The sequence below is a fragment of the Nonomuraea sp. CX421 genome, assembly GCF_059358955.1.
The window spans coordinates 54,842-103,649 of the sequence record NZ_JCADBK010000026.1; the positions used below are offsets into that span (position 1 = coordinate 54,842).

At 71.2% G+C, this 48,808-nt stretch carries 50 protein-coding genes and 2 pseudogenes (1 of these 52 only partly in view); 31 read left to right on the forward strand and 21 right to left on the reverse strand.

The window, feature by feature from the left end; translation table 11 throughout:
- The 6 genes from AC5L3X_RS32675 to AC5L3X_RS32700 form a co-directional block, all read right to left on the reverse strand.
- Positions 1 to 667 carry the beginning of an amidase gene (locus tag AC5L3X_RS32675; RefSeq protein WP_494862164.1) on the reverse strand. The gene continues 776 nt to the left of window position 1, outside the view, so the window shows 667 of its 1,443 coding nt (coding positions 1–667); it begins with the start codon at positions 665 to 667; its stop codon lies beyond the left edge, outside the window.
- Between the two features lie 20 nt (positions 668 to 687).
- The gene (locus AC5L3X_RS32680) at positions 688 to 900 is read right to left on the reverse strand and encodes a type II toxin-antitoxin system antitoxin (protein ID WP_494862166.1); all 213 of its coding nucleotides are present in this window, start codon (positions 898 to 900) and stop codon (positions 688 to 690) included.
- Positions 893 to 1,741, reverse strand: coding sequence for an SPFH domain-containing protein (locus tag AC5L3X_RS32685; protein ID WP_494862167.1), 849 nt, complete (start codon positions 1,739 to 1,741; stop codon positions 893 to 895). Before AC5L3X_RS32685 ends, AC5L3X_RS32680 begins: the two co-directional genes overlap by 8 nt.
- Before the next feature lie 100 nt (positions 1,742 to 1,841).
- Positions 1,842 to 2,522, reverse strand: a complete 681-nt coding sequence (locus tag AC5L3X_RS32690; RefSeq protein ID WP_494862169.1) for a hypothetical protein — start codon at positions 2,520 to 2,522, stop codon at positions 1,842 to 1,844.
- A 50-nt stretch (positions 2,523 to 2,572) separates the two neighbouring features.
- On the reverse strand, positions 2,573 to 5,194 hold the full coding sequence (locus AC5L3X_RS32695) for an ATP-dependent RNA helicase (protein WP_494862171.1): 2,622 nt from the start codon (positions 5,192 to 5,194) through the stop codon (positions 2,573 to 2,575).
- On the reverse strand, positions 5,181 to 5,498 hold the full coding sequence (locus AC5L3X_RS32700) for an ArsR/SmtB family transcription factor (protein ID WP_494862173.1): 318 nt from the start codon (positions 5,496 to 5,498) through the stop codon (positions 5,181 to 5,183). The genes AC5L3X_RS32695 and AC5L3X_RS32700 overlap by 14 nt, the downstream gene beginning before the upstream one ends.
- An 87-nt stretch (positions 5,499 to 5,585) precedes the next feature.
- On the opposite strand from AC5L3X_RS32700, the gene AC5L3X_RS32705 reads away from it, so the two are divergent.
- The 5 genes from AC5L3X_RS32705 (at position 5,586) to AC5L3X_RS32725 (ending at position 10,951) form a co-directional block, all read left to right on the forward strand.
- Positions 5,586 to 6,737: an MFS transporter gene (locus AC5L3X_RS32705; RefSeq protein WP_494862175.1), complete on the forward strand. Its 1,152-nt coding sequence runs from the start codon at positions 5,586 to 5,588 to the stop codon at positions 6,735 to 6,737.
- 152 nt (positions 6,738 to 6,889) lie between these two features.
- A complete protein-coding gene (locus AC5L3X_RS32710) occupies positions 6,890 to 7,279 on the forward strand; it encodes a YbaB/EbfC family nucleoid-associated protein (protein ID WP_189124493.1) in 390 nt (129 codons plus the stop codon).
- Entirely contained in the window at positions 7,276 to 7,572 is a 297-nt protein-coding gene (locus AC5L3X_RS32715; protein ID WP_189124492.1) for a hypothetical protein, read from the forward strand. The genes AC5L3X_RS32710 and AC5L3X_RS32715 overlap by 4 nt, the downstream gene beginning before the upstream one ends.
- 97 nt (positions 7,573 to 7,669) lie before the next feature.
- Complete coding sequence (locus AC5L3X_RS32720; protein ID WP_189124491.1) at positions 7,670 to 8,056, forward strand: YbaB/EbfC family nucleoid-associated protein; 387 nt, start codon at positions 7,670 to 7,672, stop codon at positions 8,054 to 8,056.
- Positions 8,057 to 8,062: 6 nt separating this feature from the next.
- Positions 8,063 to 10,951: a WXG100-like domain-containing protein gene (locus AC5L3X_RS32725; protein WP_494862178.1), complete on the forward strand. Its 2,889-nt coding sequence runs from the start codon at positions 8,063 to 8,065 to the stop codon at positions 10,949 to 10,951.
- Between the two features lie 66 nt (positions 10,952 to 11,017).
- Here AC5L3X_RS32725 and AC5L3X_RS32730 read toward each other — a convergent pair whose 3' ends face one another.
- Together AC5L3X_RS32730 and AC5L3X_RS32735 are read right to left on the reverse strand one after the other, a co-directional pair.
- Positions 11,018 to 11,863, reverse strand: a complete 846-nt coding sequence (locus AC5L3X_RS32730) for an undecaprenyl-diphosphate phosphatase (protein WP_494862180.1) — start codon at positions 11,861 to 11,863, stop codon at positions 11,018 to 11,020.
- Positions 11,864 to 11,940: 77 nt separating this feature from the next.
- Positions 11,941 to 12,783 (reverse strand): NAD(P)H-binding protein, encoded by an 843-nt coding sequence (locus tag AC5L3X_RS32735; protein ID WP_494862181.1) that lies wholly within the window; start codon positions 12,781 to 12,783, stop codon positions 11,941 to 11,943.
- 74 nt (positions 12,784 to 12,857) lie between these two features.
- On the opposite strand from AC5L3X_RS32735, the gene AC5L3X_RS32740 reads away from it, so the two are divergent.
- The 4 genes from AC5L3X_RS32740 to lipB all read left to right on the forward strand — a co-directional run bounded on the left by AC5L3X_RS32740 (position 12,858) and on the right by lipB (position 15,228).
- Positions 12,858 to 13,778 (forward strand): AraC family transcriptional regulator, encoded by a 921-nt coding sequence (locus AC5L3X_RS32740; protein ID WP_189124487.1) that lies wholly within the window; start codon positions 12,858 to 12,860, stop codon positions 13,776 to 13,778.
- Positions 13,775 to 14,281, forward strand: coding sequence for an HAD domain-containing protein (locus tag AC5L3X_RS32745; protein ID WP_225263240.1), 507 nt, complete (start codon positions 13,775 to 13,777; stop codon positions 14,279 to 14,281). The genes AC5L3X_RS32740 and AC5L3X_RS32745 overlap by 4 nt, the downstream gene beginning before the upstream one ends.
- Before the next feature lie 60 nt (positions 14,282 to 14,341).
- The gene (locus AC5L3X_RS32750) at positions 14,342 to 14,524 is read left to right on the forward strand and encodes a PspC domain-containing protein (protein WP_189124486.1); all 183 of its coding nucleotides are present in this window, start codon (positions 14,342 to 14,344) and stop codon (positions 14,522 to 14,524) included.
- 68 nt (positions 14,525 to 14,592) lie between these two features.
- Positions 14,593 to 15,228 carry a lipoyl(octanoyl) transferase LipB gene (gene lipB / locus AC5L3X_RS32755; protein ID WP_189124485.1) on the forward strand — a complete coding sequence of 212 codons (636 nt, stop codon included), beginning with the start codon at positions 14,593 to 14,595 and terminating at the stop codon, positions 15,226 to 15,228.
- Position 15,229: 1 nt separating this feature from the next.
- On the opposite strand, the gene AC5L3X_RS32760 is transcribed toward lipB, so the two are convergent.
- The 5 genes from AC5L3X_RS32760 to AC5L3X_RS32780 form a co-directional block, all read right to left on the reverse strand.
- Positions 15,230 to 15,619 (reverse strand): type II toxin-antitoxin system VapC family toxin, encoded by a 390-nt coding sequence (locus AC5L3X_RS32760; protein WP_189124484.1) that lies wholly within the window; start codon positions 15,617 to 15,619, stop codon positions 15,230 to 15,232.
- On the reverse strand, positions 15,616 to 15,843 hold the full coding sequence (locus tag AC5L3X_RS32765) for a FitA-like ribbon-helix-helix domain-containing protein (RefSeq protein WP_189124483.1): 228 nt from the start codon (positions 15,841 to 15,843) through the stop codon (positions 15,616 to 15,618). The genes AC5L3X_RS32760 and AC5L3X_RS32765 overlap by 4 nt, the downstream gene beginning before the upstream one ends.
- 64 nt (positions 15,844 to 15,907) lie before the next feature.
- Complete coding sequence (locus tag AC5L3X_RS32770) at positions 15,908 to 17,437, reverse strand: amino acid permease (protein WP_189124482.1); 1,530 nt, start codon at positions 17,435 to 17,437, stop codon at positions 15,908 to 15,910.
- Between the two features lie 154 nt (positions 17,438 to 17,591).
- On the reverse strand, positions 17,592 to 18,137 hold the full coding sequence (locus AC5L3X_RS32775; RefSeq protein ID WP_494862182.1) for a type 1 glutamine amidotransferase domain-containing protein: 546 nt from the start codon (positions 18,135 to 18,137) through the stop codon (positions 17,592 to 17,594).
- On the reverse strand, positions 18,097 to 18,525 hold the full coding sequence (locus AC5L3X_RS32780; protein ID WP_494862183.1) for a ribosomal maturation YjgA family protein: 429 nt from the start codon (positions 18,523 to 18,525) through the stop codon (positions 18,097 to 18,099). Before AC5L3X_RS32780 ends, AC5L3X_RS32775 begins: the two co-directional genes overlap by 41 nt.
- A gap of 40 nt (positions 18,526 to 18,565) precedes the next feature.
- Here AC5L3X_RS32780 and AC5L3X_RS32785 point away from each other — a divergent pair, with 40 nt between their 5' ends.
- From AC5L3X_RS32785 to AC5L3X_RS32810, 6 genes are all read left to right on the forward strand, one after another.
- Positions 18,566 to 20,194 (forward strand): ABC-F family ATP-binding cassette domain-containing protein, encoded by a 1,629-nt coding sequence (locus AC5L3X_RS32785; RefSeq protein WP_494862184.1) that lies wholly within the window; start codon positions 18,566 to 18,568, stop codon positions 20,192 to 20,194.
- 118 nt (positions 20,195 to 20,312) lie between these two features.
- Positions 20,313 to 22,121 carry an ABC transporter substrate-binding protein gene (locus tag AC5L3X_RS32790; protein ID WP_494862185.1) on the forward strand — a complete coding sequence of 603 codons (1,809 nt, stop codon included), beginning with the start codon at positions 20,313 to 20,315 and terminating at the stop codon, positions 22,119 to 22,121.
- Positions 22,118 to 23,170 (forward strand): ABC transporter permease, encoded by a 1,053-nt coding sequence (locus AC5L3X_RS32795; RefSeq protein WP_494862187.1) that lies wholly within the window; start codon positions 22,118 to 22,120, stop codon positions 23,168 to 23,170. Before AC5L3X_RS32790 ends, AC5L3X_RS32795 begins: the two co-directional genes overlap by 4 nt.
- Positions 23,167 to 24,051, forward strand: coding sequence for an ABC transporter permease (locus AC5L3X_RS32800; RefSeq protein ID WP_494862188.1), 885 nt, complete (start codon positions 23,167 to 23,169; stop codon positions 24,049 to 24,051). The genes AC5L3X_RS32795 and AC5L3X_RS32800 overlap by 4 nt, the downstream gene beginning before the upstream one ends.
- A complete protein-coding gene (locus AC5L3X_RS32805) occupies positions 24,048 to 25,025 on the forward strand; it encodes an ABC transporter ATP-binding protein (protein WP_494862190.1) in 978 nt (325 codons plus the stop codon). The genes AC5L3X_RS32800 and AC5L3X_RS32805 overlap by 4 nt, the downstream gene beginning before the upstream one ends.
- Entirely contained in the window at positions 25,022 to 26,065 is a 1,044-nt protein-coding gene (locus AC5L3X_RS32810) for an ABC transporter ATP-binding protein (RefSeq protein WP_494862191.1), read from the forward strand. The genes AC5L3X_RS32805 and AC5L3X_RS32810 overlap by 4 nt, the downstream gene beginning before the upstream one ends.
- A gap of 278 nt (positions 26,066 to 26,343) precedes the next feature.
- Here the strand turns inward: AC5L3X_RS32810 and AC5L3X_RS32815 are convergent, their stop codons facing one another.
- The 3 genes from AC5L3X_RS32815 to AC5L3X_RS32825 are packed head-to-tail and all read right to left on the reverse strand — an operon-like array spanning position 26,344 to position 27,929.
- Entirely contained in the window at positions 26,344 to 26,976 is a 633-nt protein-coding gene (locus tag AC5L3X_RS32815; protein WP_189124475.1) for a maleylpyruvate isomerase N-terminal domain-containing protein, read from the reverse strand.
- Between the two features lie 15 nt (positions 26,977 to 26,991).
- Positions 26,992 to 27,306: a DMT family transporter gene (locus AC5L3X_RS32820; RefSeq protein WP_189124474.1), complete on the reverse strand. Its 315-nt coding sequence runs from the start codon at positions 27,304 to 27,306 to the stop codon at positions 26,992 to 26,994.
- Positions 27,303 to 27,929 carry an FMN-dependent NADH-azoreductase gene (locus AC5L3X_RS32825; protein WP_494862192.1) on the reverse strand — a complete coding sequence of 209 codons (627 nt, stop codon included), beginning with the start codon at positions 27,927 to 27,929 and terminating at the stop codon, positions 27,303 to 27,305. Before AC5L3X_RS32825 ends, AC5L3X_RS32820 begins: the two co-directional genes overlap by 4 nt.
- A 73-nt stretch (positions 27,930 to 28,002) precedes the next feature.
- On the opposite strand from AC5L3X_RS32825, the gene AC5L3X_RS32830 reads away from it, so the two are divergent.
- Positions 28,003 to 28,557, forward strand: coding sequence for a TetR/AcrR family transcriptional regulator (locus AC5L3X_RS32830; protein WP_494862194.1), 555 nt, complete (start codon positions 28,003 to 28,005; stop codon positions 28,555 to 28,557).
- Between the two features lie 145 nt (positions 28,558 to 28,702).
- Entirely contained in the window at positions 28,703 to 29,140 is a 438-nt protein-coding gene (locus AC5L3X_RS32835) for a PaaI family thioesterase (protein WP_494862195.1), read from the forward strand.
- 63 nt (positions 29,141 to 29,203) lie between these two features.
- On the opposite strand, the gene AC5L3X_RS32840 is transcribed toward AC5L3X_RS32835, so the two are convergent.
- From AC5L3X_RS32840 to AC5L3X_RS32850, 3 genes and pseudogenes are all read right to left on the reverse strand, one after another.
- The gene (locus tag AC5L3X_RS32840) at positions 29,204 to 29,965 is read right to left on the reverse strand and encodes a nucleotidyltransferase domain-containing protein (protein WP_494862197.1); all 762 of its coding nucleotides are present in this window, start codon (positions 29,963 to 29,965) and stop codon (positions 29,204 to 29,206) included.
- Positions 29,966 to 30,018: 53 nt separating this feature from the next.
- A pseudogene (locus AC5L3X_RS32845) lies at positions 30,019 to 30,105 on the reverse strand (SDR family NAD(P)-dependent oxidoreductase); the annotation flags it as partial.
- 150 nt (positions 30,106 to 30,255) lie between these two features.
- Positions 30,256 to 31,194, reverse strand: a complete 939-nt coding sequence (locus tag AC5L3X_RS32850; RefSeq protein WP_494862199.1) for a ribose-phosphate diphosphokinase — start codon at positions 31,192 to 31,194, stop codon at positions 30,256 to 30,258.
- 154 nt (positions 31,195 to 31,348) lie between these two features.
- On the opposite strand from AC5L3X_RS32850, the gene AC5L3X_RS32855 reads away from it, so the two are divergent.
- Both AC5L3X_RS32855 and AC5L3X_RS32860 read left to right on the forward strand, forming a co-directional pair.
- Entirely contained in the window at positions 31,349 to 32,227 is an 879-nt protein-coding gene (locus AC5L3X_RS32855) for a DMT family transporter (RefSeq protein WP_494862201.1), read from the forward strand.
- Entirely contained in the window at positions 32,224 to 33,102 is an 879-nt protein-coding gene (locus AC5L3X_RS32860) for a DMT family transporter (RefSeq protein ID WP_494862202.1), read from the forward strand. Before AC5L3X_RS32855 ends, AC5L3X_RS32860 begins: the two co-directional genes overlap by 4 nt.
- Here the strand turns inward: AC5L3X_RS32860 and AC5L3X_RS32865 are convergent.
- On the reverse strand, positions 33,070 to 34,206 hold the full coding sequence (locus AC5L3X_RS32865; RefSeq protein WP_494862204.1) for an MGDG synthase family glycosyltransferase: 1,137 nt from the start codon (positions 34,204 to 34,206) through the stop codon (positions 33,070 to 33,072). The genes AC5L3X_RS32860 and AC5L3X_RS32865 overlap by 33 nt on opposite strands.
- A 23-nt stretch (positions 34,207 to 34,229) precedes the next feature.
- Here AC5L3X_RS32865 and AC5L3X_RS32870 point away from each other — a divergent pair, with 23 nt between their 5' ends.
- From AC5L3X_RS32870 to hpnH, 8 genes are all read left to right on the forward strand, one after another.
- Positions 34,230 to 34,970, forward strand: a complete 741-nt coding sequence (locus AC5L3X_RS32870) for a polysaccharide deacetylase family protein (RefSeq protein WP_494862206.1) — start codon at positions 34,230 to 34,232, stop codon at positions 34,968 to 34,970.
- A gap of 281 nt (positions 34,971 to 35,251) precedes the next feature.
- Entirely contained in the window at positions 35,252 to 36,073 is an 822-nt protein-coding gene (hpnC, locus tag AC5L3X_RS32875) for a squalene synthase HpnC (RefSeq protein ID WP_225263236.1), read from the forward strand.
- A gap of 7 nt (positions 36,074 to 36,080) precedes the next feature.
- Complete coding sequence (gene hpnD, locus AC5L3X_RS32880) at positions 36,081 to 36,938, forward strand: presqualene diphosphate synthase HpnD (RefSeq protein ID WP_225263235.1); 858 nt, start codon at positions 36,081 to 36,083, stop codon at positions 36,936 to 36,938.
- Complete coding sequence (gene hpnE / locus AC5L3X_RS32885) at positions 36,935 to 38,272, forward strand: hydroxysqualene dehydroxylase HpnE (protein ID WP_494862209.1); 1,338 nt, start codon at positions 36,935 to 36,937, stop codon at positions 38,270 to 38,272. The genes hpnD and hpnE overlap by 4 nt, the downstream gene beginning before the upstream one ends.
- Complete coding sequence (locus AC5L3X_RS32890) at positions 38,269 to 39,333, forward strand: polyprenyl synthetase family protein (RefSeq protein WP_494862210.1); 1,065 nt, start codon at positions 38,269 to 38,271, stop codon at positions 39,331 to 39,333. The genes hpnE and AC5L3X_RS32890 overlap by 4 nt, the downstream gene beginning before the upstream one ends.
- 1 nt (position 39,334) lies before the next feature.
- A complete protein-coding gene (shc, locus tag AC5L3X_RS32895) occupies positions 39,335 to 41,251 on the forward strand; it encodes a squalene--hopene cyclase (RefSeq protein WP_494862212.1) in 1,917 nt (638 codons plus the stop codon).
- A complete protein-coding gene (ispH, locus tag AC5L3X_RS32900) occupies positions 41,248 to 42,738 on the forward strand; it encodes a 4-hydroxy-3-methylbut-2-enyl diphosphate reductase (protein ID WP_189124460.1) in 1,491 nt (496 codons plus the stop codon). The genes shc and ispH overlap by 4 nt, the downstream gene beginning before the upstream one ends.
- Positions 42,735 to 43,739, forward strand: a complete 1,005-nt coding sequence (gene hpnH, locus AC5L3X_RS32905) for an adenosyl-hopene transferase HpnH (protein WP_494862214.1) — start codon at positions 42,735 to 42,737, stop codon at positions 43,737 to 43,739. Before ispH ends, hpnH begins: the two co-directional genes overlap by 4 nt.
- 13 nt (positions 43,740 to 43,752) lie before the next feature.
- Here hpnH and AC5L3X_RS32910 read toward each other — a convergent pair whose 3' ends face one another.
- Positions 43,753 to 44,490: an SDR family NAD(P)-dependent oxidoreductase gene (locus tag AC5L3X_RS32910; protein ID WP_494862216.1), complete on the reverse strand. Its 738-nt coding sequence runs from the start codon at positions 44,488 to 44,490 to the stop codon at positions 43,753 to 43,755.
- Positions 44,491 to 44,643: 153 nt separating this feature from the next.
- Between AC5L3X_RS32910 and AC5L3X_RS32915 the strand changes: the two genes are divergently transcribed.
- The 4 genes and pseudogenes from AC5L3X_RS32915 to AC5L3X_RS32930 all read left to right on the forward strand — a co-directional run.
- Positions 44,644 to 46,434 carry an alkyl/aryl-sulfatase gene (locus AC5L3X_RS32915; RefSeq protein WP_494862218.1) on the forward strand — a complete coding sequence of 597 codons (1,791 nt, stop codon included), beginning with the start codon at positions 44,644 to 44,646 and terminating at the stop codon, positions 46,432 to 46,434.
- 5 nt (positions 46,435 to 46,439) lie between these two features.
- A complete protein-coding gene (locus AC5L3X_RS32920) occupies positions 46,440 to 47,840 on the forward strand; it encodes an MFS transporter (protein ID WP_494862220.1) in 1,401 nt (466 codons plus the stop codon).
- 135 nt (positions 47,841 to 47,975) lie between these two features.
- Positions 47,976 to 48,401 carry a hypothetical protein gene (locus tag AC5L3X_RS32925; RefSeq protein ID WP_494862221.1) on the forward strand — a complete coding sequence of 142 codons (426 nt, stop codon included), beginning with the start codon at positions 47,976 to 47,978 and terminating at the stop codon, positions 48,399 to 48,401.
- 75 nt (positions 48,402 to 48,476) lie between these two features.
- Positions 48,477 to 48,808 (forward strand): annotated as a pseudogene (locus AC5L3X_RS32930) (RNA-guided endonuclease TnpB family protein); the annotation flags it as partial.

The following is a 48,808-nucleotide window of genomic DNA, read 5'->3' on the forward strand; positions in this document are numbered from 1 at the left end:
CCGAGAGCGTCAGCGCCAGGTCGGCGACGCGGGCGGCCACCGGGCCGTTCTCGGTCAGGCCGTGCCAGTCGTTCGACGGAGGCGGGATCAGGCCGGTGCCCGGTTTGACGGCGTACACGCCGCAGCAGGCCGCCGGGATGCGCAGCGAGCCCATGCCGTCGTTGCCGAGGGCGATCGGCACCATCCCGGCCGCCACGGCCGCCGCGCTGCCCGAGGACGAGCCGCCCGCCGTACGGGACGGATTCCAGGGATTGCGCACGGTGCCGTAGGCGCTGTCGCCGAAGGCGACGAGCCCCAGCTCGGGCAGGTTGGTCAGGCCGACCACCACCGCGCCGGCCGCGCGCAGCCGGGCGACCGTCTCGTGGTCGCGCGGCGCGGGCGCCTCGGCGGTGGCGGAGGAGCCGCCGCGCGTGGCCTCGCCCGCGACCTCCAAGTTGTCCTTGACCGCCACGGGCACCCCGGCGAGGGGCAGGTCGGCCAGGTCACGGCGGTCGCCCAGGGCCTGCGCCTCGGCCACGGCTTGCTCTCTGACCAGGCGGAACGCCCCCACCCGCGGATCGCGCTCGGCGATCGCGTGAAGGTGCTCCTCGACGACGGTGACGGCCGTGACCTCTCTCTGGCGCACGGCCGTCGCGATCTCGACAGCGGACCTGCCTGCCCACGACATGCCTAGAAGTGTGCAGGTTTTCACCGTTGGTTGCGAGGATCCCGTCCGGCCTGCTTCAGCGCGAGGCGTAGCGCGTACTCGATCTGCGCGTTGACGCTGCGCAGGTCGTCGGCCGCCCACCTGGCGATCGCGTCGTAGACGGACGGGTCCAGCCGGAGCAGGAGTTTCTTGCGAGCCTTCGGCCCCGCCGGAGGCGACTCGGAGTCCGTCGGCTCGCCTTCGCGCTCAGGCATAGAGGCTGCCGGCGTTCACCACCGGCTGGGTCGCCCGGTCGCCGCACAGCACGACCAGGAGGTTGGACACCATCTGCGCCTTGCGCTCCTCGTCCAGCTCGACGACGCCTTCGGCGGCCAGCCGGTCGAGTGCCAGCTGCACCATGCCCACCGCGCCCTCGACGATCCGGGTGCGCGCGGCCACGATCTGGCTCGCCTGCTGGCGGACCAGCATGGCCTGGGCGATCTCCGGCGCGTAGGCCAGGTGCGTGATGCGGGCCTCGACCACCTCGATGCCGGCCAGCTCGGTGCGGTCGCGCAGCTCGGCGGTCAGCTCGGTCGCCACCTCGGCGCCGTCACGCAGGCTGGTGCGCTCGGAGTCGTGGGAGTCGTAGGGGTGGGTGGTGGCCAGGTGGCGGACCGCGGCCTCCGACTGGATCGCGATGTACTGCTCGTAGTCGTCGACCGCGAACGCGGCCTTGGCCGTGTCGGTCACCTTGTAGACGACCACCGCGGCGATCTCGACCGGGCTGCCGTCGGCGTCGTTGACCTTGAGCTTGGCCGTCTCGAAGTTGCGCACGCGCAGCGTGACCGTGCGCCTGGTGGTGAACGGCAGCAGCCACTGGAAACCGGCGTCGGAGATCGACCCCACGTAGCGGCCGAGGAACTGCACCACCTTCGCCTCGTTCGGGTTGACCACGGTGAACCCGCTGGCGACCAGCGCGACGAGCACGCCCCACGCGCCGAGCAGGCCCCACTCGGTGCCGAGGATCTCAGGCCGGATCGCGGCCGCCGCGCCGCCCAGCACCAGCAGAACGAGCAGGACCAGGAACCCGTTCAGTCGGAAAGCACGTCGTTCCATCGCAACTCCTTGCTATCGGGGTGATATCACCATGATAGCCACATGGATCCGCCCGGCGCGTACCGAGTTTCCGTACGATCCGTCGGCGCCCCGCCGGTGGTCACGCCTTCAGCCACACCCGGAGCGGGCCGATCGGGGCGAAGCCGTGCCTGACGGCGGCCGTCACGTCCCCCTCGTAGCCGACCAGCGCGCGACCGGGGAACAGCTCGGCGGCCAGGGCGATCGTGCCGGCCCACGCGGTGTCCTCCGGGCAGCCGTGGGCGAACACGTTGGAGACGCCGGCCACCCGGTCGCTCAGGTTGAGCACCGAGCCGCACACCAGCTCGCCGCCGAGCCGGCCGGCCAGCACCGCCAGGTCGGGCCTGATCAGCAGCTCGGGCCGGAACAGGCCGCCGTCCTCGCCGGGGAAGCAGGCGCGCTCCCAGGCGGCGAGGGTGGCTGGGCCGCGGACCACCTCCCAGACGACCTCCGCGTGGCCGGTCTCCCGGTCGGGCGCCGGGCGGTGGATCCACTGAGCCTCGAACAGCACCTCGAAGCCCGCCGGGCGCAGGTCGAGCGTGGCGAAGCTGTCCTTCACCGACGCGCCGGGGCCCTGGTCGACGGCGTCGAGCACGTCGCCCGCCGTCGCCTCGGGGGACAGGGTGACGGCGTCGGGGTAGTAGAGCGGGGTCCTGACCGGGCTGGTCCAGGCGCGCGGGCCGAAGACGCCCGTGATCCCGTGGGTCCGGCACACCGCCTCGCACCACTCGGCGTTGTTGCGGGCGGCCTCGATGACGCTCATGGGGTCCGTTCCATTGGGGGAGGTGGTGCTGGCGAGGTGGTGCGCGAACCTCAGCGCGGAGCCCGCTTCACGCGCCGGGTGGGTACGGCGGTGAGGGGGTCCTCCGGCCAGGGATGCTTGGGATAACGGCCACGCAGCTCCGCGCGGACCGAACGGTAGCCGTCGCGCCAGAACGACGCCAGGTCGGCCGTGACCGCCACCGGGCGCCCCGCCGGGGAGAGCAGATGGATCAGCAGCGGCACCCCGGCGATCCGCGGCGCCTCGTCCCAGCCGAACAGCTCCTGCAGCTTCACCGCCAGCACCGGCTGCTCGCCCGAGTAGTCGACGCGGATCCGGGAGCCGGTCGGGACCTCGACGCGCTCCGGCGCGACCTCCTCCAGGCGTTCGCTCCATGGGACCAGCCGCCGCAGCGCCGAGGCCACGTCGATGCGTTCCAGGTCGGCCCGGCGGCGGGCCCGGGACAGCTCGGGTTCGAGCCAGCGGTCGGCCAGGTCGGCGAGTGAGTCCATCGGGGGCCACGGGTCGCCGAGCGCGCGATGGCAGAACGCCAGCCGGTCCCGCACGGCCAGCGCCTCCTTCGTCCAGGTCAGCACGTTCTCGGTGCGCAGGCCGGTCAGGACGGCCTCGCGGACGTCGGCGTCCTTCAGCGGGGCGGACGACAGCTCGATCGCGCCGAGCCGCTCCACCACCCGGGCCGAGACGTCGCCGCGCCGCTCGCCCGGCGGGACCCGCCAGGCCACCTCCTCCTCGACGGTGACCGGCACGACCCGCCGCGCGGTGTCCTCGTCGATCTCCACGGCCTGCCGGACGCGGGCCGACGCCGAGCCGGTGGGCCGGTCGGCGACCGCGACGGCCAGCCAGCGCGCCGACCCCAGCCTCGATCCCTGGGCGAGCTGCGCCTCGGTGCCCGACGCCATCAGGTAGCCGCCGCCGCGCCTGCGCGCCACCCGCTCGGGGAACGCCAGCGCCACGACCAGCCCGGCCAGCGCGTCATCGGCCAACCGCTCACCCACCGTTCCGCTCGCCGAGCCCGGCGTCGCGCCCGCCGGATTCGGCGTCGCGCCCGCCGTTCCGGCCGTCCCGCCCGCCGGGCGCGGCGTCGCGCTCGCCGTGCCGGTGGCTTCCGCCGCCGCCTTCGTCCGTACGTCCGCGCCTGTCGACCGGGTGTCGGGAACGGATGCCGTGCGGTGCAGCCGGGTGACTTCCTGGCGCCAGCGGGCGGCGAAGCCGTCGTCGCCCCGGCGGGCCGCGCGCCAGATCTCGACGAGGTCGTCGCCGGCCTCGCGGGGCAGGGGCTCGGACAGCAGGGCGACCACCTCGGCGGCGCGTGGCCCGGCGTCGATGAGCGCCCTGGCCAGGCGGGGATGGACTCCGGCGCGTGCCATGCGCCGGCCGCGGCCGGTCACGCGGGCGGCTCCGCCGGAGGTGTGTTCCAGGGCGCCCAGAGCGTGCAGGGTGCGGGTGGCGGCGGCGAGCGCGGCGGGCGGTGGCGGGTCGAGCAGGGCGAGCCCCTCGGCGTCGGGGACGCCCCAGCAGGCCGCCTGGAGCGCGAACCCGGTCAGGTCGGCGAGCGCGATCTCCGGTCGCGCGTGGTCGGCCAGGCGCTCATGCTCAGCCGCCGGCCAGCAGCGGTAGACGGCCCCCGGCGCCTCACGGCCGGCCCGACCGGCGCGCTGGGCGGCCGACGACCTGGAGACGCGGACCGTGGTGAGCGAGCCGAGCCCTCGGGCGTGGTCGGTGCGCGGCTCCCGGGCCAGCCCCGAGTCGACCACCACCCGGACGCCGGGCACGGTCAGGCTCGACTCGGCCACCGACGTGGTCAGCACCACCCGGCGCGCCGAGCCGGGAGACAGCACGGCGTCCTGGACGCGGGCCGGGGCCTGGCCGTGCACCTGGAGGACCTCGACGTCGCCGAGCATCCCGGCCACCCTGGCGATCTCTCCGACGCCGGGCAGGAAGCACAGCACGTCGCCCTGCCGTTCGGCGAGGGCCCGGCGGACGACCTGGGCGACGTGGGACAGCAGCGCGGGATCGACGCGCAGCCCGTGCGGGGGCGCGACCGGCCGGGCGGGCGGCGCCCACACGACCTCGACGGGATGCGTCGCGCCCGTCGCCCTGACGATCGGCGCCACGCCGGTCGCGGCCGCGGACGGCCCGCCGGCGGCGTCGGCGCCGAGGAGGCGGGCCCAGGGGAGGGCGTCGGCGGTGGCGGAGGTGGCGAGGACGCGCAGGTCGGGGCGGAGCGTGTCACGGACGTCGAGCAGGAACGCGAGCGCGGTGTCGGCGTCGAGGTGGCGTTCGTGGCATTCGTCGAGCAGCACCACGTCCACCCCGGCCAGCTCCTGGTCCCGCTGCAGCCGCTGGAGCAGGACGCCGGTGGTGACGACCTCGACCATGGGGTTGGCGCCCACCCGGCGCTCGCCTCTGATCGTGTAGCTGACGCCCATCCGCTTGGCCGCGGCCCGTACGGCCAGCCGGCGTGGCTCGGCGACCAGCACCCGCAGGCCCGCCTCGGCCAGCGCGAGCGGCACGACGGTCGTCTTGCCCGTGCCCGGCGGGGCGGTCAGCACCGCCGTGCCGTGCCGGTCGAGCTCGGCGAGCAGCAGGGGCAGGACGTCGTGGATGGGCAGTCGGTCGGGCGGACCGATGGGCGGGCGGTCAGACGGGCTCATGCGCCGCCGTCAGCACGGAGTCGAGCAGGCCGGGGAAGCGCGCGTCGAGGTCGTCGCGGCGCAGGCTGATGTACTTCTTCCGGCCCTCCTGCTTGGACATGATCACTCCGGCCTCGCGGAGCATGCGGTAGTGGTGGGACGCGGTCGACTTGTGGACGCCCAGGTCGTCGCCGGCGGTGGAGCACGTCATCTCGCCGTAGGCGGCCAGTCTGCCGACGACCAGCAGGCGTACGGGATCGGACAGCGCCTTGAGCACCTCGGTGAGCTGGATGTCCTCCGTGGCCGGATGCGGGAGCAGGCGCATGGCTCGACGATACCTCCGTCTAACTGTTTGACATGCATCCAACTATACGTCAGTTTGATGCATGTCCAACTTTATTTTGGAGGCCAGATGAATCCGCGGCTCTATCCGCTCGCGTTGGGAAATTTCGCCATCGGAACCGGCATGTTCGTCACCGCCGGACTTCTCACGCCGATCTCCGGTGACCTCGGCATCTCGCTGTCGGCCGCGGGCCAGTTGATGACCGTCTTCGCCCTGGCGTACGCGGTGCTGTCGCCGTTGCTGGCCGCGCTGAGCGCCCGCCTGTCGCGCCGGAGGCTGTTGCTGATCGCGCTCGCGGTGTTCGTGCTGGGCAACGTCCTGTCCGCGCTCGCGCCCACGTACCCGCTGGTCCTGGCCACCAGGGTGATCGCGGCGGCGGGCGCGGCGATGTTCACGCCGACGGCGTCCGGAGTGGCGACCGCGCTGAGCCCGCCCGAGCGGCGTGGACGCGCGCTGGCTCTGGTGATGGGCGGGCTGGCCGTCTCGTCCGCGATCGGGGTGCCGCTCGGCACCTGGCTGGGCGACGTGTCGGGCTGGCGGGCCACGCTCTGGCTGGTCGCCGGGCTCGGCGTGCTCGGCTTCGCGGGGGTCGCGGCCGCGGTGCCCGACGTCGCGACCCTCGCCACGGCCCGGCTGCGCGAGCGGTTCGAGCCGTTGGGGGACCGGAAGGTGCTGCTGGTGCTGGGGACCCAACTGCTGGTGTTCGCGGGCGCCTTCACCGCCTACACCTACATCGGGTCGCTGCTGGACCTGCCGCTGACCGCGATTCTGTGGGCCTGGGGGCTCGGCGGCGTCGTAGGCAACCAGGTGGGAGGGCGGCTCACCGACAGGTTCGGGGCGCGGCGGATGGTGCTGATCGGGCTGGCCGCGGGCACCATGGCCACGGCGCTGATCCCCGTCGCGAACCTGGCGCTGCCCGTCGGGCTGGTGTGGGCGTTCCTGTGGGGCGTGCTCGGCTGGCTGATCGCCCCGGCCCAGCAGTATCGGACCGTCGCGGTGGTGCCCGGCAACGTCCCCGTCGGGCTCGGGTTGCTCTCCTCCGCGCAGTACGTCGGGCTGTTCGTGGCGGGCGTCGCCGGAGGCCTGGCTCTCGACTGGTACGGCAGGGTGGGCGTGATCGCGCTGTCCACCGGGTTCTGCCTGGTCGCGCTGGTCTTCACGCTGGCGACCTACCGGCGGGAGGTGGCGCCGGCGGCAGTGGCGCCGGCCCCGGTCGGGTAGGGGCCCCGTCGGCCCTGGGCCGGGATCCAGCCCAGGGTGACCGCGAGGATGACGATGAGGCCACGCGGTAGGAATTCTCCGTCAGGGACGGCGTCGGCGTCCTCGAAGGCTTTCTTGTCGTTCCCTGGTGCGGATGGGATAAGGCGACTGTTATGTTTTTTGGCGTGACATCTGAGTTCATTTCGAGTCCAGAGGCACTCGCCGTCGAGTACGACCGGCACCTGAAGCAGGTGGCTGACGCGTACGGCGAACTGAACGAGTTGACTGTGAGCACTCGATCGGACGACGGGATGATCACAGTCACCGTGGGACCGCGAGGGCAGGTCCGCAAGATCACGCTCAATCCGCGGGTCTCCCGCGTGCTTGAGCCCTCCGAGCTTGCCCAGGCGCTGATGGAGCAGATCGGTCAGGCCGCCAGTGCGGTCGCCGAGCGGTCGCGCGAACTGCTCGACCCCCTGCTGCCCGACGACCTGCCGTACGGGGGGACCCTTGGAGACCACCCGAACCTCGCTGAGCTCCTGCCTCGGCCGGGTGCCCGATGAGCGGGCAGGGGTTCTCGGTCGACCCGTATTTTCTGCGCAGGGAAAGCGCGGTGATGCGCGAGCGTCACACGGAGATCGACGACGTTTCCAAGCGTCTGCGGCGTGCGTTTGACCGGGACCGAGCCACCCTCGGACAGGACGCGTACGGTGCGGAACTGTCCAAGCACCTCCCGCAAATGGAGGAGACCATCTTCAGCGCGATCGCAAGCTACCTGGACGGGATCAAAGCCACCGGCGACGGCCTGGCCGCGAACGCGATCACGTACGAGTCGGCGGTGTGGCCGTCAGAGTAGGTGCCAGCCCGCTCATGGCGACATGCACGTGTCAAGGGCGTCAGGTGATGCGGTCGCTCTTCTCTGGTCGCGCAACCGTAGGAGTGGAAGGGCTGTTGTGAACGCGTTCGACGATACTCTCGCGGAGCTTGTGGCCGTCGTGGAGCAGCAGGTGCTACACATTGGCGAGCTGCCCCAACGGCTCGGCGAGCTGGAGGCCGTTTCCCGTTCCGCCGACGGACTGGTCAGCGTGACCGTGGGGTTCGGCGGCCAGGTCAGAGCTATCGAGCTGGACCCTGGGGTGTATCGCCGGATGTCGTCCGCTGAGCTCGCCGACCGCATCGTGGAGCAGCTCGGCCGGGCCGGCGCCGCGGTTTCCGACCTGGCCGAGGAACTGGTCGCGCCGCTCCTGCCGGAGGGCGTGCGATACGGCGACGTGTTCGAGCCCGATCAGATAAACCTGAATGCCTTCCTGCCGCCGGGGCTTGACGTCAGCACGCGCTGACAGCTCATGGGATACGAGGGGATCCTCGTCCCGGAGTGGGCCAAGCCATATGTCGGCTGGGTCGTCGGGATGGACTGGCCCGAGGGCGACGAGACCGGGTGCTTCAGGCTCGCCGACGCCTGCATCACGGCTGCGCATGACCTCGTCGCGCACACTGCGGCAGGCGGGCACGAGAGCGCGCGCAAGATCGGCAAGGCATGGGACGGTGCTGCGCACGAGGCCTTCGTCGAGTATGTCACGAGGGAGCTCGGCGGCCGGGAGGCTGAGCTGGTCAAGCGGCTCACCGAGGTTGCCATGGCGTTTAACGCCGTCGGGCTGCAGATCCAGTACGCCAAGTACATGATCGAGATCACTGTCTGGCTGCTGATCGCCCAGCTGGCGTACCTCCTGGTCATCGCCTTAGCACCCGGCGGCGGCGCGTGCTGGGCGCTGATCGCACTACGCGTACGGCTGGCCAGGATGACCGTGCGACAGATCGCGAACAGAGCCTTGACGAACATGGCTCTGTTCGCGGGCATCGTCGCGGGGATGGACGCAGCCGTCCAGGGCGCACAGATGCTCGGCGGGCGTCGCGACGAGCTGGATCGGCACCAACTGGCCTCCTCCGCGCTGATGGGCGGAGCGATGGGGTTGATCATGGGCGGGATCTCGGGCGGGCTCACCCGGATGGCCTCCGATCGCATGCTCATGGGCGTGACCCGGGCCGAGATGACCACCGCCGAGAAACTGCTGGCCGCCGCCAGCACCTCTATCTACGGCCAGGCGGCCCAGTACGGCCTGGCCGGCACTGCCGTCACCGCGGCCGAAATGCTAATCAATGGGAAATTTGACGTCGAGCTGCTCGCAAAGGCTTTCACCTCAAGCGCACTAGGCGCCGACGGCCAGCACTTTCTGACCACCAGGCACTCGCCCGACTTTGGCGCTCCCGAGGGCGCTCCCGGGGGCGCTCCCGAGGGTGGGCCCGACGCACCCCGTTCGCCGCATCCGTCCCAGCCAGGTTTGGATGGCGGTCCTCGCCCCGGCGACGAGAGGCCCGGCGGCAGCGCCCTCAGCCAGGCCAACGCCGCCGATCTCGGTGCCGCGCCGAGGGCGCCAGGAGCCGGCGATCCTGCTGTGCCTGGGGTGCCTGGGGTGCCTGGGGTGCCTGGGGTGCCCGGGGTGCCTGGGGTGGCTGGGGTGCCGGGGGCTGTGCCTGGGGTGCCTGGGGTGGCTGGGGTGCCGGGGGCTGTGCCCGGGGTGCCTGGGGTGCCCGGGGCGCCTGGGGTGCCTGGGGTGCCGGGGTCAGTGCCCGGGGTGTCTGGGTCTGTACCCGGGGCACCCGGGTCTGTGCCCATGCCCCGCGGTGGCGAGTTAGTGGCTCCCCGACCAATCGGTGGCGACCCCGTCCAAGTGAACCCGCCCCTCCCCAGCGCGAGAACCGACGTGCCGCCTCGGGAGGGGGCGACGGCAGTAACGGCGTCCGCCCCCCCGAACTCCCCCCTGCCAGACGCCCCCGCGCCCGGAGCGGTTCGCGACGGGGCAGGCGGACTTGCCCGGAGTGCCGGCCCCACAGCAGCGGACACGTCGAGCGCCTGGCAATCTCTCACCCGGGAAACCCAGGGGACGGTGGGTGACCAGGCGCCGACGACACCCCTAAGGAGCGCGCCCGAGGCGCAGGCCGCGCCAAAGGACGCAACCGGGGTGCAGGCTGCGCCAAAGGACGCAACCGGGGCGCAGGCTGCGCCAAAGGACGCAACCGGGGCGCAGGCCGCGCCAAAGGACACAACCGAGGCGCCGGTTCACGAGAGCCGTCCGCCGGACCCGCCGATACTCGACGACTGGAAGCAGCAAGGGGTCGCGGACGTCGACTGGCTGCGCGAAGTAGACCCGCGGATGGACGCCCTCCTGCGCGAGTTGGAGGGGCGACCCGAGCCCAGTGCGACGCCGGATGGGGCCTACCGAATGGCCGAGCTGGAGGCGTTCAGGGAGGAGGCTCGTAGCCTGTTCCCCGACGAAGTGACCCGGAATCCGGGCCTCAGCAGGATGGTCGAGAAGGCGGTCGATGTCGCCACGGTCCTGTTGGGGCTGGTCGACCGCCAGTTCACGCGCGGGGAGGGAGCCCTGCCGCCGGTCAATGGCACCGTCTGGAAGGAGATGCCTGCCGCCTACAACAACGGTCAACACACCCGGGAAGTCGTCGAAGGCGGCGTCAGGTATACCCTGCGTAGCCGCGAGGTAGACCCCAGAAGTTTCACGCTCGAAGATGTCGTGCTGGTGGTGATCGCTGCCTTGGGGCATGACCTGGTCCAGGGACACGGGAGAGTGCTGGACGAACGCATCGCCGCCGGCTTGACCGTCAAGCTGATGCAACTGCTCATGCCGGAGACCTACACCGAGGCCCACGGGAAGGCGGTCTACGACGGCATCATCGCGACGACCTTCGTGAACGGAGCGCAGGCCGTTGACGCGAACAGCCCGAACGTGAAGTACATGAAGGCCCTCGCAGTCGCAGATCTCTTTCACCTCGCCCACTCGGTGTGGGGGGTGGAGGGCGGCATCCGCTGCGCGCTCAAGGACCTGTCGACACCGGGAGGGAGGTTCTGGGCCGACCTTCCGGGCAGGGTGCACGAGGTCAGGCCCGATGCCGGGCAATTGTCCGTCATCGGCTACCTCAAGATCATCGAAGACGACCCGGTTCTGCGCGCCATGTTCGTCGAGCAAGCTAAAGGGCAAATCGGCTTCACCAAGAGTCACCAGTACCCGGATCCGAGAGTCGACGAGTGGTTCACCGACGCCACTCGCCAGGCCAACGTCGCCTTCCTCGAACGGGAAGTACGTCTCCTGGAAGAGGGCTTGATCACGGTGCCCGAGTACTACCGGCGCGCGCTCAAGAGAGCATCCGAGGCAGACGGTTAGTCATCCGCCGTCACCGGGCCGCCGAACCGTGCTCGCTGCGCCGATCGGGTAGTGGCGGCGCCCGCGTCAGCCCTGGGCCGGGATCCAGCCCAGGGTGACCGCGAGGATGACGAAGAGGCCGAGGGCGATGCGGTAGAACACGAAGCCGGTGAACCGGTGGGTGCTGATGTATCTCAGGAACCAGGCGACGGCCGCGTAGCCCACGACGAACGAGATGACCGTGGCCACGATCGTCGGCCCCCACGCCGGGGCCGGGCCCTCACCGATCTGGCTGAGCTCCAGCAGTCCCGACAGCAGCACGGCGGGGATGGCCAGCAGGAACGAGTATCTGGCCGCGTCCTGCCGGCGGTAGCCGAGCAACAGGCCGGCCGTGATGGTGCCGCCCGAGCGGGAGACGCCGGGGATGAGGGCGAGCGACTGCGCGAAGCCGTAGCCGATGGCGTGCCTGAAGCCGAGGTGCTTCTCCAGCGTGAGCGTGTCGCGGGCCCTGCGGTCGGCGAACCAGAGGATCAGGGCGAACACCACGAGCGTCGTGCCGACCAGGCGCAGGTCGCGGAAGACGCCCTCGATCTGGTCCTTGAACACCAGACCGAGGACGCCGATGGGCAGGCTGCCGACGATGACGTACCAGCCCATGCGGGCCGCGTGGTGGGAGCGCAGCGCGGGAGTCCACAGGGAGCGGGTCCAGGTGGACAGGATCTCCCAGATGTCGCGGCGGAAGTAGATCAGCACGGCCGTCTCGGTGCCGAGCTGGATGACCGCCGTGAAGGCGGCGCCGGGGTCCTGCCAGCCGAAGAACGCCGAGACGACCCGGATGTGCGCGCTGGAGGAGATCGGCAGGAACTCCGTGAGCCCCTGGATGAGCCCCAGGATCACTGCTTCGAACCAGCCGATCACGTACGTGCCTTCCACGAGCCCCGGAGTGACGAGGTGAGGGTAGCGGACTCAGGGGGTCGGCAGGTGAACGTGGAGGAGACAGCGGGGTATCGCTAGGCGCGGTCGCCGCCTGACGGGTCGCGCGCGGCCACCGTCCAGGCCCCCGCCGCGTCGCGGGCGTAGTCGGCGAAGTCCCGCGCGGGGCGGCCGAGCGCCTCGCGCACGCCGTCGGCCAGGTAGGCGTTGCGGCCGTCGAGGACTTCGGTGAAGAGCGTGGTCAGCAGGCCGATCTCGGCTTCGGGCACGCCGTGCTCGGCCGCCGCCGCCGCGTACTCTCCGGCCGTCACCGGCAGGTAGGCGATCTGCCTGCCGGTCGCCTTCGACAGCTCGTCCGCCACGTCGGCGAACGTCATCAGCCGCGGCCCCGTCAGCTCGTAGAGCCGGCCCGCGTGTTCCGGCCCGGTGAGCGCGGCCACGGCGACGTCCGCGATGTCGTCCACGTCCACGAACGGCTCGGCCACGTCGCCGGCGGGCAGCGCGATGACGCCGTCGAGCACCGGCTCCAGCAGATGGCCCTCACTGAAGTTCTGCATGAACCAGCCGCACCGGACGATCGTCCACTCGGCCCCCGACTCCTGGACCACCCGCTCGGCGGCCTCCGCCAGCGGCTCGCCCCGGCCGGAGAGCAGGACCAGCCGTCTGACCCCGCTCCGGACGGCGAGCGAGGTGAACGCCCGGATGTCGTCGAGCGCGCCGGGGAAGGCGAGGTCGGGATAGTAGGTCAGGTAGACCGCGTCGACGTCGCGCAGGACGGGCGCCCAGCCGTCGCGGTCGGCCCAGTCGAAGGGCGGCTCGGCGGCGCGCGAACCCACCCGTACGGGCAGGCCGAGAGCGGTGAGCCGGTCAGTCACACGGCGGCCGGTTTTGCCCGTGCCGCCCAGCACCAAAGTTGTCATGCCCCCAGTAAGCCGGAAGGCCGTGAGACTATCCATGGTTGAGGAGCGCAATGCCATATGCGATCGTCTAAGCCATGGACCGGCTGGCCGCCCTTCTCGACGGGCCCCGCGCCCGCGGCGCCTTCGTGCTGCGTTCGATCATGGATCCGCCGTGGTCGCTGCGGATCCAGGACGAGGCGCCGCTGACCCTGGTGGCGATGACCCGGGGCGTCGCCTGGGTGACGCCCGACTCCGGCGACCCGGTGCGCGTCGGCCAGGGCGACGTCGCGATCATGCGTGGGCCCGAGCCGTACACCGTGGCCGACGACCCCGCCACGCCGCCGCAGATCGTCATCCACCCCGGCGAGCGCTGCACCACGCTCGACGGCGAGTCGCTGTACCAGGCGATGGACCTTGGCGTCCGCACCTGGGGCAACTCCGCCGCCGGCGGAACGGTGATGATCACCGGCACCTACCAGCTCGAAGGGGAGATCACCCGGCGGCTGCTGGAGGCCCTGCCGGCGCTGCTGGTCGAGCCGGGCGGCCCGGTCATCTCCCTGCTCGGCGCCGAGGTGGTCAGGGACGAGCCGGGGCAGGAGGCGGTCCTCGACCGGCTGCTCGACCTGCTGCTCATCACCGTGCTCCGGTCGTGGTTCGCCGCCCACGAGGCGCCCGGCTGGTATGACGCGATGAGCGACCCGGTGGTCGGCCGGGCCATGCGGATGCTGCACAACAATCCCGCCCACCCGTGGACGGTCGCCACGCTGGCCGCCGAGGTGGGCGTCTCGCGGGCCTCGCTGGCCCGGCGGTTCACCGAGCTGGTGGGCGAGCCGCCGATGGCGTTCCTCACCGACTGGCGGCTGGCGATGGCCGCCGACCTGCTGCGTGAGCCGGGCGCCACGATAGGCTCGGTCGCCAGGAAGGTGGGTTACGGCAGTCCGTTCGCGCTCAGTGCCGCCTTCAAGAGGGTGCGCGGGGTCAGCCCGCGGGAGCACCGGGCGGGAGCCGACAGGTGAAGCCGTTGCTGCTGGTGGACGTCGACGGGGTGCTCAATCCCTTCGGAGCGCCCGGTCCCGGCTTCAGGCGCTACAGGTGCACGGTCGACGGCGTCGGCTACACCGTCCACCTCAACTCCAGGCATGGTCCCAGGCTGCTGGAGCTGGCCCTGCGCACGGGCGCCGAGCTGGCCTGGGCCACCACCTGGGAGCATCACGCCAACGAGTGGATCTCGCCCCGCGTCGGCCTGCCGGAGCTCCCGGTCGTGCCCCTGGGGCCCGACGGCGGCAGTGAGCTGGGCGAGATGTTCAAGACCCGGCACGTGGGGGCGTACGTCGGTGACAGGCCGTTCGTCTGGTTCGACGACCAGGTGCGCTGGGAGGATGAGAAGTATCTCAGGGAGTGTCAGGGTTTGAGCGATTTTCTGCTTGTTCCCGTCGAGCCCAATCGTGGCCTGACCAGCGAACACCTCGCGGCGGCCCGTGACTGGCTGACCCTGTCGGGGTTTTCTCAGGGTCCGTAGCGGGATAGGTGTGGTCAGCCCGTCCGTTCTTCAAGTAGCTGCGACCACACGGAGGAAACGATGTACCGCTCTCGCGAGCACAGGATGCTGGCCGGCGTCTGCGGCGGCCTCGCCGACAAGATGGGCCTGCCGCCGACCCTCGTCCGGATCCTCTGGCTGATCCTCTCCCTGTTCCCCGGCCCGATGTGGGTCGTCTACGTCGTCATGTGGGTCCTCGTCCCCGAGGAGCCGAAGAAGTACTGACGCCGAAGCACTGACACCGAAGAAGCACCGACACCGAAGAAGTGCTGGCGCCGCTCTATCCTCGAAGCATGAAGTCAAGGCCGCTGACGCTCATCCAGGATGAGCTGGTCGACTACGACAAGGCGATGGAGCGCATGGCCGACCTCGTCGGCGAGCGCCAGCGAGACGAGCGGCCGGACACCCTCTGGCTGCTGAGCCACCCGTCGGTCTACACCATCGGGCGCCGCACGCCGCAGGCGCACCTGCCCGACCCGTCGCGTGGCATCCCCGTGGTCGAGACCGGCCGCGGGGGCCAGCTCACCTATCACGGTCCCGGCCAGCTGGTCGGCTACCTGATCGTGAAGCTGGGCGAGCAGGAGCGGATCGTCGACTATGTGCGCGAGGTGGAGCTCCGGCTGATCGAGGCGCTGGGCGCGCTCGGCCTCGCCGCCGAGCGCCGCGACACGCCGCCCGGCTCCGAGCTGCTGACCGGCGTCTGGACCACCGAGAGCGGGCGCAAGATCGTCTCGATCGGGATGCGCCAGAGCCGCGGCGTCACCAGCCACGGTTTCGCGCTCAACGTCGACGGCGACCTCGACCCCTGGCAGTGGGCGGTCGCGTGCGGCATGCCCGACGTCGACATGACCTCGCTCAAGCGAGAGGTCGGCGACGCGTCGATGGGCTCCGTCCGCGTCGCCGTGGCCGCCTCCTTCGAGGCGTCCTGACCTAGTCGCGCGCGAACACCCGCACTTCGGCATCGTGCGCGCTGCCGGTCAGCTTGCCGTCGCAGGTGTAGAGGGGACACTCGAGCGCTTCGGCGAGGGCGATATAGCTGGCATCGTAGGCGGTGTAGTTGTGCCGCAGCTCCCAGATCCGCTCGGCGATCCCTTTGATTTCGTAACGGGCGATCTTGAGTGCGAGGTAGTCGGCTCGCGCCTGCTCGGCTGCGTGCGCAGGCAGTTTCCCGCCGAGCGTAAGGCCTCGCAGAGTCGAGAGAACCTCGACGTCGAGCAGATGTGGGGCATGAACGCTCGCCTGGAGCGCATCGAGGAGCTCGTCGTCGGCTTCGCGGCCGGCCAGCGCCTCTGTCATCGCGGACGAATCGATGACGATCATCGCCTGCCTGCCTCGATGGCCTCGAGAATCTCGGCGGTCGAGGGCCCGTGTGAGCGATCTCGCGCTTTCAGCCGCTTGACGATCTCAGCATTCGTGGGGCGGGCGGCGATATCCGCCAACTCCCTCGCGACATAGGCCGAAAGCGACATTCCTGCTTCGGCCGCACGCTCTTTCAGTGATTCGGCTACTGGTTCGGGGACGTCGCGGATGTAGAGCGTTGCCATGCCCCCACGCTAGCAGTTTGCAAGCAGAGGGGTGCGGGAGACGTACCCCTCTGCTTGGCGGACGTCAGGGGACGGGCACGTCGTCGATCGTGCGGCGGGGGCCGGTGAACCAGTGGCGGGCCGACAGCGCCCACCACAGGGCGATGCCGATCAGCACCACCCCCACCGCGATCGGCGCGTAGTTGACCGAGGTCCAGGTGAAGTCCTCGTTGCCGGGGACACCGGCGGGCGAGAACGGCATGACGAAGTAGACCGAGACGATCACGATCTCCACGCACGCGATCCAGCACAGCACTCGATACTTCCTGCCCAGCGTCCATGGGCCGGGGACGAAGTCGTCGCCCATCTTCAGCCTGAGCCAGATCGGGATGAGGAAGGCCAGGTAGAGGCCGATGACCGCCATCGACACCACGGCGTAGAAGGCGACCGGGGTGGTCGTCCCAGCCGGGGCGTAGAGCGCGGGCAGGGTGATCAGCGCCGCCACCGCGCAGCCCGCGAGGATGGCGTTGACCGGGGTCCGGTTGCGGTCGATCTTCGACCAGATCCGCCAGCCGGGTACGGCCCCGTCACGGGAGAACGCGTACGTCATCCGCGACATCGAGGTCACGCAGCTCATGCCGCAGAAGAACTGGCCGATCGTGGAGATCGCGAAGACCGCGGTCGCCAGCGGGGAGGAGAGGGCCGTCTCGAAGATGGCGCCGACGAAGCCGCCCTGCTCGTTGATCGCGTCGACGTTCGTCGCGGCGAACAGGAACGCGAGCAGCAGGATCCAGCCGCCGATGGCCGAGTAGAAGATCGACTGCCAGAGCCCGCGGGCCGCCGAGGTGGCGGCTCCCTGGGTCTCCTCCGACACGTGCGCGCACGCGTCGAAGCCGGTGATCGTGTACTGCGTCAGCAGGAAGCCGAGCGGCAGCACGTACAGCCAGAACGGCAGGCCGCCGTCACCGTCGCCGAAACCGGAGTTGTTGATCGTCTCGGTGAAGACGAACCCGAGCGTCTGGTGGTCGCTGGGCGCGAAGATCAGGATGCCCACGATGACCGCGGCGCCGGCCACGTGCCACCAGACCGAGATGTTCTGCAGTAACGAGATGAGCCGGTGGCTGAAGATGTTGATCAGCGCGTGGAGTCCCAGCACGATCACGAACAGCAGGAACGCCTGGGACAGCGTGCCCTCCCATCCGCCGCCGGTCAGCCGGGAGAGCGTGATGTTGAGGAACGTGGCGCAGCCGTAGTCGACGGACGCGGTGACCGCGATGAGGCCGATCAGGTTGAGCCAGCCGGTGAACCAGCCGTGGATCGGCTTGCCCAGCTTGGCGGCCCACCAGTAGATGCCGCCGGCGGTCGGGTAGGCGGAGACCAGCTCCGACATGCAGAAACCGATGATCAGGATGAAGGCGGAGATCAGCGGCCAGCCCCATGAGATGGCGATGGGGCCGCCGTTGTTCCAGGCCTGGCCGAAGGTGGTGAAGCATCCGGCGAGGATCGAGATGATGGAGAAGGAGATCGCGAAGTTGGAGAACCCGCTCCAGGTGCGGGCCAGCTCTTGCTTGTAGCCGAGCTCGGCGAGTCGCCTGGAATCCTCTTCGGTGGTCATGAGGCTCCCTGGGGGGCGTGGAGAACTCACTATTTGGTCTACATCTAGACCTTTCCGATCCTAAGAGCAAGGCGTTACAAGCGGGTTTCGTGCGACCTGCGATACATCACCGGAAAGGGGGGGATATCCGGGGCCCGTGCGGGCCCCGGAGCGGTCACTGGCTGAACGCGTCGATCGCCCCCTGGCAGAACGCCTTGAGGTCGTCCGGCTTGCGGCTGGTGACCAGGACGTTGAGGCCCGCCGTGCACACGACGATCTCCCGGTCCACCCAGTTGGCGCCCGCGTTGCGCAGGTCGGTCTGGAGGCTCGGCCAGGAGGTGACCATGCGGTCGCGCACCACGTCGGCCTCGATCAGGGTCCACGGCGCGTGGCAGATCGCGGCCACCGGCTTGCCCGCCTCGAAGAAGTCGCCCACGAACCGCACCGCCTCGGGCACCGTCCGCAGGAAGTCGGGGTTGGCGACGCCGCCCGGCAGCACCAGCCCGTCGAACTCGGCCACCGCCACCTCGTCGACCGTGGCGTCCACGGCGAAGGTGTCGCCGCGGTCGAGGTGGTTGAAGGCCCGGATCCGTCCGGAGCTCGTGGAGATCAGCTTGGGCGTGCCACCGGCCTGCTTGATCGCCTTCCACGGCTCGGTGAGCTCGACCTGCTCGACGCCTTCAGGGGCGACGAGGAACGCGATCGTCTTTCCCTGCATCATCTGGATTCCCCCTTGTGGGATGGATGTCCTCCTCTCCCTTTCCGGGGGGTCGCGTTGTATGCAGGGTGTGTCCGGCCCACGCCGCAGCGGCTCCCACGACGTACCAGAACAGGTCGGGTGGGTTGAACGTGCTGCCGAGGATCGGCCGCAGGGTCGAGGGGATCTCGGCGAGCTGGGCGAACTCGATCGCCCAGCTGAGCCCGGTCGACGCTAGCGCGGCGACAATCGGCCGGATATGTCGCCAGACAAGCACGATAAGGGCATAAATCAGGAATGTGTAGAGCGCGTCGCCCGCGTACTTCACAACGGGCCCGTCCCACAGGGCCCGCATGCCGAGCCCGGCCACGATCGTGAGGACGACGGCGGCGGCGACTGGCAGGCGGGACATCGGCCAACCCTAACGGCAAGGTGACCTAGCATCGGAGAACATGAGCGCGACCATGGTGGTGAAGGATCTCTCGGCAGGTCACGGTGAGCGGGTCCTGTTCTCCGGCCTCGATCTGGTGGTGAGCCCCGGCGACGTGATCGGGCTCGTGGGGGCCAACGGCGCGGGCAAGTCCACCCTGCTGCGACTGCTGGCGGGCCTCGACCGGCCCGAGCACGGCACCGTACGCCTGAGCCCGCCGACCGCCACGGTGGGCCACCTCCCGCAGGAGCCCGACCGCCGGCCGGGCGAGACCGTCAGAGAGTTCCTGGCCAGGCGCACCGGCGTCGCGCGGGCGCAGCGCGACCTCGACGAGGCGACCGAGGCGCTGGTGGAGGAGCGGCCGGGCGCCGACGACGCCTACAGCCTGGCGCTCGAACGCTGGCTCTCGCTCGGCGGCGCCGACCTGGAGGAGCGGTCGGAGGAGATCGGCCTGGCCGTGGGCCTCGACCAGTCGATGACCTCGCTCTCCGGCGGCCAGGCGGCCCGCGCCGGGCTCGCCTCGTTGCTGCTCAGCCGCTACGACCTCTTCCTGCTCGACGAGCCGACCAACGACCTCGACCTCGACGGGCTCGACCGGCTGGAGGGCTTCGTCAACGGCCTGCGGGCCGGCACCGTGCTGGTCAGCCACGACCGCGAGTTCCTGGCCAGGACCGTCACCAAGGTGCTGGAGCTCGACCTGGCCCAGCAGCGCGTCAGCCTGTTCGGCGGCGGCTACCAGGCATACCTGGAGGAGCGGGAGGTGGCCAGGAGGCACGCCCGCGAGCAGTACGAGGAGTACGCCGGCACCCGCGCCCAGTTGGAGACCCGCGCCCGCACCCAGCGCGCCTGGATGGAGAAGGGCGTGAAGAACGCCCGCCGCAAGGCCACCGACAACGACAAGATCGGCCGCAACCTGCGGGTCGAGACCACCGAGAAGCAGGCCGCCAAGGCCCGCCAGACCGAGCGGCTGATCGAGCGGATGGAGGTCGTCGAGGAGCCGCGCAAGGAGTGGGAGCTGCGGATGGAGATCGCCGCCGCGCCACGCTCGGGAGCGGTCGTGGCGACGTTGCGCGGCGCGGTGGTCAGGCGTGGCACGTTCACGCTCGGCCCGGTCGACCTGGAGATCGGCTGGGCCGACCGGGTGGCGATCACGGGCGCCAACGGCTCGGGCAAGACCACGCTGCTGGGCGCGCTCCTGGGCCGCACCCCGCTGGACGAGGGGCACACCGCGCTCGGGCCCGGCGTGGTGGTAGGCGAGGTCGACCAGGCGAGGCGGCTGTTCGAGGGCGACGAGCCGTTGCTGGAGGCGTTCGCCCGGCACACGCCCGAGCTGGCGCCCGCCGACGTGCGTACGCTGCTGGCGAAGTACGGGCTGAAGGCCGGTCACGTGCTGCGGTCCGCCTCGACCCTGTCGCCCGGCGAGCGGACCCGCGCGGCCCTGGCGTTGCTGCAGGCCAGAGGGGTCAATCTGCTGGTGCTCGACGAGCCGACCAACCATCTCGACCTGCCGGCGATCGAGCAGCTGGAGTCGGCCCTGGCGAGCTATCCGGGCACGCTGCTGCTGGTCACGCACGACCGCAGGATGCTGGACGCCGTCCACGTCGATCGCCGGCTCAGCGTCGATGCGGGCAAGGTCGTGCCGATCGCCTGAAAATTTACACCGGGCAAGGAAACGAAGATGAAACAATTTTCCGTAGCTCGTTGACATGGACTCTTCGTATGGTTTGCCTTTCTCTACACAGGATTCCCCCGCCTGAAGGTGAGGCACCATGAAGAAGTTGTTCGCGCGCCTGGCTGTGCTGGGCGTCGCGCTGTTAGTAGCAGGACAGGGCCAGATCGCCCATGCCCAGGAGCCCGCCGCGGGGAAGAAGATCGTCCGTATCGGGGCGACCCAGGCGGTCGACTCGATGAACCCGTTCCTCGCGGTCCGGCTGGTGTCGTCGTCCATCCACCGCTTGATGTACGGCTTCCTCACCGTCCCCGACCCCAAGACGCTGCAGCCGAGCCCTGACCTGGCCGAGTCGTGGACCACCTCCGACGACGGGCTCACCTGGACGTTCAAGATCCGCCAGGCCAAGTGGTCCGACGGCCAGCCGATCACGGCCGAGGACGCCGCCTGGACGTTCAACAAGGTCATGACCGATGACGCGGCCAAGACCGCCAACGGTCCGGCCGCCGAGAACTTCGAGAGCGTCACGGCCAACGGCCAGGACCTGGTCATCAAGACCAAGGCCCCGCAGGCGTCGATGCTGGAGAACCCGATCCCGATCATGCCGAAGCATGTCTGGGAGAAGGTCACCGACATGGCCAACTACGATGCCGAGGTCTACCCGGCGGTGGGCAGCGGGGCGTACATCGCGATCGAGCACAAGAAGGACCAGTACGTCAAGCTGAAGGCCAACCCCGACTACTGGCGGGGCGCGCCCAAGATCGACGAGCTGCAGGTCATCTTCTACGACAACCCTGCGGCCTCGATCGTCGGCCTGAAGAAGGGCGAGATCGACCTGATCGGCCGGCTCAACCCGCCGGAGTTCGAGGCGCTCAAGGGCGACGCGAACATCGTGCAGTGGAACCAGCAGGGCCGCCGGGCCAACTACCTGCAGATCAACCACGGCGCGACCACCTCCGACGACAAGCCCATCGGCGACGGCCACCCCGCGCTGAAGGACCCGAAGGTGCGCCAGGCGCTGCACTACGCGATCGACAAGCAGAAGCTCGCCGACGAGGTGCAGAACGGCCTGGCCAAGCCCGCCGACGGCTCGATCGTGCCGCCCATGTACACCGACTTCTTCTGGGAGGCGAGCGGCGACACCAAGGTCAGCCACGACGTCGCCAAGGCCAACCAGATCCTCGACGACGCCGGCTACAAGAAGGGCTCCGACGGCGTCCGCACGATGCCCGACGGTGACAAGAAGCTGGAGTTCCGCTTCAGCATCCACACCGACACCCCGATCGAGGACAAGCTCGCCGAATACCTGACCGGGTTCTTCAAGGAGATCGGCGTCACGCTGACCACCAAGAAGCTCGACTCCAGCAAGTTCACCGAGGAGACCGGCACCACCGCGCTGTTCGACATCGCGATCAGCGGCTGGTCGGTCAACCCCGACCCCGAGGAGGTCCTGGCGACGCACCTGTGCAGCCGCAGGCCCACCGCCTCGGGCGAGGGTGGCGGCACCGAGTCGTTCTACTGCGACGAGACCTACGAGAAGCTCTACCAGGAGCAGCTCAAGGAGCTCGACCGGCCCAAGCGCGCCGAGATCATCAAGCAGATGCAGGAGCGCCTCTACACCGACGCCCCGGTGATCGCCATCTACTACCCGAACGACCTCGAGGGCTACCGCAAGGACCGCATCACCAGCATCACCCCGATCCCCGAGGACAACGGCATCCTCTACGGCGGCAGCGGCTTCTGGCCGTTCTACACGCTGGACGCCGTCGCGGCCCCGGCCGCCGGATCCGCCGAGAGCGGCTCCAACACCGGCCTCATCGCCGGCGTGGTCGGCGCCGTGGTCGTCATCGGCCTCGGGGCGTTCTTCCTGACCAGGCGGCGCAAGAGCGTCGCGGACGAGCGCGAATGACAACACCGCTCGACGCAGCGGAGCCCGCCGTCCAGGCGGCGGGCTCCGGTGACGGGCGCCCCGCCTACCGAGGCACGCTGAGATACGCGCTGTCGAAGGCAGGCGGGGCGTTGCTCAGTGTCGCCATGGTGATCATCGGGACGTTCTTCGCGTTCCGCCTGCTGCCCGGCGACCCGGTGCGCGCCCTCGCGCAGGGCCGCAACATGACCCCGGCACAGCTCGACCTGGAGCGGCACCGGCTCGGTCTGGACAAGCCGCTGATCGAGCAGTTCTTCGACTTCGTCGGCAAGACGCTCCGCCTGGACCTCGGCACCTCCTACGAGTACAAGCGGCCGGTCATCGACCTCATCGGAGATCGCATCGGCGCCACACTGCTGCTCGCCGGAACGGGCCTGGCCATCGCGGTGATCTTCGGCCTCTGGCAGGGCATCCGGGCCGGCTGGCGGCCCGGCAGCCGATTCGACCGCTTCTCCACCGGCGTCTCGCTGGTGCTCTGGTCCGTGCCGACGTTCTGGCTCGGACTGCTGCTGCTGATGACCTTCGCGGCCGGCATCGGCCCCATCCCGGGCCTCTTCCCCACCCGGGGGATCGAGAGCGTGGACGCCCCCGACGGCTTCGCCTACCTCCTCGACGTGGGCATGCACATGGTGCTGCCCTGCCTCACGCTGGCCGCCGTGATCTACGCCCAGTACCTGATGGTCATGCGCTCGTCGCTGCTCGAGGAGGTGAGCCAGGACTACGTGACCACCGCACGGGCCAAGGGCCTGCGCGACGACGACGTACGCCGCCGCCACGCGGTGCCCAACGCGCTGCTGCCCACGGTGACGCTGGTCTTCATGCGCATCGGCTTCGTCGTCGGCGGCGCGGTCACCGTCGAGGCCGTCTTCAGCTGGCCCGGGCTCGGGCAGCTCTTCTACGAGGCGATCAGAGTGCCTGACTTCACGCTCATGCAGGGCACGTTCATGCTGATCGCCGTGGCGGTGATCCTCATGAACACACTGGCCGACGTGGTCTACCACGTCCTCGACCCGAGGGTGAGGTCGGCGTGACCAGTGTCGCCTGGACCCGGAGACGGCTGGCGTTCGGCCGCTTCTGGGACGGCTTCCGCCACGAGCGGGCCGGTGTGATCGGGCTGGCGGTGCTGGTCGCGGCCGTCGTGCTCGCGCTGGCGGCTCCGCTGTTCATCGACGAGAGCGTGACCAACGTGGTCAAGGGCACCGGCGACCGGATGGCCGCGCCCAGCCTCGACTACCCGTTCGGCACCGACGAGTCCGGCCGGTCGATCCTGCTGATGGTCTGGTGGGGGTCACGCACCTCGCTGCTCATCGGCTTCCTGGCCGCGCTGCTCACCATCGGGATCGGCGCCGTGGTCGGCATCGCGGCCGGTCACTTCCGCGGCTGGATCGGCGCCGTGCTGATGCGCGTCACCGACTGGTTCCTGGTGCTGCCGTCGCTGGTGACGGCGCTGGTGCTGGCGGCCATCCTCGGCGGCAGCACGCTCACGATCATCATCGCGATCGGGGTCACCTCGTGGCCCTCGACCGCCCGGCTGATCAGGGCGCAGACCCTCGCCGTGGAGGCCAGGCCGTACATCGAGCGGTCCAAGGCGCTCGGCGGCGGTCACTGGCACATCACCACGAGGCACGTCCTGCCCAACGTGGCGCCGCTGCTGCTGGCCAGCACCACGCTGGAGGTGGCCAGCGCGATCGTCACCGAGTCGACCCTGGCCTTCCTCGGCGTCAGCGCCAACAAGACCTCGTGGGGCACCATGCTGCGGGCCTCCTACGACTGGGGCGCGGTCAACCAGGGCGCCTGGTGGTACATCCTCATCCCCGGCCTCTGCATCGTCGCCGTCGTCATGGCGTTCACCCTGTGCGGCAGGGCGCTGGAGTCGGTGCTCAACCCGCGACTGCGGAAGGCGGGCGTATGACGGCCCTTCTCGAACTGGATGATCTCTCGGTGACCTACCGCATCGCGGCGGGCGAGGTGCCCGCCGTACGCGGGGTGTCGCTGAGCCTCGACTCGGGGGCGGCGCTCGGGGTCGCCGGAGAGTCGGGATCCGGCAAGTCGACGCTGGCCATGGCGCTGCTGCGGCTGCTGCCGCGCGACGCCCGCGTCGGCGGCCGGATCCTGCTCGACGGCGAGGACGTGCTCACCATGAAGTGGGGCAGGCTGCGGGCCGTCCGGTGGGCCGAGGCGTCCATCGTGTTCCAGGGCGCGCAGCACGGGCTCAACCCGGTGCAGCGGATCGGCGACCAGATCGCCGAGCCGCTGCTGGTGCACGACCTGGTCAAGCCCGACGGCGCCCGCAAGCGCGTCGCCGAGCTGCTCGAACAGGTCGGGCTGCCCACCTGGCGAGCCGGCAGCTACCCACACGAGCTGTCCGGCGGGCAGCGGCAGCGCGTGATGATCGCGATGGCACTGGCCTGCTCGCCCCGGCTGATCGTCGCCGACGAGCCGACCACGGCCCTCGACGTGATGGTCCAGGCGCAGGTGCTCACGCTGATCAAACAGCTGATCGCCGAGCACGGCATCTCACTGATCATGATCTCTCACGACCTCTCGGTGCTCGCCGACGTGTGCGACCGGCTGGCCATCATGTACGCGGGCCGCGTCGTCGAGAACGGCCCGTCCCGCGAGGTGTTCCACGACGCCAGACACCCCTACGGCCGGGCGCTGGCGGCGGCGTTCCCGACCGTCGGCGACCCCGCCTCCCGGCTGGCGCCCAAGGGTCTCGGCGGCGACCCGCCCGACCCCATGCGGCTCCCGACCGGCTGTTCGTTCCACCCGCGCTGCCCGGTGGCGCTGGACGAGTGCTCGACCCTCGACGTCGAGCTCTGGCCCGCCGGCGAGGCACGTTCGGCCGCGTGCGTGCACGTACGGGCGAAGGAGGAGATCTCATGACCGAGACGCGAGCCGCGGAGGGCGAACCCCGCGCGTCCGGGGAGGCTCCTGCCACCGCGGAGACCGCGACCACCGCGCGCGGCACCCTGCTGGAGGCACGTGACGTGCACGTGGAGTTCCCCTCGCGGGGACGCCGCGCCCGCGCGGTCGACGGGGTCAACCTCGCGGTCGCCGAGGGCGAGATCGTGGCGCTGGTCGGCGAGTCCGGCTGCGGCAAGACGACGCTCGCACGCACGCTGCTCGGCCTCGAACGCCCCACCTCCGGCTCGGTCGTGTACGGCGGAGCCCCGCTCGACTACGGCTCCAGGTCGCTCAAGGCGCACCGGAGGGAGGTACAACTCGTCCTGCAGGACCCGACGGGCTCGCTCAACCCGAGGCACACCGTCTACGAGGCGGTGGCCGAGGGGCCGCGCATCCACGGCCTGCCCGACGAGCAGGAGGTCGTGGCCACCGCGCTGGCGAAGGCCGGGCTGCGACCGCCGGAGCGGTTCTTCCTGCGCTACCCGCACGAGCTGTCCGGCGGGCAGCGGCAACGGGTGGTGATCGCCGGAGCGCTGGCGCTCAACCCGAAGGTGCTGGTCGCCGACGAGCCGGTGGCCTCGCTCGACGCCTCCGTCCGGGGCGAGATCCTCGCGCTGATGCTCGGGCTCCGCGATGACCTCGGGCTGTCGGCGCTGGTCGTCACGCACGACCTCGGACTGGCCTGGAACATCGCCGACCGGGTCGCGGTCATGTACCTCGGCCGGATCGTCGAGTCGGGCCCGGTGGAGCAGGTGCTGACCGCTCCCCGGCACCCCTACACGCAGGCGCTGCTCTCGGTGCTGCCGGAGTCGCCCGAGCGGGTGGTGCTGACCGGCGAGCCGCCGGACCCGACGCGGATCCCGGGCGGCTGCCGCTTCCACGCCCGCTGCCAGGTGCTGGCCTCCGGGCGGGCGGCCGAGGCGGGGGTCGACGGCAGGTGCCGGTCGGAGCCGCTCGCCGTGCTGCCGGCCGTCTCCGGCGCCCAGGTGGCGTGCCACTACGCGGAGGTCACGAGCTGACGGTCCCGCTCGGGACCCGTACCCCCGCTTAAAGCCCGGACCCGTGCTTGGAGCGGTGCTCGGACCCGCGCCGGGATTCGCCTCGTCGGTGAGACGGATCCCGGCAGGCCGGTCGGCGCACTCAACGCCAAACTGCGAGTGGCGAAGCAATCGCCGAAAGTAATATTTCGGCCGTGGTCACCCACCGCACTTCACGAGAGTCCGCGCGGACGCCGCGGTGCTCTGCGGCGAGGGGGCGTCGAAGCCCGGCACGGTGACCCTCAGGAGTCGCTCGTCTTCTAGAAGGCGCTGATCGTGGCCGGCGCGCGTTCGGCCCTGCTCAGCGTGCGGATGACCGCCGTCGCCCCGTGGCGGTGCACGGCCAGCCGCGCCAGCAGGTCGACGACCGGGGCGACTACCTCGGACGGCAGCTCCGGCGTCTCCACGCCGACGCTGGCGGCCAGGTCGTCGGAGTGCACCACCAGCTCGATCAGCCGGGTCAGCAGGAAGTCGTCCAGCAGCAGCGACCAGCCCGCCCAGGGCAGGGACACCACGCTGTCGGCCGGCTCGGTGGGCAGCGCGGCCCGCAGGCGCTCCAGCAGCTCGCCCGTCCTGGCGGCGAGCGCGACGGGCCCTTCGGCGGCGGCGGCCTCGCCGCCCCGCCTGATGCCGATGTTGCTCTCGTGGTCGAGGCCCGCCTGCACCCACGGCGACATGGAGTAGTGCTCCAGCAGGGAGACCGGTTCCTGCGCCTCCTCGGGCCGCCGGCCGAGCACGGACTCAACCCGGACGAGCTGGTGGGCCAGGTGCCCGGCAAGGCCGGCGACGCTGAACTCGGTGAGCGCGCTCGGCTTGTCCCACGCCGCGGCCACGGCGGGATCTCCGAGCAGGTCCACCGCCGACCGCGCTGCGACCAGATAGGACTCCCTCATGGCGGACCTTTCCCCTTATGTGGTGACTCGGGCCAACACTATCCCTCCGACGATCAGAGCGAGCGCCGCCATTCTGCCCGCCGACAGAGGGTCGTCGTTGAGCACGACGCCCAGTGTGATCGCCCCCACCGCGCCGATGCCCGTGAACACCGCGTAGGCCGTGCCGACCGGCAACGTGTTCATCGCCTGGGACAGCAGCCAGACGGCGGCGGCCATCAGCACGAGGCAGATCAGCGTGGGGATCGGCTTGGTGAAGTTCTGCGTCGGTTTGATGCTCTGCGACCAGGCCACCTCGACCAGCCCGGCCAGCAGCAGGACGGCCCAGTTCATCCGGTCACCGCCTCGATCGCCGCCGCCAGCGATCTGTCGTGCTCGACTCGGCGGTGCCTGAGAGCCGGGTCCAGGAGCGCGTTGACCAGCTCGGCGTGCACGAACGTCACGTCCTCGATCCCGAAATGGCCACGGAAGAAGTCGCGCAGGTAGCGCTCCTGGTGGTCGAGCGGCTCGCGCGGGGTGCCCGGGCCGTAGGCGCCGCCCCTGGCACTCGTCACGACGAAGGATCGCCCGCGCAGCGACATCCTCGGGAAGGTGATCTGATCGAGCCAGGCCTTCAGGGACGACGGGATCGAATAGTTGTACATCGGGGTGCCGATCAGCACCACGTCCGCCGCCACCACCTCGTCGAGGAGTGGCTCGACGATGGCCCAGGCGTCCTGCTGGGCGGGGGTGCGGACGGCCTCCTTGTAGCGGGAGATTTCCGATATTTCGTGTTCTAGGACGTAGTCGCAGAGTTCGGTCCAGGCTTCGCCGATGTGCGGTACGGGGTCGGCGGCCAGGTCGCGATGAACGTACCCGTCGCCGGGGTGGGCGGTGCGCCACTTTTCGGCGTACATGCCGGAAAGCCTCCGCGAGTACGAGGCGCGGCGCGCGCTGGCGTCCAGGTGCAGCAGCATGGTTTCTCCTCCTAAGCGGACATGGTGTCCAGTTAACCATAACCGGACAGCATGTCCAGATAGGGTGGAACACATGGAGAGAGCCGACGCCGCCCGCAACCGCGCGAGGATTCTCGCCGCCGCCGCCCGGCTGTTCGCGCAGAGATCTCCGCAGGACGTGACCATGGACGACATCGCCAAGGCGGCCGGTGTGGGGCGTGGCACTCTCTACCGCCGCTATCCCGACCGGGCCGCGATCGCCGTGGCCCTGCTCGACGAACACGAGCGGGCCCTGCAGGAGCAACTCCTGCGCGGTGACCCGCCGCTCGGCCCCGGCGCGCCTCCTGCGGAGCGGCTGGCCGCCTTCTACGCGGCCATGGTGGGTCTGCTCGAGGATCACGTCCACCTGGTGCTCGGCAGCGAAGTGGGCCGCTCACGCTTCGAGACCGGCGCGTACGGCTTCTGGCGCGCGCACGTTCGCTCGCTGCTCGCCGCCGCCCGTGTCCCCGCGCCTGACGCCCTGGTGGACGTGCTGCTCGCACCCCTCGCTCCCGAGGTGTACGCCTACCAGCGCTCCGGCCTCGGCCTCACCCCGGCGCAGATCGCCGAAGCGCTGACCACCCTCGCCGGCATCCTGCGAGCGAGCTGAGACCCTTGAAGCGTCCGTACGTCGGCGAGGTTCGTCTGATGCCTGGCCGCCGGCCACCCGGAGATCCTGACCGCTGATCCAGCGGGCCCGGTGTGAGGCCGTCGAGAAGCCGAAAGTGTCGGTGGCATGCTGTCCAATGGCGCTCATGGATGTGGACGCGGGACGGCGTGGGGTGTTCTGGGAGGTGCGGGCGGGGCGGGTTCCACCGCCGCCTGCCGCGGTGCTTCTCGGGTGGGAGCTGGTCGAGGTGGATCCCGAGCTCGGCACCATCGAGGTGGCGTTCAAGGCGAGCGAGCAGTTCACCAACCCGGTGGGGGTGATCCAAGGGGGGTTTCTGGCCGCGATGCTCGACGACACCTTGGGCCCCGCCCTGGTCGCGACGTTGCCGGAGAACCAGTTCGCGCCGACTCTCGATCTGCACGTCCAGTTTCTCCGCCCCGCTCGGCCCGGGCGGCTGCTGGGCCGGGGGCGGATCGTGCAGCGCGGCAAGGAGGTGTGCTTTCTCGCCGGTGAGCTGATCGGCCCCGACGGCCGCCCCGTGGCCGTGGCCACCGCGACCGCACGCATCCAGACCGTTCGATAGAGGCGCGACACACCGCCGGTCATCGACCCGTCGCGACACCGGTCTGCTCCGTCGGCAGGCTCCTCATCCGAGCCTTGCCGGGGGCGCGTCTCCATGGGTGCGCAGGGTCTGTCCGATCGTCGTTCTGAGGAAGGCGCGGGCCAGCCTGGCCCGGCGGAAGCGGCTCAGCCGGGGACGCGGCAGACCATACCGGCGGGCCCGGATGTCGGCCACCACCTTGGCGGGGGCGCCCAGATCGAGCAGGACACCGAGCGCCTCCCGCTTGCTGATCAACCGGCCGTCTCGCAGCGTGACCGTCGCCCGGGCCACGGTCACCAGGCCCAGATCGACCCAGACGTCCTGCAGCCAGCGCCGCCGGCCACGCGTCTTGACCAGCCAGAATCCTCGCAGGTCAGCCCGGACGAAGTCGGCCAGCTCCTGGTCGGAGACCGGCGGGAGCAGGTCGGCGGGCGGCGGGCCGTACAGTTCCAGGGCTCCTTCGTGCAGCTCGCGGCGGGTGACGGCGGTGACCGGGCGTTCGAAGAGCTCCCCCATCGCCCACGTCACGTGCTCGGTCGCGTGGTCGGCGAGCTCGTCCCGGGGCAGGTAGGAGCAGTGCAGGTGCTCGGCGAGCGGCAGGTCCAGGGCTTGGTGCAGCCGCTCCAGGCGGGCGCGCTGCTCGTCCGTGAGGGGTGTCTCGACGACCGCTATCAGGTCCAGGTCACTGCGCCCCGGCTGGTAGTCGCCTCTGGCCAGCGAGCCGTGCGCCCAGAGCGCCACGAGAGGGACCACGGGCCGCAGGTCCTCCAGAAATCGGGTCAGCAGAAGATCGGTAGGAGCGCTCATGATGCCACCTTGGCTGATTCGGCGCCGGGACGAAAGGTACGTCGGCGGCGGCATCAGAGCGCGTGACCGCCGGCCACCTGGAGCACCTGGCCGGTGATCCAGCGGGCCTGGTGTGAGGCCAGGAACACGACGGCGTCGGCGGTGAGCCCGTCGAAGGTGTCCGGTGACTCACAGTGCGCGGCGCGCGCCGATCCCTCCGCCCGCACCGGTCGCGAGTACGGTGCGGCCCGCCGGCTTCGTGTCGACCATGACCCGAGCTTGGCAAGTCACCGGACGGATGCTCAACCGGGTCAGGGGGTGTCGAACAGGGCGCTGACGGACTCGCCGTCGTGGATCCGTCGCATGGCCTCGGCCAGCGCGGGGGCGATGGACAGGACGGTCAGCTTGTCGCTCGGCTTGGGCGGCGGCACCGTGTTGGTGCAGACGATCTCGGCGACCTCGGGCAGCGCGCTGAGCCGGTCGATCGCGTCGGCCGCGAAGAGACCGTGGGTGCAGGCGATCCGCACCGACTCGACGCCGCGCTCGCGCAGCCGGTCGAGCAGCTCGATGACCGTGCTGCCCTTGGCGATCTCGTCGTCCAGGATGATCACGTCCTTGCCGGCGACCTCTCCGATCACCGAGCTGATCACCACCCGGTCGTCGGCGAAGCGCTGTTTGGCGCCCATCGCCACCTCGGTGCCGAGCAGCCGGGCGAAGGCCGCGGCCTCCTTGGCGTTGCCCAGGTCGGGCGAGACGACGACCGTGTTGGACAGGTCATACCGCCTGAAGTGGGCGGCCAGCTCGCGCAGCGCGTGCAGGTGGTCGACGGGCACGCTGAAGAAGCCGTGGACCTGGGGTGAGTGCAGCGTCATCGCGAGCACCCGGCTGGCTCCCGCGGCCACCATCAGGTCGGCGATCAGTCGCGCGCCGATCGAGATGCGCGGCGCGTCCTTCTTGTCGGAGCGCGCGTAGGCGTAGTGCGGCAGCACCACGGTCGTCCGGGCGGCCGACGCGCCCCGCGCGGCGTCGAGCATGAGCAGGAGCTCGACCAGGTGTTCCTGCGTGGGCGGGACCAGTGGCTGGATCAGGAAGACGTCGCGTTCTCGGCAGTTGGCCTGCAACTGGACCTGAAGGACGTCGTTGGCGAACCGGTTGATCTTGACGGGATGGAGCGGCGTGCCGAGGTGGGCGCAGATCTCCTCGGCGAGCTCCGGGTGGGCGGAACCGCTGAAAACCGTGATGTCTCGCACGATTCACAGAGGATATCCGTACCGGCCCGCGAGATCTCCTCCGGCGGGTTCGCGGCGCCCCGGAACGGGTCTGACCTGCCAATACGTCGACGTGCGGGCAGGTATGGGGTTCGCGGTCAGCGGGAAAGGGTGCCGTGGGGGGGAGGCGTCGCTCGTGGTGATCGCTGTTTGCCTGGGGGCGGCGTGCCTCCTGGGCCTGGGCTACGTGGCCCAGCAGCATGCCGCCTACAACCTGCCTCTGGGCGAGATGTTGCATCCGCGCCTGCTGCTGGATCTCGCGCGCGCACCGCTGTGGCTCATGGGGATCGGCCTGATGGTCTGCGGGCAGCTTCTCGGCGCGTTCGCGCTCTGGCAGGCCAGCGTGGCGAAGGTCCAGCCGATTCTCGCGACGAGCCTGCTGTTCGCGCTGACCGCCGCCCACGTCGTCTACAAGGAGCACTTCGCTCTCATGGAGTGGCTGGGGGCCGTGCTGGTGAGCGGCGGCGTGACGCTGTTCCTGTTCTTCGGGGAACCACACGGGGGTCATCCGCCCCCGCACAACTCCCTGCGGTGGCTCGTGGTGCTGCTCGTGCTCGTCGTCGCGGCCGTGCTCGTCTTCGCCGGGCGACGCTGCGCTCTGGCGACCAAGGCCATGTTGCTGGCGGCCGCGGCCGGAGTGTTGTACGGACTCCAGGACGTGCTGACGCGCAGCACGGTGATCTCGCTCGGCAACGGGCCGGGCGCCGCCCTCATGACCTGGCAGCCGTATCTGTTGCCCTGCGTCGCCGTGGTCGGGCTGCTGCTCAACCAGAGCGCGTTCGACGCCGCGCCGCTGCGGATCTCGTTGCCGGCCACCACCGCCGCCGAACCGATCGTCGCCATCGTGCTGGGCGTCGCGATCTTCGCCGAGAAGTTGCAGGTCACGCCGGCGGCGCTCGCGGCGGAAGTGATCGGCCTGATCGCGATGGTGACGGGGATCATCATCCTCGGGCGGTCCCCGTTTCTTGCCAAATCGGAACAGGAGGCCGCCCAGCGGCCGGAGGAGCCGGAATGATGATCTCGATTGTGCTGGCGTTGTGCGCCGCCGTCTCCAACGCGGTGGCCTCGAACCTTCAGCGGATCGCGGCGCGAACGGTGCCCGAGAGCAAGGCGTTCCGGCTGGCTCTCATTCTGGATCTGATCCGGCGTCCGGTCTGGCTGGGCGGGATCGTCGCCCTCATCGCGGGGTTCGCCTTTCAGGCGGCGGCGCTGTCGACGGGGCCGCTGGCCCTGGTGCAGCCGGTGCTCGCCACGGAGCTGCCGTTCACGATGGTGCTCCTCTCGCTGATGTTCAAGATGAGGCTGGAGGGGCGCATCTGGCTGGCTGTGGCGATGATGAGCGTGGGACTGGCGCTCTTCCTGTTCAGCGCCTCGCCCAGCACAGGACTTGAGCCGCCCAGCACGAAGGTGTGGATCCTGGCGGCGATCGTGACGGTCGCGGTGGTGATCGGGCTCTGCCTGCTGGCGCGACTGATCGAGGGTGACGGCCGAGCCGCTCTGCTGGGGGTGGCGACGGGCATCGGGTTCGCCTTCACCGCCGCGTTCATGAAGCAGAGCACCTCCATCCTTGGGGAGGGCTTGGCCACTCTGGCGACCTCCTGGCAGCCGTACGCGATGGTGGCGGCGGGACTGTGCAGCCTGTTCCTGTTGCAGAACACGTTGCAGAGCGGGACGCTGGTGGCCGCGCAGCCGGCGTTGACGATCAGTGATCCGGTCGCGAGCATCCTCTACGGCACCATGATGTTCGGCGAGAGCGTCCGGACGGGCCCCTGGATCATCCTGGAGGCGATCGGCATCGGTTCGATCTTCTTCGGCAGCTTCCTGCTCGCCAAGTCTCCGCAGGTCAGGGCTCAGTTGCTAGCCCAGACGAAGCCCAAGCAGCGGAGCTGAGATGAGACGCGCCTCGGCGGGCGGCGACAGGAAGAGAGCCGACGCCCGGGCGACCTGGTCGTGGCGCCGGCCCGGGTCCGTCAGCCGGTCGAGCGCGTCGAGGAGCTCCGCGCCGGTCCGCGCGTGCGCGCTCACGCCCGCCCGTGCCATGGCCAGCGCGCCGTCGCGACCGTGGCCCGGTATGGGGCGGTAGGAGACGACGGGCAGGCCCGCCGCGAACGCCTCCTCGCAGGTGAGCCCGGCGGCGTTGTCCACCAGCGCGTAGGCCGCCGACATGAGCTCCGGCATGTCCTCCCGCCAGCCGAGGACCGGCCCGGTCCGGGCGGAGGTCAGCCGGCGGCGCAGCCCGTTGTTGTGCCCGCACAGGATGACCGGCGTGTACCTGCCGGAACGCGCGAGGATGCGGGCGGTCCGCGCCACCTCGCCCACCCCCCAGGATCCGGCCGAGACCAGCACCAGCCGGTCGCCGGGAGCCGCGCCGATCCGGTCGCCGACCCGGGCCCGGCTCCTGTCCCGATCGGCAGTGGACGTCGGCGCTCCGGAGGAGAGGCGGAGGAAGCCGGGGCGTACGACGGGGGCATGGTGGAACGAGGGTCGCCCGGTCGCGGCGGCGAGACGCGGGATCACGGCGGGGTTCGGGCACAGGTACCGGTCGTTGCCCGGATGCAGCCAGAGCCGGTGCACGGCGAAGTCGGTCACCAGGACGGTGCTGGGCGCCGGCAGCTCGCCCCGCCCTCGCAGTCTCCCGGTCACCTGGGCGGCCAGGTGGAAGGCGGAGATCACCTCGTCCGGCGGCCGGTGGGAGATCAGGCGGCGCAGACGGGCCCCGGCCAGGACGGTCAGCGGCGAGGTCGACGGGGCGCGTTTGCCGACGAAGAAGACCCGGTAGATGACTTCGTACAGCCATGGCGCGCGCGTGATCATCCAGTGGTACCAGTGGCGCAGCAGCGGGCCCAGCCCCATGGGAAGCAACCGGAGGACATCGATGATCTCCACCTCGGCGCCCTGCGCGGCGAGCCGCCGGGCGAGTTCCGCGGCCACCTGGTCGTGGCCGGTGCCCATGGCGGCGCTGATGATCAGGAGGCGCCGGCCGGCCGCCTTCACGCTCCGCTCCACGGGGGCGTGAGGTGGCGCGGTGGGCGGCCCTCCCGGTGGCGCTGGCGGGTCTGGCGCTGGTCCACGCCGGCCCGGCCGTCACCTGGCTGCCCGCGGTGCGGCGGGCGCTGCCGGGCCTGGCCGGAGTGGGCAGCGCCGGGCACGTGGCGCTGACCTTCGACGACGGCCCCGATCCGCGGTCCACGCCGCGTTTCCTGGAGGAGCTCGGGCGGCTCGGTTGCCGGGCGACGTTCTTCGTCCTCGGTGAGATGCTGGAGCGCCATCCCGAGGTGGCCCGCCGCATCGTCGCCGAGGGCCACGAGCTGGGTCTGCACGGCTGGCGGCACGTCAACACCCTTCTCGCCCGGCCCGGAGAGGTCGCCGCGGAGATGGGCCGGGCGGTGGACCTGGTGCAGGAGGTCACTGGATTCCGCCCTGTCTGGTATCGCCCGCCGTACGGTGTGCTGAGCGCCGAGGCGCTGGTCGCGGCCCGGCTGTGCGCGTTGCGGCCGGTGCTGTGGACCGTGTGGGGCAGGGACTGGACTGCCGAGGCGAGCCCGGCGTCGGTCCTGGCGACGCTGCTGCCCGGTCTGCGGGGTGGTGCGACCGTCCTGCTGCACGACTCCGACCACACGGCCGCGTCGGAGTGCTGGCGGTCGGCGCTCGGCGCGCTGCCCGAGGTGGTGGACCGGTGCCGTCGGATGGGGCTGCGGGTGGGGGCGCTGCGCGAGCACGGGGTCGCCGGGGCGGGCGCGGTGTCCGGCGCCGCCTAGCACCGCGTCCCCCCGGTGCGGCGGTGCTGTGGTGGGCTGGGCATGCGGTCCTCCTCCGTGCTGGGCGAAGATCACGTGTCCGCGGACCCGTACCGATAAAACAGTGATTTCGGAAATATTTGGCTTATGGGCGATTCCGGATGGATGGTGCGAAGAGAAGTCGCATGAATGCGTAAATTCGACACCGAGGCCGCGTAATAGATGCCGATGAATGGCGACTGTGTAGTTTTGTGGCACCACTCGGTGGAGATTCCGTAGCAATGGCATCGCAGCAGGACTGCATGCACAATTTCATATCGAAGGCCAAGCGGGAGAATTTCCCCGTGGCCTTGCGAGTGCTGCCGCGTGCCTACCGGCGGCACCTGCTCGCCGTGTACGGGTTCGCGCGATTCGTCGACGACCTGGGCGACGAGGCCGCGCCGGATGACCGGTTGCGGTTGCTCGGCGACGTCGAGTCCGACCTGGCACGCCTGTACGCCGGATCGAGCCCGCGCCTGCCACCCGTCCGGGCGCTCGCGCGAACCGTCGAGACCTGTTCGATTCCGGCCGAACCCTTTCGCCGGCTGGTGGAGGCGAACCGGCGCGACCAGACGGTCAGCCGTTACGACACCTTCGATGACCTGCTCGGCTACTGCGAACTGTCCGCGAACCCCGTCGGGCACCTGGTGCTGCACGTGTTCGGCGCGGCGGCTCCCCGGCGGCTGACCCTGTCCGACCGGGTGTGCTCCGCGTTGCAGATCATCGAGCACTGCCAGGACGTGGGTGAGGACTACGCGAGGGGCCGGGTCTACCTGCCCGGCCGGGAGCTGCGCCGGTTCGGTTGCGCCGAGACCGACCTGGCCGGCGCGACCACGCCGGAGGCGCTGCGCCAGGTGGTGGCCCTGCAGACCGGACGGGCCGCGCGGATGCTGAAGGACGGGCGCCCGCTCGTCGCCTCGTTGTCCGGATACGCCCGCCTGGCGGTCGCCGGATACGTCGCGGGGGGCCTCACCACCGTCGCGGCGCTCGAACGGTCGGCTCATGACGTCCTGGGACAGGCCATCCGCCCACGCCGCAGCCGTTCGCTGGCCTCGTGGCTCCGCATTCTCGCGACATGGAGGTGACGAACCGGTGACCGTGTCCCACGCGTACCGGCGCTGCGAACAGATCGTCCGCACGCGGGCGAGGAACTTCTCCTACGGGATCCGGCTGCTGCCGGCGCCGAAGCGCCGCGCGCTCAGCGCCGTGTACGCCTTCGCCCGCCGGATCGACGACATCGGGGACGGCGACGGGCCCGCCGAGCAGCGGCTCGTCCGCCTGTCGGAGGCCCGTGCCGCGCTGCGCGAGGCTCGGCCCGACGACGACAACCTCGTGATGTACGCCCTGGCCGACGCGGCCCGCCGCTACCCCATCCCGCTGGAGGCGTTCGAGGAGCTGATCGACGGCTGCGCGGCGGACGTGCGCGGCACCACCTACCAGGACTTCGAGGACCTGCTCTTCTACTCCCGATGCGTCGCCGGCTCGATCGGCCGGCTGTCGCTCGGCGTCTTCGGCGCCGACGACCCCAAGGCCGCCGCGCCGCTGGCCGACGCGCTGGGCGTGGCGCTGCAGATCACCAACATCCTGCGCGACGTACGCGAGGACCGGCTGGCCGGCCGCGTCTACCTGCCGGCGGAGGATCTGGAGCGGTTCGGCTGCACGCTGGACGTCGACTCCTCCGGCCGGTTCACCGACGCGCCGCAGCGGCTGGCCGCGCTCGTCCGGTACGAGGCCGAACGGGCCCGCGAGTGGTATCAGGAGGGAATCCGCCTGGTGCCCCTGCTCGACCGGCGCAGCGCGGCGTGCACCGCCGCGATGGCCGGCATCTACCGGTCCCTGCTCGACCGCATCGCCGCCCACCCCGTCGAGGCGCTGACCGCCAGATCGTCGCTGCCCACGTGGCGGAAGACGACGATCGCCGCCCGCGCCCTGATGGGCGGACGCTCGTGAGCGGCGCACCGCCGGCTCCGATCGCGGTCGTGGGGGGCGGGCTCGCGGGCATCGCCGCGGCCGTCGCCCTGGGAGAGGCCGGGCACGCGGTCACCCTGTACGAGGCCCGCCCGCGGCTGGGCGGCGCCACCCATTCGTTCGAGCGTGACGGGCTGCTCGTGGACAACGGCCAGCATGTGTTCCTGCGCTGCTGCACGGCCTACCGGGGGTTGCTCGACCGGATCGGCGGCGCCGGCCGGGTGCGGCTGCAGGACCGGTTCGACGTCCGGGTCCTCACCCCGCAGGGCCGGACGGGACGCCTGCGCCGGACGGCGCTGCCGGGGCCGTTCCATCTGATGCCCGCTCTCGCGACCTACTCCCTCCTGCGGCCGGCTGACCGGTTGCGCGCGGTCCGCGCCTCGCTCGCGCTGACCCGGCTCGACCCGGCGGACGCGGCGCTCGACCAGGTCGACCTGGCGAGCTGGCTGGCGGCCAACGGCCAGCGCGATCCCGCGCGGGAGGCGCTCTGGGAGCTCTTCTCGATGGCGGCGCTGAACGTCGGCGCCGACGAGGCGGCCCTCGGGCCGGCGGTGAAGGTGTTCAGGACCGCCCTGCTCGGCCGGGCCGACGCCGCCGACCTCGGCATTCCGGCCGCGCCGCTCGGCGAACTGCACGGCACCGCCGCCCAGGACGCCGTCAAACGGCGTGGCGGCGAGGTGCGGCTGTCGGCGAAGGTCACGGCCATCGAGCCGGGCCCGATGATCGTCGTGGACGGCGACCGGATCCCGGTGTCCGCGGTGATCGTGGCGACGCCGCACGAACAGGCCGCCAGGATCGTCCCCGTCGCGGCCTCGCCCGACAAGGACCGCTGGCAGGGGCTGGCCGCGAGCCCGATCGTCAACGTGCACGTCGTCTACGACCGTCCGGTCACCGACCTGCCGTTCGCCGCCGTCGTTGGCTCGCCCGTGCAGTGGGTCTTCGACAAGACCCGCGTGGCCGGGCTGGCCAGGGGCCAATACCTCACCATCTCCGTGTCGGCCGCCGACCGGTGGATCGACCTGCCGACCGCGAAGATCCAGGCCGAGTTCGTGCCCGCGATCGAGCGGCTGTTTCCCGAGGGACGGCGGGCGCGGCTCGCCGACTTCTTCGTCACCAGAGAACGGCGCGCCACCTTCCGCCAGGGGCCGGGCAGCGGCGCGCTCCGGCCTGGGGCCGCCACCAGGTGGTCCGGGCTCTTCCTCGCCGGCGCGTGGACCGACACGGGCTGGCCCGACACGATGGAGGGTGCGGTGCGCAGCGGACTCAACGCGGCCGGACTGGTCAGACGGCACCTGCTACTACGGGCCGCCTCATGACTCCGGTCGTGCCCGCCGTGGTGGCGGCGGCCAGGCGGCTGGTCGACCCGGTCCTGCGTGAGGCGGTCGGCCGGCTGGACCCGATCACGGCCCGGGTGGCCGGCTATCACTTCGGCTGGACCGAGGAGCCGGGCGGAGCTTCGGCGGGCGGCGGTTCCTCAGGCGGTTCGCGAGGAGGTTCTTCAGGAGGTTCCTCAGGAGGGGGCAAGGCGCTGCGGCCCGCGCTGGTGCTGCTCTCCGCCAGGGCGGCCGGAGGCGACGCCGAGCGGTGCGCGCCGGCCGCCGCGGCGGTGGAGCTCGTGCACGCGTTCTCGCTGCTCCACGACGACCTCATGGACGGTGACCGGATGCGCCGGCACCGGCCGGCCGCCTGGACGGTGTTCGGCGGCTCCGAGGCCATCCTGGCGGGTGACGCCCTGCTGGCGCTGGCCGGGGAGCTGCTGGTCGAGCGCGACGGCCCCGGCCACCTGGACGCGGCGCGCTCGCTGAGCCTGGCCGTACGAGGGCTCATCGCGGGCCAGGGAATGGACCTGGAGTTCGAACGACGCGACGACGTGAGCCTCGACGAGTGCCTGCGGATGTCGGCGCGCAAGACCGGTGACCTGCTCTCGTGCGCCTGCTCGATCGGCGCGATGACGGCCGGCGGGCCCGCGGAGCTGGTCGAGGCGCTGGCGGCCTTCGGGGCCGAGGCCGGTCTCGCCTTCCAACTGGCCGACGACCTGCTCGGCATCTGGGGCAGCCCGGAGACCACCGGGAAGCCGGTGCGGTCGGACCTGCGCGCCCGCAAGAAGAGCCTGCCGATCGTCGCGGCCATCACCGGCGGTGGCGCGGCGGGCGAGCGCCTGGCCCACCTCCTGGCGCGGCCGGAACCGCTGCCGGAGCAGGACCTGGTGGAGGCGGCCCGGCTGGTGGCCGAGGCGGGCGGGCGTACCTGGGCCGAGACCGAGGCCAAACACCGGCTCGACACCGCCGGTCGCCACCTCGCCGGCGTGGAGATGCCCGCAGCCGTCCGGGAGGAATTCCTGGACATCGCCAGATTCATCACAGCCCGGGATCACTGACATGACCACAGTCGAGACCCTTCCGTCCGCGTCCAGCGCCCAGCTGGCCCTCGACGCCGCGTGCGACCACCTGATCGGCCTCCGGTCCCCGCAGGGGTGGTGGAAGGGCGAGCTGCAGACCAACGTGACGATGGACGCCGAGGACCTGCTGCTGCGGGAGTTCCTCGGCATCCGGTCCGAGGACGACACGGCCGAGGCGGCCCGCTGGATCCGCTCCGAGCAGCGGGCCGACGGGACGTGGGCCAACTTCCACGGCGGGCCGCCCGACCTGTCCACCACCGTCGAGGCCTACGTCGCGCTGCGGCTGGCCGGCGACCCGGTCGACGCCCCGCACCTGCGGACCGCCGCCGAGTACGTCCGGCAGGCCGGCGGCATCGAGGCGACCCGGGTCTTCACCCGGATCTGGCTGGCGCTGTTCGGCCAGTGGTCGTGGGAGGACCTGCCCGTCCTGCCGCCCGAGCTGATGTACCTGCCGCCGTGGGCGCCGCTCAACGTCTACGACTGGGCGTGCTGGGCCCGGCAGACGATCGTCCCGCTCACCGTGGTCAGCGCGCACCGGCCCGTGCGCCCGCTCCCGTTCGACCTGGCCGAGTTGCGCACCGGCCGCCGGATGAGGCGGGGCGCGCGTACGGGATGGGAGGGGGTGTTCCGCGGCCTCGACCGGCTGCTGCACCACTACGAACGGCGGCCCGTGAAGGGCGTGCGCGCGGCGGCGCTCCGTCGTGCCGCCGAGTGGATCGTGGCCCGGCAGGAACTCGACGGCTCCTGGGGCGGTATCCAGCCCCCCTGGGTGTATTCGCTGATCGCGCTCAACCTGTCCGGCTACGACGTCGGCCATCCCGTCATGCGCAGGGGGATCGAGGGGCTCGACCGCTTCACCATCCGGGACGCCGGGGGCCGCAGGCTGGAGGCCTGCCAGTCGCCGGTCTGGGACACCGCGCTCGCGGTCAACGCGCTCCTGGACGCCGGCGTCCCGCTGGACCATCCCGCCGTCGCCGAGGCCGCCGGCTGGCTGCTCGGCGAGGAGATCAGAGGGCCGGGCGACTGGACGGTGCGCCGGCCCTCGCTGGCGCCTGGCGGCTGGGCGTTCGAGTTCGACAACGACGGCTATCCCGACGTCGACGACACCGCGGAGGTCGTCCTCGCGCTGCGCCGGACGCTCCATCCGGAGGCGCGGCCGGCGATCGACCGCGGCGTGCGCTGGATGGTCGGCATGGCGTCCCGTGACGGCGGCTTCGCGGCGTTCGACGCCGACAACACCCGCACGTTGTGCACCAGGCTGCCGTTCTGCGACTTCGGCGCGGTGATCGACCCGCCGTCGGCCGACGTGACCGCCCATGTCGTCGAGGCGCTGGCGTACGAGTGGCCGGCCGGCTCGCCGGAGCTGCGGCGCGCCGTCGTCTGGCTGCTGAAGGCGCAGGAGGCGGACGGGTCGTGGTTCGGCCGCTGGGGGGCCAACCACGTCTACGGGACCGGCGCCGCGGTGCCCGCCCTGGTCGCGGCCGGGGTGCGTACCGAGGCGCGGTGCGTGCGGCGGGCGGTCGCCTGGCTCACGCGCCACCAGAACGAGGACGGCGGCTGGGGCGAGGACCTGCGTTCGTACCACGATCCGGGATGGATCGGGCGCGGGGCGTCGACGCCGTCGCAGACGGCCTGGGCGCTGCTGGCCCTGCTCGCCGCCGGGGAGAGCTCGCCCGTGGTGGAGCGGGGCGTGCGGTGGCTGGTGGAGCACCAGCGCCCGGACGGCACCTGGGACGAGCCGCACTTCACCGGGACCGGCTTCCCCGGCGACTTCTACATCAACTACCACCTGTACCGGCTCGTCTTCCCGATCAGCGCCCTCGGCCGTTACCTGAGCGCCCGCCCGGCAGGGGAGAGCCAGGTGCCGGAAGAGTCGGCACCGGGGGAGACGTCGTGACGGAGCTGCTGATCTGCACCGCCCTGGGCCTGGAGGCGTGGGCCGTGCGGCGCGGCCTCGACGCCTCCGCGACGGGTGTCCGGGTGATCCGGACAGGGATGGGGCCGCGCCGGGCGGCGCGCGCGGCGGCGGTCCTGCCGGAGTCCGGCGCGCTGGCCGTGGCCGGTTTCGCGGGCGCGCTCGACCCGGCTCTGCGGCCGGGTGACGTCGTGGTGGCGAACGAGGTCCGCTTCGGCGGGCAGGTGTTCCCGTGTCTGTCGGCGCCGCTGCTCGCCGGGGAGCTGACCCGCGCCGGCCTGTCCGTACGCACCGGCCCGCTGCTGACCTGCGACCACGTGGTGTCGGGAGTCGAGCGCCGGCGGCTCGCCGGGTCGGGAGCGCTCGCCGTCGACATGGAGACCGGCCCGCTGGCCGCAGCGGCGGACGGCCGGCCGCTGGCCGCGGTGCGGGTCGTGGTCGACACCCCGCGCGCGCCGCTGCTGAGCGCGGCCACCCTGCGCGGCTTCAACCTGGCCCGCCGCGCGCTGACCCAGGTCGGCCCGGTTCTGACGCGCTGGGCGGCGGCCGCCGCGCCCCGGACGGTGCTGCTGGCCGCCCCCCGGTCGTTCTGCGCCGGAGTGGAACGCGCCATCGAGATCGTGGAACGGGCGCTGGAGCGCGACGGCCCGCCGGTCTACGTGCGCAAGCAGATCGTGCACAACGAGCACGTCGTCCGGGAGCTGGAGCAGCGCGGGGCGGTCTTCGTCGACGAGCTCGACGAGGTCCCCGCCGGCGCCGTCACGGTCTTCTCCGCCCACGGCGTGGCGCCGAGCGTGCGGGACGAGGCCGGCGGCAGGAACCTGCGCGTGATCGACGCCACCTGCCCGCTGGTCGCCAAGGTGCACGCCGAGGCCCGCAGGTTCGCCGGGCGCGGCCGTCAGGTCGTCCTCATCGGGCATGCCGGGCACGAGGAGGTCGAGGGGACGCTGGGGGAGGTCCCGGACTCGCTGCTGGTCGAGGACGTGAGCCAGGTCGCGGAGCTGAGCGTCGACCGGCCGGTGGCCTACCTGACGCAGACGACGCTCGCCGCCGACGAGGCGGAGGAGGTCGCCGCGGCGATCCGGGCGCGGTTCCCCGACGCGGAGGGACCGGCGCAGGACGACATCTGTTACGCGACGACCAACCGGCAGGCGGCCGTGCGCGCGGTCGCCGACGAGGCCGGCCTCGTCCTCGTCGTCGGGTCCGCCAACTCCTCCAACTCCCAGCGGCTGGTGGAGGTCGCCGGCCGCCTGACACCCGCGTATCTCGTCGACGACCCCGGCGACATCGCACTCGAATGGCTCGCGGGCGTCGCGACCATCGGGCTGACCGCCGGCGCCTCCGCCCCGCCTCCGCTCGTCGACGCCGTCGTGACGGCCCTGCGCGGCCTGGGCGCGGTGCTGGTCGAGGAGCGGAAGGTCGCCCAGGAGACCACCAGGTTCACGCTTCCCAAGGAGGTGCTGTCATGACGATTCCGGTCCGCCAGAGCCTGCGTGTCGGCGGTTACATCCTGAGCAACAAGCTGCGGCGCCGGTCGAAGTTCCCGCTGCTGGTCGAGTTGGAGCCGTTGTTCGCCTGCAATCTCGGCTGCGCCGGTTGCGGCAAGATCCAGCATCCCGCCGACGTGCTGCGGCAGCGCATGCCCGTGGAACAGGCCGTGGCAGCGATCGAGGAGAGCGGCGCCCCGATGGTGTCGATCGCGGGCGGCGAGCCGCTCATGCATCCGCAGATCGGGGACATCGTCCGGGAGCTCGTCGCGCGTAAGAAATACGTCTACCTCTGCACCAACGCGCTGCTGATCCCGAAGAAGATCGACCAGTTCGAGCCGTCCCGGTACTTCGCGTGGACGGTGCACATCGACGGCCTGCGCGAGCGGCACGACGCGTCGGTGTGCAAGGAGGGCGTGTTCGACGAGGCGGTCGCCGCCGTCCGCGAGTGCCGCCGGCGGGGCTTCCGCGTCACCACGAACACCACCTTCTTCAGCACCGACAGTCCGCAGACGGTCGTCGACGTGCTCAACTACCTCAACGACGACCTGGCCGTGGACCAGATGATGATCTCTCCCGCGTACGCCTACGAGAAGGCGCCGGACCAGGAGCACTTCCTCGGTGTACGGGAGATCCGCGAGCTGTTCCGCAAGGCCTTCGCCGGGGGCAACCGCGGCAGGTGGCGGTTCAACCACTCGCCCCTCTTCCTCGACTTCCTGGAGGGGAAGATCGACTTCCCATGCACGGCGTGGGCGATCCCGTCCTACTCGTTGTACGGCTGGCAGCGGCCGTGCTATCTGATGGCCGACGGCTACGCCCGTACGTATCGGGAGCTGGTGGAGGAGACCGACTGGGACTCCTACGGCCGGGGCCGCGACGCCCGGTGCGCCAACTGCATGGCGCACTGCGGATACGAGCCCACGGCGATGTTCGCCACGCTGGGCTCACTCAAGGAGACGCTCAGGGCGGTGCGGAGCCGCTGACCGCTGCGGGGGGTCACCCGAAGCGCCGCATGAGGCGGCGGAACGGGCCGGGAGCGGCCCCGCGCAGCCGCGCCGGCAGGCGGAGCCAGCCCGGCACGTACGACTCGGACCGCTCGTTCCGGATGGCCGCCACGATGCCGCGCGCCACCCGCTCCGGCGGCATGGGCCGCGGCCAGGGGCGGTCGTAGGGGACGCCCCGCCGCTCGAAGAAGGGGGTGTCCACCACGCCGGGCAGCACCACCGACACGCCGACCCCCGGGCTCGCGCGCAGCTCGTCGCGGAGCGCGTCGGCGAAGGCGACGAGCCCCGCCTTGGTCGCGGAGTAGACCGCCTCGCGTCCCACGCCGATCGCGCCGGCGATCGAGGCGACGAGGACGACGTGGCCGCGCCCCGCCTCGACCATGCCGGGCAGGAGCAGCCGGGTCAGCTCGATCGGGGCGGTCAGGTTGACCGTGACGAGCCCCGCGACCCTGTCCGGCGGCATCCGCGCGAAGTCGCCGGCCCATCCCGCCCCGGCGTTGTTGACCAGGATGTCGACGGAGCCCGCGAGCCGGGCGAGGGTGCGGGCGCCGGTCGTGATGTCGGCGACCACGGCCCGCCCGCCGGTCTCGGCCGCGACCGCCTCCAGCCGCTCGCGGTCACGGCCCGTCAGCACCAGCCGCGCGCCGGCGTCGGCCATGGCCCGCGCGGTCGCCGCGCCGATGCCCGAAGAAGCGCCCGTGATCAGGACGCGGGCGCCGTCAAGTCTCATGACGACCACGTGTCAACCTCATGTGGCCGACGCTAGTGCGCGCCGGGCCGGTCGGTCGACCGCGACGCACCGCCGGGAGTTTTGTCCGTATTGCCGGATAAGAAGGGTCTCGCATGACCATGTCGGTACTGGCCTGCGGGCATGCAGTTGAGTATGGCTGACCTTCCATTTCATGACCGCCGCGACTTCGACGACGCGGCCCGCGGCTTCATCGCGAAGCTCACCCCGGCGGTCATCAGAACCGAGGACGGCAGGGTCATCTGGGACAACGACTCCTACGGATTCCTCCAGGAGGAATGTCCGAAGACGGCGCATCCGAGTCTCTGGCGGCAGGGGCAGCTGTGCGCCAGGCAGGGCCTGTACGAGGTGACCGACGGCGTCTACCAGGTCCGCGGGCTGGACCTGTCGAACATGACGATCGTCGAGGGCGACACCGGGGTCGTCGTCGTGGACCCGCTGCTGTCCACCGAGTGCGCAGCGGCGGCGCTCCGCCTCTACCGGAGCCACCGGGGCGACCGGCCGGTCACCGGCGTCGTCTACACCACCCCGCACGCCGACCACTTCGGCGGCGTGCGGGGCGTCACCGACGGCGCGGTGCCGATCCTCGCGCCCGCCGGATTCCTGGAGCGGGTGGTGGCCGAGCAGGTCTACGCCGGGCCGGCGACGAGGCGCCGGGCCGCCTACCTGTACGGGCCCGCGCTGGACCGCTCGCCGACGGGCCAGCTCGGCTCGGGCGTCGGCATGACCATCTCCACCGGCACGGTCTCGCTGATCGCGCCCTCGGTCCTCGTCACGCGTACCGGGCAGGAGGAGGTCGTCGACGGCGTGCACATGGTCTTCCAGCTCACCGAGGCGTCGGCCGAGATGAACTTCCTCTTCCCCGACCGCCGCGCCCTGTGCCTGGCCGAGAGCGCCACCCACAACCAGCACAGCATCCTGCCCCTCAGCGGCGGGCCGGTCCGCGACGCCCGCGGCTGGGCCCGCTACCTGACCGGCACCCTGGGGATGTTCGCGGGCCACGCCGACGTGGCCTTCGCCTCGCACCACTGGCCCACCTGGGGCGGCGAGGACATCGCGCGCTTCCTGTCCCAGCAGCGCGACCTGTACGCCTACCTGCACGACCAGACCCTGCGCCTGATGAACAAGGGACTGACCGGGCCCGAGATCGCCGAAGCCGTGCGCATGCCCCCGGGCCTCGAACGGGTCTGGCACGCCCATGGATACTCCGGCTCGGTCAGCCACAACGTCAAGGCCATCTACCAGCGCTACCTGGGCTGGTTCGACGGCAATCCCGCGCACCTGTGGGAGCACCCGCCGCGCGAGAGCGCCCTGCGCTACGTGGAGTGCCTGGGCGGCGGGGCGGCCGTGGTGGCCTACGCCAAGGGCTACGTCGAGGAGGGCGACCTGCGCTTCGCCGCGCAACTGCTCAACCACGCCGTCTTCGCCGACGAGGGCAACAAGGAGGCGCGCGACCTGCTGGCCGAGGTCTACACGCGGCTCGCGTACGGCGCGGAGAACGGCACGTGGCGCAACTTCTACCTGATGGGCGCGCTGGAGCTGGCCGAGGGCATCGTGCCGGCCGGCCCGCGCGCCGCCTGGCCGCACCTGGCCGTGGCGCTGGGCGTCGAGCAGATCTTCGACTCGATCGCCATCCGGATCCACGGGCCGAAGGCGTGGAACGAGTGCCTGGCCATCGACTGGCATCTCACCGATCTCGGCGAGTGTTACCGTACGACACTGTCCAACGGCGCCTTCACGCAGCAGTTCGACCCGCCTGACGGACCCGTCGACCTGACCCTGCGGCTGACCCGGGCGCAGCTCATCGGCCTGCTGGCCGGCCGGGGCGTCGAGGGGGTCGAGCGCGAGGGCGACATCGGGGTGCTGCGGCGGCTGGTGGCCGTGCTCGACGGGCCGCTGCCCGACTTCGCCGTCGTCACGCCCTGACCCTCATGATCGACGGCGATCAGCGCAGGCGGGCTCTCGGCATCTGCCTGGTGGCGGCGTTCATGTCCGGGCTGGACGTGAGCATCGTCAACGTGGCGCTCCCCTCGATCCGCGACGGGCTGCACGCCTCCGCGGACGGACTGCAGTGGATCGTGTCGGGCTACGCGCTCACGTTCGGACTGCTGCTCATCCCGGCCGGGCGGCTCGGCGACGCGCGCGGCCGCAAGACCGTCTTCCTGGCCGGCGTGGCGCTCTTCACCCTCGCCAGCGCCACCTGCGGCCTGGCCACCAACATGCCCCTCCTGATCGTGTCGCGGCTGGTCCAGGGCATCGGAGCGGGACTGATCAACCCGCAGGTGTCGGGGCTGATCCAGCAGATGTTCCAGGGGGGCGGGCGAGGGCGGGCGTTCGGCGCGCTCGGCGCCGCCATCGGGCTGTCCACGGCGGTCGGGCCGCTGGTCGGCGGTGGGCTGGTCACGGCGTTCGGCCACGAGGAGGGCTGGCGGTGGGTGTTCCTGGTGAACCTGCCGATCGGGATCGTGCTGCTGCCGCTGGCCTGGAAGGTGCTGCCGGCTGCCGAGACGGCCGGCCGGCGGGAGAGCCTCGACCCGGTCGGCGTGTCGCTGCTGGGCCTGGGCGTGACGGGGCTGCTGTTGCCCTTCATCCAGGCGCAGCAGTGGCCGGGCGGCGCCAAGTGGCTGCTGATCCCGGCCTCGCTGGCCGTGCTGGCCGGGTTCGTGGCGTGGGAGCGGGCCTACCGCAGGGAGCCGCTGATCGACCTGTCGCTGTTCCGGCTGCGTACGTACAGTCTGGGGACGATCATCGCGATGCTCTACTTCGCCGGCTTCACCGGGATCTTCTTCATCTTCACCCTGTACCTGCAGAACGGCCGCGACTACAGCGCGCTGCTGGCCGGGCTGGCGATCACGCCGTTCGCGCTGGGATCGGCCTCGGCGTCGGTGGTCGGCGGCCGGCTGGTGACGAGGATGGGCCGGCTGCTGGTCGCGATCGGGCTGGCCACGGTGGTCGTCGGCCTGGCCCTGACCATGTTCGCCACCGAGCTCGTACCAGGGCGGGACGTGGGGGTGGCGACCGCGCTGCCGCTGCTGCTCGCGGGCATCGGCAGCGGGCTGGTGATCTCGCCCAATCAGGCGATCGCGCTGTCGCAGGTGCCTCCCGCCGGTGGGGGGAGCGCGGCGGGCGTGCTGCAGACCGGCCAGCGGCTGGGATCGTCGATCGGCATCGCCGTCGTCGGCTCGACCTTCTTCGGGTCGCTCGGCCAGGGGTGGGCGAGGGGGTTCAGGCACGGCCTGATGGTGGTGCTGATGTTCGTGGCGATCGCGCTGGCCGCCGCCCTCTACGACCTGATCCTCGAACGCGTCCAGAGAACCCGCTGCCGGATTTGATACCGTCGGTGCCGCCGTGCGCCACTGCCGACCGAGGAGGTGAGACCGATCATCGCTGTGACAGGTCGGGCCTTCCTCTCCCGCATGGCCTAGGGAGTGCCCGCAGAAGGCATCCCCCGAAAGGCTTGAAACGCTATGCGCTTCAACTCCGAGACGTCGTCCGACGGTGTCTCCGAACAGCTCTTCACCCTCGATGACGTGCCCGGTGTGCTGTGGACGCCGGAGGGCGCCACCGGCACTCGTCCCCTGATCCTGATGGGACACGGCGGCGGTCAGCACAAGAAGGCCCCCGGCGTCCCGGTCCGTGCGCGCCGCTTCGTGGCCGAGTGCGGGTTCGCGGTGGTGGCCGTCGACGCGCCCGGCCATGGCGACCGGCCGAAGGACGAGGAGTACAACCGGATCGCGACCGAGAACCAGGCTCGGGTGGACGCCGGAGAAGAGCTGGCTCCGCTCATCGCCGGGTTTCAGCGTGATCTGGCGTGGAACCCTGGGCGTTCACGCCCGGGAGGAAACGACAGCGCGGGAGGGCCGCCAAGGCCCGAGCGGTGCGGTGACCGGTAGGCCGTGGAGCGGCTCAGCCCGGGCGTTCTTCGTTTCCTATCCCGGTGGCATGGGGTTGGCGATAATGTGTTCGAGGTGAAGCTGGTGGTGCGGGTGAAGCTGCTGCCGACGCCTGAGCAGGCGGCGGCGCTGGAGGCGACGTTGCGCGCGGTCAACGACGCGGCCACCTGGGTCTCGCAGCTCGCCCACGACCGGCGGGTGTTTCGCAACTACGATCTGCGCAGGCACGTCTACGGGCAGGTCAAGGACAGGTACGGGCTGGCGGCCCAGGCCGCGCAGCACGTCATCAAGAAGGTCGCCGACGCCTACACCACCCTGCACGCCCATGTCCGCAACGGCCATCTGGGCAGGCCCGGCTCCGCCCGGCGTGAGCGGGTGCTGGCCCGGCCGATCGTCTTTCGCCCCGG

Bases quoted from the DNA above. Each gene is read 5' to 3' on its own strand.
- AC5L3X_RS32680 (WP_494862166.1), bottom strand. From the start codon at position 900: ATGCCTGAGCGCGAAGGCGAGCCGACGGACTCCGAGTCGCCTCCGGCG.
- AC5L3X_RS32685 (WP_494862167.1), bottom strand. From the start codon at position 1,741: ATGGAACGACGTGCTTTCCGACTGAACGGGTTCCTGGTCCTGCTCGTT.
- AC5L3X_RS32690 (WP_494862169.1), bottom strand. From the start codon at position 2,522: ATGAGCGTCATCGAGGCCGCCCGCAACAACGCCGAGTGGTGCGAGGCG.
- AC5L3X_RS32695 (WP_494862171.1), bottom strand. From the start codon at position 5,194: ATGAGCCCGTCTGACCGCCCGCCCATCGGTCCGCCCGACCGACTGCCC.
- AC5L3X_RS32700 (WP_494862173.1), bottom strand. From the start codon at position 5,498: ATGCGCCTGCTCCCGCATCCGGCCACGGAGGACATCCAGCTCACCGAG.
- AC5L3X_RS32705 (WP_494862175.1), top strand. From the start codon at position 5,586: ATGAATCCGCGGCTCTATCCGCTCGCGTTGGGAAATTTCGCCATCGGA.
- AC5L3X_RS32710 (WP_189124493.1), top strand. From the start codon at position 6,890: ATGTTTTTTGGCGTGACATCTGAGTTCATTTCGAGTCCAGAGGCACTC.
- AC5L3X_RS32715 (WP_189124492.1), top strand. From the start codon at position 7,276: ATGAGCGGGCAGGGGTTCTCGGTCGACCCGTATTTTCTGCGCAGGGAA.
- AC5L3X_RS32725 (WP_494862178.1), top strand. From the start codon at position 8,063: ATGGGATACGAGGGGATCCTCGTCCCGGAGTGGGCCAAGCCATATGTC.
- AC5L3X_RS32735 (WP_494862181.1), bottom strand. From the start codon at position 12,783: ATGACAACTTTGGTGCTGGGCGGCACGGGCAAAACCGGCCGCCGTGTG.
- AC5L3X_RS32740 (WP_189124487.1), top strand. From the start codon at position 12,858: ATGGACCGGCTGGCCGCCCTTCTCGACGGGCCCCGCGCCCGCGGCGCC.
- AC5L3X_RS32750 (WP_189124486.1), top strand. From the start codon at position 14,342: ATGTACCGCTCTCGCGAGCACAGGATGCTGGCCGGCGTCTGCGGCGGC.
- lipB (WP_189124485.1), top strand. From the start codon at position 14,593: ATGAAGTCAAGGCCGCTGACGCTCATCCAGGATGAGCTGGTCGACTAC.
- AC5L3X_RS32760 (WP_189124484.1), bottom strand. From the start codon at position 15,619: ATGATCGTCATCGATTCGTCCGCGATGACAGAGGCGCTGGCCGGCCGC.
- AC5L3X_RS32765 (WP_189124483.1), bottom strand. From the start codon at position 15,843: ATGGCAACGCTCTACATCCGCGACGTCCCCGAACCAGTAGCCGAATCA.
- AC5L3X_RS32770 (WP_189124482.1), bottom strand. From the start codon at position 17,437: ATGACCACCGAAGAGGATTCCAGGCGACTCGCCGAGCTCGGCTACAAG.
- AC5L3X_RS32775 (WP_494862182.1), bottom strand. From the start codon at position 18,137: ATGATGCAGGGAAAGACGATCGCGTTCCTCGTCGCCCCTGAAGGCGTC.
- AC5L3X_RS32780 (WP_494862183.1), bottom strand. From the start codon at position 18,525: ATGTCCCGCCTGCCAGTCGCCGCCGCCGTCGTCCTCACGATCGTGGCC.
- AC5L3X_RS32785 (WP_494862184.1), top strand. From the start codon at position 18,566: ATGAGCGCGACCATGGTGGTGAAGGATCTCTCGGCAGGTCACGGTGAG.
- AC5L3X_RS32790 (WP_494862185.1), top strand. From the start codon at position 20,313: ATGAAGAAGTTGTTCGCGCGCCTGGCTGTGCTGGGCGTCGCGCTGTTA.
- AC5L3X_RS32795 (WP_494862187.1), top strand. From the start codon at position 22,118: ATGACAACACCGCTCGACGCAGCGGAGCCCGCCGTCCAGGCGGCGGGC.
- AC5L3X_RS32805 (WP_494862190.1), top strand. From the start codon at position 24,048: ATGACGGCCCTTCTCGAACTGGATGATCTCTCGGTGACCTACCGCATC.
- AC5L3X_RS32810 (WP_494862191.1), top strand. From the start codon at position 25,022: ATGACCGAGACGCGAGCCGCGGAGGGCGAACCCCGCGCGTCCGGGGAG.
- AC5L3X_RS32815 (WP_189124475.1), bottom strand. From the start codon at position 26,976: ATGAGGGAGTCCTATCTGGTCGCAGCGCGGTCGGCGGTGGACCTGCTC.
- AC5L3X_RS32820 (WP_189124474.1), bottom strand. From the start codon at position 27,306: ATGAACTGGGCCGTCCTGCTGCTGGCCGGGCTGGTCGAGGTGGCCTGG.
- AC5L3X_RS32825 (WP_494862192.1), bottom strand. From the start codon at position 27,929: ATGCTGCTGCACCTGGACGCCAGCGCGCGCCGCGCCTCGTACTCGCGG.
- AC5L3X_RS32830 (WP_494862194.1), top strand. From the start codon at position 28,003: ATGGAGAGAGCCGACGCCGCCCGCAACCGCGCGAGGATTCTCGCCGCC.
- AC5L3X_RS32835 (WP_494862195.1), top strand. From the start codon at position 28,703: ATGGATGTGGACGCGGGACGGCGTGGGGTGTTCTGGGAGGTGCGGGCG.
- AC5L3X_RS32840 (WP_494862197.1), bottom strand. From the start codon at position 29,965: ATGAGCGCTCCTACCGATCTTCTGCTGACCCGATTTCTGGAGGACCTG.
- AC5L3X_RS32860 (WP_494862202.1), top strand. From the start codon at position 32,224: ATGATGATCTCGATTGTGCTGGCGTTGTGCGCCGCCGTCTCCAACGCG.
- hpnC (WP_225263236.1), top strand. From the start codon at position 35,252: ATGCACAATTTCATATCGAAGGCCAAGCGGGAGAATTTCCCCGTGGCC.
- AC5L3X_RS32890 (WP_494862210.1), top strand. From the start codon at position 38,269: ATGACTCCGGTCGTGCCCGCCGTGGTGGCGGCGGCCAGGCGGCTGGTC.
- shc (WP_494862212.1), top strand. From the start codon at position 39,335: ATGACCACAGTCGAGACCCTTCCGTCCGCGTCCAGCGCCCAGCTGGCC.
- hpnH (WP_494862214.1), top strand. From the start codon at position 42,735: ATGACGATTCCGGTCCGCCAGAGCCTGCGTGTCGGCGGTTACATCCTG.
- AC5L3X_RS32910 (WP_494862216.1), bottom strand. From the start codon at position 44,490: ATGAGACTTGACGGCGCCCGCGTCCTGATCACGGGCGCTTCTTCGGGC.
- AC5L3X_RS32915 (WP_494862218.1), top strand. From the start codon at position 44,644: ATGGCTGACCTTCCATTTCATGACCGCCGCGACTTCGACGACGCGGCC.
- AC5L3X_RS32920 (WP_494862220.1), top strand. From the start codon at position 46,440: ATGATCGACGGCGATCAGCGCAGGCGGGCTCTCGGCATCTGCCTGGTG.
- AC5L3X_RS32925 (WP_494862221.1), top strand. From the start codon at position 47,976: ATGCGCTTCAACTCCGAGACGTCGTCCGACGGTGTCTCCGAACAGCTC.